Here is a 57,671-nt window from a genome sequence, read left to right as displayed (position 1 = left end):
ATCTATAATCATACTTTAACAATTTTGAGATCTATTCTTGTTTAGCGCTTTATTCTTCCTGCCCCAAGCACTTAATTGACAAAATAGGCATCGCATAAATCTTTTGTTCTTGTTTCTGATCTTAAATAACAGGATTCATCAATGAATGGCATATCTGCCACCCTACTAATATGCAAACCATTTCAAAAAAATGTATTTGCGTTGTTACCGTATGCCTATGGGCCTGGTTTCTGTCAGCATGTATTTTCTAACCGTTTCCCTTTACAGCTTTACCAAAAACGATCTGATAGTACATTCAGGGTCACGGCAGATGGTGACCTGAGGCTTGGTACTATAATTTCTTAAAAAAGGTTTTAACCTATACCAGTTTGTCGCTCAGCAACTGGTATAGATCATTTTACCTTATCGAAATTTAGACAGGTTGCACATTCACTTTTTCGAAAACATAGGCAAAATGTTTAAAGGTATCATTTGCAGCTACAATGGCTTCTTCTTCCTCTTGTTCTGTTTTTGCCTGTGCGTTTAAAACAGCGATAAAGCTACCCCACATCATACCAGTGGCTTCTCCATAACCCGAGAAGAAAGATACGCCTTTCGTTACCCCTCCTTTTTCGAGCATTTTCACAATGATGCTGCCACCCATTATCGAGCCTTCCAATACATATAATGCACCCAAAGCCTGTACTGCATTTTCGATTTTTGGTACGGTGGTATATGGCAGATCATTCATATCGCCGCCCAATTCCAAAATATCAGCTTTGATATAACCTGAGTTTCTACGCTGTGAATAATCAGGCAAAACTTCTGCCGTGATAAATGGCTTAATGGCTGTTTCAATATGACTGAAATAGGCATAAAAATGTTTTAACAGATCTGCATAATCAGCATTACTTCTGATCGCTTTTAGTTTTAAAACAACCTGTTTTTCTAAGTTCTGGTGTTCAGCTTTTGTAGCTTCTTTAATATTTGTACTTAACATGTTTTGTAATTTATGGTGATTGAATAATTAATCTTTATATAAACGATAGGTTAATCCGGCCAGCAATACGCGTCCGGGCTGGCCTGGCATGAGCCGATCGGTATAATTTAAAATATTTTCGGCAGTAAGTCTGACGCTTAAATGCTGCTTCATCAGTTTCTTTTCAAAAGCTGCATTAAGCATAAAAAAGCCATCTACGAAGGTGTCGTATCGATCGATAAACTGGTTTCCGTTAAGGTCGCCAAAAGGATATTTGCCTCTATAATTTACCCTTACATTTAAACTGGCATCCCATGGACGGTAGTTATAAAATGCCTTAAAGTTAGCCATATGACGAGATCTGTTCTCGATCCCCCAATAATCAGCAGGTTTTGGTGCATAAGAATTTCCGGTAGCGGGATCGTGGATATTCTGGTTATAGGGATAATGACCTGCTTTAATGCTATCGGTTACGCTCAGATCTTTCGCAATCAGGTATTGATAACCGGCACTCAGTTCTAAGTTTTTAATTGGGCTAATGGCAAAAGAAACATCTATACCCTTATTTACAGCTTCGGGCAAGTTTTGATAGGTATAAATATTCCGGTTTCCATTACCTGTAGCCACCTGAATACTGTTGATCTGGTTGCGTAAGCTATGGTGAAATATACCGGCCTCTAGCTTTATATTATCTTTAGGTTTCCACTCAAAACTTAAATTGAGCGAGGTGCTCCTTTCTGCCTGCAAATTCTGGTTCAATTGATTTAACAGAAATTGCCTAATCTCGCTGATCTGTCCCTGCTTATCTAACTGGTTTAGCGTTTCCCTTAATACTTCATTTCCGATAACCAGGTAATTCGCCGCCGGGTTATAAAAAACAAGGTATCTCGATTTAAAATCTGGCGCTTTAAAGCCTGTCCCTGCTCCTGCTTTAAAGGTTAAACCGGGCACAATTTTATATTGTAAACCTAAACTTGGATTAAGTTTGCTGCCGTAGGCGTTAGTTAAATCGTAACGAAGACCAGCAACCAAGCCCAGTTGTTTATTCAACTGCCAATCGCCCTGCAAAAAAGCAAAACCTGTACCTACCGAACCAGGATTGGTGAGCGATATATCCTTCATGGTTTCGATACCAGCACCTAAACCGCCCGTAAATTTGAGTTCATCACTTACACCATAAGCAAACTGCTGTTCAAAACGGTGCAGGTTTTGCACAAAAATATCTTTGGTAATGCTGCTATTGGTCTGCTGCCAGTCTACACTTTGGTCTGAACGGAAATTAGTAAAATAATAACGGCTCATGCTGCGTAGCCCTGAATTGAAATGATGATCAAAAGTGGCCGAAAGGTTTAAATCCTGCTCATCCTGACTGTCGCCAGAAATAATGCCCAAACCAAAATCTTTAGACATAAACGATTTTCTCAACCCATATCTGCCGCTAAAACCAATGGTACTCGCTGGCGTTAAGCGGTACCTCAACCTCCCCTGCAGGGCATAATTATCGTAAGGTGGCGCTGTAGTTCCCTGCTGGATGTATTTTGGATTGGTATTAAAACCATCGGTGCGGTAATAATTTGCAGAGATACTGGCCGATCCCCTTTGCGAAGCGAAAGGTGTTTCCCCCTCGAGTGTAATATCTGCAATATTCAAACTTCCGTAATTGGCTGCAACCAATGCCTGCGGCTGTACAGCACCATAGCGGGTAACGATGTTAATTGCCCCGCCGAGCGCCTCGCTTCCAAAGAGACAGGAAGATGCACCTTTAATAATTTCGATCCGTTCAATATTGGAAACACTGATTCTGGATAAATCAAAATTTCCGCTATTACGCCCAACCATTGGCTGACCATCGATCAATATCATGATATATTCACTGCTAAAACCCTGCATCTGCACCCCAACCGATCGGGCACCGCCGCCAATGTTATTTACAATGGCAATCCCAGTCTGCTCTTTTAATACTTCATCCAACCTGCGGCTGCCCATTAATTCGATGGTACGCCTGCTGATTACCGTAACAGGCATTGCGCTACGTTCTAGCTTGATCAGGTTATCGGGAGCAGCACGGTTTTCGGATACCGCTACCTCATTAAGTTCGCGTTCATCATCCGATAGTTTAATGATCAGACTTGCAACTGTACCGATTTTAATATTATTCTGGTAACTGGCCTTCCCAATCATTGTTACTGTTATGCTATAATTACCGGTAAATATCTTGTTGAAGCTAAAATTTCCTTTGGCATCGGTTTCGGTGCTATGTCCATCAGGTTCTAAACGTACTGTTGCACCTCCTAAAGGTTTGCCCTGTTCGTCGCTAACCGTGCCTTTTAAACTTCCATAATCCTGCGCCGCAACCTTCAAATGGAAAAACGCAAGAAAAAGTATGATGGAGGAAAGTTTAAACATGTCTTATTTTTATTATTGTGGAATCAGGTTTTAGTCTTATCATATTATTTTCTTAATCTTAACCTGTTTTCGAACATGATACTTTCTACAACGGTTTGCTGTGAAAGATTGGTTCTATTGGTCTTAATTTGATCTGCAGTGGCCAGTTTGCTTACGGCCAGTTTTTTTGTTCCGTTGATGAGTTCCAAAGCCGCGCTTAGACAACCTTCGCTCGGATCGCCCAATACCGGATTATCTACTCCTTTTACGGCAACATCAGGCTGCATACCGATAAAATAATCCGACCAGCCATTGGCATTTTTAATCAGGAAACTGCTCAGATAAACACTGTACTGATCGATATTGATCCCGAAAAAACCTACCGGTTTGCCATAGGTTTTCTCACCGATCAGTTTAACATCAAAATAAGGTTTCAGGCAACTGATCAGCATTTCGCTGGCCGAGGCGGTATTGCCCGAAACAATAAAATACACCGATTGGATAGTTTGTAAATTTCCTTTTTTGCTGAATGCATAGGTATTGCCAGCAATAGTATAGTCTACATCGGCCATGGTCGCATTACGGCCATTGTAGATGGCAGTTTTCCCATTAGCATCTAAATATGGCTGGTGTTTTAATATTGGTACGGTGCCATTTTGCATGGATGGGTTAAATACCTCACTGTACATCACCTTTCCGTTCAAACCATTAGGAGCAATTAAATTGGCTACATATTCTGCGGTTTCGAGATAACCACCACCATTGTTCCGCAGGTCGATTACAATAGCTTTTGGATTGGCAGTAGCCAGATCTGCAAAGGCTTGATCTAAGGCTGCTTTGCTGCTGCTTAATGACGGAAAAGAAGCTAATGCCAGATAAGCAATAGGCGTATTTCCAGTGGTAATTACCTTACTAATTAATACAGCAGTGCCTGAATTTACGACTCCGGCACTAGTACCTGGTAAACTTCTTCCTTGTTGAAGATATGAGTATTTTGGGTTTTCGAAGTAAACAGGTAATTCGTAAGGGTTTCCTGTAGTCACATTTATTTTAAGCTGCGAAATATCGAATAGTTCTTTTTTAAAAGCAATGATATCAGAACTGATTCCTCCGTATTTTTGTCGTGGGTTAAACGTTTCATAACCTGGCAAAGCATCGCTCCATAGGTACACCTGTTTGGCGTACAAAAAGATAGAATCGAGCGTAAACTGACTGCGCGTACCTGTTGTTGGCGAAACAATCTCGTCCGCATCATCAATAGAAACCTGTACCTTTTTACAGGCAGAGGTTCCTATTAGAATGAGCATAAGAAGCGTGGTATATATCTTTGTGTTGTATTGCACTTTACAGCCTAATTAACAATTGTTATCACATCATCGAAAATACCGCTAACCGGGCCGCCGGCATAATATTCTCCGGCAGGATAGTTATAGCTATATAGATCATAATTGCCAATCGGTAAATTATCTGGCACTTTTAATGTTAACTGACCTGTTTTGGTTTCCTTGATAATCAAGTCATAAATTTGTTTATTGGCAGCATTGCGGATAGAAAATTTATTGACCAGTTCAATCCTGCTTGCACCAGTAAGCACAAACTCTTCTCCGAGTTTTAATGTGAGTTTTATGGCACTCAATTCTACAGGAGTAATAATCGGACGGCCATTAGCTACACCGAATGAACGTTCTAAAACTACACTTCTCTGCCCCGATACGATCTTCAATTGATAAATACCATCTGGTACAGTATTATCAACCGTTACGCTGAGTGCAATTGGTGTTATTGTTGCAATCGCAATTTCTTTTTCCGTATTGTTAGCGGTATTTACCAAAAAAGCTTTGGTTTGTTCTTTATTGGCAATAATATTATCGCCGGTAACATTAATATTGCTACCTCTGTTTACAAAGTTTTTAGTGTTATAAACCAAAACACCCGATGAAATATTTATTTTGAGTAGCGGTTGATTGATCACCTTTTTAATCAGGTACTCTTTGGTTGTACCATTCTGTGCAGTTACCACAAACCTGGTTGTTTCTTTAAAAGCCACACTTTGGCCTGAAGCAGGACTAACATTTGCCCTTTCTGATACCACAATGGTGGGTATAATATTATCTGGCACAGCCTGCCCTGATGGCCAGTATATAGTGAGGTTCTTTTCATCAATTACAGCTTTAATTGATTCACCATTAGCATCTTTTACCGTAAAACTTACAATGTCGGCATAAGGGAAATCTTCATATTCTTTTTTGCAGGCACTGAATATGCTAATAAAGCAAAAAAGTAAAAGATAATACGAGCTGATAGAGAAGCGCTTATATATTGTATTCATAATCAATAATTGTTAGATTTGCATTTTTAGAGCCCGCAAATATGGCCTTAGCCAAGGCTGATATTTTTAAAACGATTCGGGATTATTCCCTTATTTGGGTTTATTTATGATTTTTAGGGACGATAAGTCGTGTTTTCGTCCCTTTTTTAATCTTTTTAATTAAGGACTTCCCTTGATTGAGCTAATCCTTATTTTAATCTCTTGATATGGAAGTTTACAGTAGTATTGTAAGTACCAGATGTAGTTACGCCATCAAGCTGAACCACATAAAGTCTGGTTGAACCAGCAATTGTTGAGCCGTTACCTACAACAGCATATCTTTGAGCCACAGGAGTAATGGTACGGTTAACACGGTCGTAATTATACCATCCCACTACCGTTGTGGTATTGCTACCCAAAGTGCTAATTGCACCCAATGTAACCGAAGAAACATCGGGTAAAGTAATGCCAGTAACGTTCGTTACTGAAGGAGAATCATAATAACCAAGGCTATTTGTTCCTGCAATGGTAATGTTTCCGTTAAAGTTGCTGTCAAAATTAACCTGGTTTCCAGAACTTGCAACAACATTGTTCAATAAGTCGTAACCAACCGCAGTCCAGGAAGTAGGCGAAGTTGAAGAATTGGTTACCACTCCCGCCTCTGTAGAATCTACAGCAATAACGGCTGTAGCATTTTGTAAGGCAAGTTTATTGTCTGGTTGAACGGCTTCTTTTTTACAAGCGGTTCCTATTATGGCTAAAGTTGCAATTGCGAACGTAAGTTTTAAAAATTTCATTTTCATTTTTTTTAGATTTATGATTTTTGTTATATAAATGGGAATAATCTTCCCGAATCGTTTTTCATGATTGAATAGTAAATGAGTATTATTTTGCAGTTACGGTAACAGACCAGTTTAGGGCTGATAAAGGCCATGTACCAAAAGATGCTGTTGGCGTATATACCCCTGGCGGAACGGTATCAGGAACGCGGATTACAGCCTCGGTACGGGTATAGGAAACAATAGGCAAAAGCGTTTTTTGTCCGTTTACCATAATATAGAATTCCTTAAAATCGTGGAATATAATTTGCGAGGAATTGATTTTAAAGGTTTCACCCTGTTTAACGGTCACCGGACCGTAGTTTATCCCCGGCCTGCCATAAACTACCTTTACCGGATACTTCGTTTCGGCAGTTAAGGCCTGTACTTTTACCCTTACCTTATAAGTTCCGGTATCCAACGTTTGGGGAACCTGCAGGTAACCATAAGTATAAGTCTTAATACCACCTATTATGGCTACCGATATACCTGGTGTTCCAAGCGAAAGACTTGGCGTTAACTCATATTCCTTATCAGCTTTATCTACCAGGTAGGCCTTGATCTTTTTAAGATCAGAAACATTAAAATTACCCTGAACCCGCACATCATAAGCACCAACTGCCATTGTTGATGTAGTAGTAGCTGTTGATAGCTCGGTTAATACCAGGGGCGAAATTTGATTTAGTTTAATAATCAGTTTGTAGGTCGAAGTGCTTTGGTCGGCAGCTATAACGGTATAAGTTTTTTTGGTATCCAATACTTCTACCGGGGCAAGGGTTTCACTCAACTTAGCGCCTGCCGAAAGTTTAATCACCGGTTCGATTACATCCAGTTCATAATAATATGGCAGGTAAAGTGTAATGGTTTTATCAGTCTCATCAATGGCACCAAAAATATTCCCATCGGATACGGCAACCTTAAATTCTGTGATTTTATTTGCAGGGAGTGGATCCAGGCCAATTGTTTTTTTACAGGCGGTAAGCATAGCAACTGCTAATAAAAAGCAAAACAGTTGCGTTAATTTATTCTTCATTTTAATTGATTGTATTGATTTAATAGTGATTATTTGATTTCGAATTTTGTACTCCCTTTTGGTACAATTACATATTCAAAGGTGAAATACATATGTGGGGTGGTCCTGAACCATTTATCAGCCGTAAAGGCATCCTTATAACAACTGATCATTTTGATCTTCGCATAATCTCCTTTAGCGGTGCGAATAATAACAGTACGTTTTTCAGGCATAGCATAGGCCACGTGCTGTTTATCGTAACTTCCATCCCCTCTTTTGGTTCCGCCAAAATCATATAGGTACCACCCTATCCCTTCGCCAAAATCTCCCTCATCGTCGGTACCGATAGTTTTACTGATGCTTAAAGTACCATCAGCAGGCACCTCAGTAACCTGGTCAAAAGGCTTTTGTAATATGGCAATCGCACCCGTGCCTGTACTTCCGGCGCCAAGGCTGGTACTTGACTGACCATTGTTGCCACTTAAGAAACTATTGTAAAGTCCATTAAAGCAGACATCCCAACGATTGGTTTTCGCGTAAAGCAAGGGAATAATTGTTTTTGTTTCCAAGCTGAACAACACAGCTGTTGGTGGTACGGTAGGGTTGGCATCATCTGTTTCTACGGCTAAATTCTCGATCCGTTGCAACTTAAAATATGGTGTACCTCCTTCTGTTTGGGCAGGTATTTCTTTTGCAGGTTCTGGCGTTATGACCTCATCCTTTTTGCATGCAGTAAAAAGAACCATTACCATTAAACAGATTGAAGCCCATTTAAATAATACATTATTCTTTTTTGTAGTTATTCCGTTCATCTTCTTTATTTTGTTTGTAAGTTTTTGCTTCCGTCCTGTTGTACATAATATCTAAAAGTGTAATAGGGTGCGGGCCAGTTTAAATCGGTAACACTCGGTGGATTGCCTTTGTAGGCATTGATTAACTGCAATTTGGCATATTTACCATCGGGCAACCTGATAGCGTAGGTACGATTGGGTATAGCCTGCATAATGTGTGTATTGAGGCTATAAAAAAACCATCCATTCGAAGTAGCCGACGATGCCCAGCCAATTTTGGTTGCTTCGCTGGCATTAAATAGCTGATCGGAAGGCGCCTGATTAACTGTATCGTAACTTTGTTCGAGCATTACTACTGCACTTTTTGCAACCCCACCGAAGCCAGGGTTATATTGATAGTCTTTGTCGTTAACGTAAACCTCACTATTGTAAGGTCCGGTGAAAGCCAGATCCCAATCTTTGGTTTTCAACCATTGTGCAGAATCAGCAGCATTGCGGATCCAGATCTGTTTCTGATCCTTAAAACGGAACAGAAAAGTATAAAATGCACGTACTTCCTTGCCCGGAGTTCCACTTCCCATCGCAGCTTGTGTATCGCCGGCTAGATCGTTAATCACTACACTTTTGCCATCCTGTAAAACTTCATTCGGATCTGGTTCATCTTTTTTGCACGAAGCAAAAGCAACCGTAAAGAGCAACAAGCCAATTATGATTGTTTTGGTATTAAACTGACCTGTATAATTTATGTACTTCATTTTAGATTATTTTTAATCATTCTAAATAAGAATAATGCAAACATCCATATTAAGTGCCATAAATGGTTTGTGCAATCCGTATTTTAATTTGTGCAATCCGTATTTTCTTTTGTTCAAAGCGTATTTTTTTCTTCTCCATTTTGCACAAATGAGCTGATTAAATCCTTCTGAAAACAAAACAACTAACTCATTATCAATTATATAAACAAAATACATTAGAACACTTTATTCAAAAAAAAAAACCTTAGGCCAATTTCTAGACCCGTTCAAATACTTGTATTTAGATTAATTAAACACTTTTTTTGTCTCCATATCATAGGCTTCATGAGTTTAAAAAAATATTATATTATAATAATTGTTCTGTCTTTTTCACTTGCCGCAGAACAATCAGCAGCACAAGCAAAGCGCATCATTACCTTGAGCAGCGCCATAAGCGAAACGGTGAATGCTTTGGGCTATGGCAAAAGAATTTTGGCAACTGATGTAACCAGCGTAGCGCCTGAGGAAATCAACAGGCTACCTAAGGTGAGCCGGAACAGATCATTTTCGGTTGAAGCGATTACTGGCTTCCGTCCAGATCTTATTTTAGTTCCTGAAGGCGATTTTTCTAAAGAAAACCTTTATCAGTTTAAATCTCTAGGTATTCGGGTGGTTACTATCCGTCAGGAATTTTCTGTTCAGGGCGCAACAAAATTTATCAGGCAAATTGCTGCTGCCATTGGCGATAAAGCCCGCGGCGAACAGCTTGCACAAAAAACAGAAAACAGCGTTAATATCACTTTAAGTCAATTAAAAAAGGGGAATAAGAGTCCGAAAGTATTATTTATTTATGCCCGGGGTGTAGGTACCATGAACGTGGCCGGAAAAGGCAGCAGTATGGATGCGATTATTAAACTGGCTGGGGGTAAAAATGCCATACAGGAATTCAGCGATTTTAAACCCTACACTACAGAAGCGCTGATTAAAAGTAATCCGGATATAATCCTGATGTTCGATTTTGGGCTAAGCAGTTTAGGTGGCAGGGAAGCCTTTTTAGATCTTCCGGGCGTAGCTTATACCAATGCCGGAAAAAACAAAAGAATAGTAGAAATGAACGGACCATTGCTCATCAACTTCAGCAACCGTTTACCCGAAGCCATTAAAGCACTAAATAACCGTATTTTATAATGAAAAGAACGGTTATTTATACCTGCCTTGGTGCAGGATTATTGGTTTCCATCTGCTTTTCCCTTGCCCTGGGTGCCATGCGCATCCCTTTAAAAGAAGTAATCGATACCTTAAGCCATACCTTGGGCTTTACTGTTTTTGGTGGTACAGATCATGGAATAAATGAAGGCGTAATCATGATGATCAGGCTGCCGCGTACCTTAATGGGCATACTGGTTGGCGCCGCATTGGGCATATCAGGTGCTGCAATACAGGGTATATTCAGAAATCCTTTGGCCGAACCCAGTTTGGTCGGCATATCGGCCGGGGCATCTTTAATGGCGGTATTGATTATTGCTTTCGAAACTTTGTTATTTTCGAGCCTAAGCCAGGTATTGGGTTATTATTTATTGGCTTTTGGTGCTTTTGCCGGTGCAGGCATTACTGCTATGCTGGTGTATAACCTTTCGAAAGTAAACGGGCAGGCCAATGTTTCTACCATGTTGCTTGCAGGTATTGCTATTAACGCTATGGCTGGAGCTTTAACTGGATTGGTAACTTATTTAGCCGATGAACAGAAACTCCGCAGCATTACCTTTTGGATGATGGGCAGTTTGGGTGGTGCTACCTGGCAAAATGTAAGCTGTTTGTTCCCTTTTGTAATTATCCCGGTAATCGGACTTCCTTTTCTATCCAGGGGATTGAATTTATTTGCCATCGGCGAAAGTCAGGTAGAACTGATTGGCCTAAACCCTAAACGCATCAAAATATTGGTGGTGGTATTGGCTACTATGGCCGTTGGAGCTTCAGTAGCCGTTTCGGGCATTATCGGTTTTATCGGACTGCTTATCCCCCACCTCGCCCGTTTGCTGGGCGGTGTAGATCACCGTTTTGTGCTTCCGGTTTCTGCATTAATGGGGGCTTTGGTGCTTACCCTGGCCGATATGGTTTCGAGATTGGTTGTTCAGCCCATCGAATTGCCTATCGGCGTGGTTACTGCTTTAATGGGTACACCCATATTTTTATATATCCTCATTAAAGACAAAAAGAAATTAGTTAATTAAATAACGGTTATGCTTAGAGTAGAATCCATCAGCTATAAATTAAATAACAGGCCGCTTTTAAAAGATATCTCGTTTAGTATCAGACCAGGTGAAATGGTTGCACTTTTAGGTTCGAACGGCGCCGGGAAATCTACCCTGATGCGTTTACTCTCTGGCGAGCTAAAACCTGATACAGGACGTATTATGCTGTATGGGGAAGACCTAAAAGATTATAACCGGAAAATTTTGGCCGGCAAAAGGGCTTACCTCCAACAACAGAATCCCATTTCGATGGCTTTTACTGTAAAAGAAGTGGTAATGATGGGCAGGTATGGCTTTAAAAGCCTCTCGTCAGCAAAAAACGACCAAACTGCGCTGCTCGAGACGATGGAACTATGCGGTTTAACCGATCTTGCCGACCGGTCGATGCTAAGCCTTTCGGGTGGCGAACAACAACGGGTACATCTGGCGAGGGTTTTGGCACAGCTGTGGGATAACAAAGATGCGGTATTGCTTTTAGACGAACCAACCAACAACATGGACCTTCAGTTTCAGCACCAAACCCTGGCAATAGCTACTGCAATGGCAAAAAAAGGTTACATGATTATTGTGGTACTGCATGAAGTTAACCTTGCCGCACAATATGCCAGCCGGATCATCATTTTAAAAGATGGACGGAAATGGTGGGATGGCACACCTGTACAGGTACTTACTCCGCAACACATGTATACGGCATTTGGCATCCATGCGCTGGCCTATACCGACCAAAGCAGCCTAAAAACCGTTATCGTTCCAAAAGAAATTAAACTGGATGCCGCAAAATTCAATTCCAATCTGCAAATTTCGCATCAACCCGTTTATAAATTAAAACCTACGGAAACTGATGAATTAATCAACCTACAATCAGTAAAGATTTAAATCTCCGCTACCTATGGAAAACATTCAAAAACTATTCAATACCGCGCAAAGTATCAGCCAACTACCTCAATCGGTTTATACTGATATCTTTAAAGAAACCATTTTAAAAACCATAAACGATTACTGCAGGCTAAAGCGCTTATTATTTTCAGAAAAAAGACTATGGATCGCCTTTAAATTACTAGAAGTAAGCGATTTTACCCACCCCGAATCACTTTGGTTGATGCTTAAAGAAGATAAAATGCCCATCAGCATTGGCTGCGTGTACAGCAACCTCAAACTGATGGAAGCAGCCGGTGTAGCCGAAGCACAGAGTGTAGGATCGAGGTTAATCCTCTATAAGATCAGAGCCGCACATCACTAGGCAATATGCCGTAGTATTTCTTAAAAGCATTGGTAAAACTAGCCTGGTGCTTAAAACCTACGTTAACGCCAACTTCGTACATGTTTTTACCTTCTTCTAATATTAATCTTTTAGCCTCTTCCATTCTTAAACGGGTTACAAAGTCGTAAATGGTACTGCCAAAATATTTTTTAAAGCCCGTTCTCAACTTAAACTCATTAAGCAGTATCATCTTCGATAACTGCTTATGGGTTGGGGGATCGATATAATCACGCTCCAGAATTTCCCTCGCTTCTTCGAGCTTTGGAATATCGCGATCGAGCAGCGATTCTCTGCCTCCATGTATGTGCTGACTAAATTGCTCTAGCTGGTACATGATCAGTTCGGTAATACGTGCATCAGTAAACAAACGTTTCAGCTCCCCATCCTGCCTACAGGTAATAATGGCATCGATTGATCTGCGCATTTCGGGCGTCATAAAAAGATCGTGCTCAGCAAAGGAAGTCGATATTCCTTTTTCCATTTCCTGCACAAACTGCTCGTGCAATGGTGAATAGAGGTCAACCAATCGGAGATAATAATCTTTAGAGAGTACAATTAAAAAATATACAAATTCTACATCAGGTTTAACATCATAAGCTTCTTTTGCCGACGGGATATACCTGATGTTATGCCTGCTCCGTCCATATTTAGCCGACTGCTTACCCGCTGTAGCCGAACTACTTTTATTGCTAAAAATAAATTGACAGGTTATAGCCTCTCCTTCTACTTCTGTAAGGATACGGGCCGGACCATCAAACTTCATTTCAGAATGCACCAGGAAAAGACCATTAGTAGAAAGCTGATAGTTTTTAATGCCTACTGGCGCATCTTTAATGGTTATTAATTTTTCCGACAATCGATGATCGGGAACATATTGATCTGGAATTTCTTCCATAAACAGAAAATCTTTCTGATGCTCTATTCTCGCCTTTACAATCATTTTCCGGGTTAATTAATGTTAATCATAGATATACAAATATAACAATATTATTTATACTAATTCTAAATAAGGGACCTTAATAAAACAGTTCTCGTCCGAAAACGAATTAAACAGATTCCAGTATTACACTTAATCAGGATATGGTCGCAGTATTTTCTGCTCAAAAACATCAAAATGTATTACAGTAAAGGAAATTTAGCATTCCGATTTAAAAGAGATATTACTTTTAGGAACCTAATTAACATATAAAATGCGCTTAAAACGGATAAAAAAATCTTTTATCGACCAACTTACCCAGGACAGTTCATCCTTTGCAAACGAAAAACAGGTGAGAGGATTCGTTGCTCTTCCGAACACTGTTTCTATTGATATTACTCAGAAAGCCAGCGGTTTGTCTTCGAAACAAACTCTGATAAATCTCATAAAATGACATAATTTCAAAAGCCGACATCAATCGATCATCCGCTTAATATTTAGATGCCTTTTTCTTATTCAATGCCCCAATTAGGGGTTAAGAAAACGAAAGGTTCATCTGCCCTTTTTCATGAATCTACCACATTACCTAAGAAATTATAAAAGAAGAGCACCAAGTGTGATTTTAATCACATGTATTTTGTGATCTGTTTCCTTCCTTGACCACCTTTTTTGGGACAATTTTGTACTATAATTTATTTAACATAATATGAAAATCATTAAAACAGGAATGATGGCCCTTGCGGGTTTTACCATTCTATTCTCCGCTACTATTTCGACAGCACAAACAAAAAAAAAAATTCTTTTTGTGGTAACCAGTCACGACAAAAAAGGCAGTACGGGTCAGCCTACAGGCTATTACCTTGGTGAAGTTTCCCATCCCTGGGAAGTATTGAAAAATGCAGGTTACGAAATAGATTTCGTAAGCCCAAAAGGTGGCAAAGCACCCGTTGACGGATTTGACCTAAAAGACAAGGTGAATGCTAAATTCTGGAATGACAAGGTATACCGCAATAAAGTAGAGCATACAAAAACACCATCCCAGATTAATCCAGACGATTATCAAGCCATACACTTTGCTGGCGGGCATGGTGCGATGTGGGATTTTGCAGACAATACCGCAATAGCAAAAATTGCAAGTAAGATATACGAAAAAGGAGGCATTGTTAGTGCCGTATGTCATGGGCCAGCTGGCTTGGTAAATATCAAGCTAAGCAATGGCAAATATCTGGTAGACGGGAAGAAAGTAAACGGTTTTACAGATGAGGAAGAAGTAGCCGTTAAGCTGGAAAAAGTTGTTCCGTTCTTATTGGAAGATAAACTGAAAGAACGTGGTGCTATTTTCGAAAAATCAGGCTTATGGCAAGTTCATGTGGTTACTGATTCACGTTTGGTTACAGGTCAAAATCCGCAGTCCGCGAAAGCTGTTGGCGAGGCTGTTTTAACCGAGCTTAAAAAACTTTAACATACAAAATGAAGGCAGAGGGACAGTTTAGTCCTCCTGCTTTTCTATTATTTTGGCAAAAGCAATACCCCCTAAGGGTGGGTTAAACGGCTTAGGGTTTCTCTTGATACTCCCAGATAAGACGCAAGTAAAGTTTTCGGCAGGCGTTGAAGTAACGTTGGATTCAGCTTATAAAGCCGGTTATATCTTTCCTGCGGAATTTTATTGAGTAAAAGCAGGATGCGCTGTTGCAGGGCAACATAACCAAGACTAGATTTTTTACGAAAGAAATTGGAAATGCTGTGCAGCTCATCACATAGCTTTTCCTTATTATTCCATGACAATGCCAGCAATTCACAATCTTCAATACAATCAATAGCAATAGTTGCACGGGTGTGGTTATTCAGGGCCTGATAGTCGGAAATCCACCAATCTTCCATCGCAAACTGCAGAATCTGCATCCGCCCTTCCCGATCAGTATGATAGGCTTTAAGCAATCCTTTCACTACCCAGTAGTCATTAAAAACTTCATTGTCTTCCTGGATCAGGAATTGATGTTTCTTAATTTTCTTAGTTGTAAACATAGAGTAGACATAATCAAACTCCGCATCAGTTAATGGGGTAATCTTTTCTATATGTTGTCTCAAAGTGGCACTCATCAAGGAAACGGATTTTAGTTGGTCGAAAACAAATCTATTTAATTTTTCTAAAACAGTCTAAAAAACAAAATATGTCTAGCATTATGTCTATTTATAATAAACTTACAAAAATAGCACTAAACCGCAGGTGTCTCGAGTTATTTTTGAGATTGACAATTACCCATATCTTTTAAATAATTAACAAATTACCATTTATCCATTTTCTGTTATTTCACGAGATTTTTCTTTTTGTTAAAAATTTCGCTGTTGCTTCATTGATATCCAAATCCAAGCGGTTGGCCAGTACAATCAACCACCAGATACATTCACCCGGTTTATGTTCGAGTTCGGAAAGTGTTTGCTCGCCTTTTGTCCAACATCCTTGCTAAAATTATCAAAAATATAATCCTTTAAACGGATACAGTCTGTACTAATAATCAAGATCCTGTTATGATGTACTCGCCCCCGCCCCTATCAATGTTGCCCGCTCACCAAGTATAGATTTCTTTACAGGAAAACTGTAGCCCATCTTATCCGCTAAAAAACGCCTGGTATCTTCCAAAAAGAACTCTTCTGCATTTACAATATTGCCACCAATTACAGCGGCCAAGGGCATCTTGATCCTGATAAACTTATAAAGAAACTTTGCCAGGTTGATACTAAATTCCAGAAAGACCGCATTAAAATATGGAGATCCCTGATGATTATCCACCAGATCTTTCACATCCATAACTGTGATCCCAGTCAGCTCATGAAACCTTTTTATAAACCATCGCGTAGAAATATAGTCCTCAGCCTTTCCTTTCAAAAAAGGCATTTTCCATAAATTAGCATCTTTAACACGTCCTTTTTCGGTATGCGATGTCCCAAGCCCAGTACCCAGGGTGAGGCCGATGGCATCTCCGACATCATTCAGGCTTCCGTTGAAAAGCTCTCCTTTTAGAAAACACGCTGCATCATTTACGAAATTAACATCAGACGACAATATGCCAAGCCGGCCAGCAAGCATCTGTTTAATATTCAGGCCATAAAGTGCTTCATACTTCTTCTGCCCTCTGATCTTGCATACGCCTTCTCGATAGTCCATTGGCCCTGGCATAGCAATATTTATCTTTTGGGGAGCAATGCGGCAACTGTTTATGGATCTTTCAATAGTCCCGGCCCAGATCTCTATAATTTCTCCAGCAGACGCGTTTGAGTCCAGTTTCTCTCTGGACCATGTGCCCTGGATTTCTTCTTTTTTGTCTATATCAATCAAAAGGGCGGTAATATGGGATCCCCCTATATCCACGCCCATTACTATATTTTTCATATCGAATTTATTTAAATCAGAAAACGTAGATCAAAAAGCCACATCTGATTTCTTGATCTGCACCATACAGATTATTTGACCCCAGGCAATTGGCCTTATCGGACATCAATATTGATCTGCTTGGATAAAGAACTTTCCTGAGCACACTGATGATGGCTCAGGAAGATTCTCCTGGATTAATATCCTGGGTTTTGGGTTAATTTTGGGTTTAACTGGATTTCCCTGGTAGGTATTGGGTATAAGCTTAATGTTGACACCACATTACCGATAGTACCGTTTGCAGGGATATAATTGGTCTTGTGCGCCTGCATCACCTGAACAAAAGTTCCCCATCTGATCAGGTCAAACCATCTTTCCCCTTCAAAACAGAGTTCTATACGCCTTTCGTGACGGATCACCGTTCTTGCATCATCCTGTGACAGGCCAGTTTTAATGGGAAGGTTGGAGCGGGTACGGATCAGGTTCAATTGCGTAAGGGCCTGCGGCGTTTTGTTATTTTCATTCAATGCCTCTGCATACAATAGAACGATATCGCCATAACGTAATATAGGCCAGTCGTTATCGCCTTCACTATTAGCACCTACACTCTGATAAATAAATTTCTTCGCATAGTAATATACAAGCGTACCGGCACTATATACACCAATAGCTGTATTAAAGCGGCTATCGCCTGGCTCAAAAGAATTATAAAGATCTAGCGTACCACTATTGTTACTGTTCCCGGTAACTGCGGTAATAGTGGTTCCCGATGGCTGTGGAACAAAGCTCCTTGCGAAAGTATTACCCTCGCCAAAACCTCCACCAAGATATTGTACCGAAAATATAATATCCCTGTTATTGTCCTTGCCCAGTCCGAAGATCTGATCATAAGGCAACAAGGTGCCCGCTGTAGCCGTAACCGTAGCCAATATACTTTCGGCCTGCGGAAACTTATTTTGAAACATGTATACTTTACCCAAAAGGGCATTTGCTGCTATGCTGGTTGCCCGACCGATATCCGTTCCGGTATAACCTGCAGGCAGCACAGCAGCCGCCTCAGTTAAATCTTTCTCTATCTGCGCATAAACAGCAGTGGCGGGTGTTCTGTTGTAAGTATAAGCCTGCTGCTCTGAAACGATTTCGTTAAGTACCAAGGGCACACCGCCGAACATCCTAACCAGGTTAAAATACATTAATGCCCTGATAAATTTTGCCTGCCCGATATAACTGTTACGGTTTGCATCACTCATTGGAGGTGTGCTTACATGATCCAATACAATATTGGCATAGGCAATTGTTGCATAAAACCGCGCCCATGCACCCTGCAGGTTTGTAGATGCAGGAGTCCAGGTGAGCTTATCCTGTTCACCATACAGCACTTCGCTTTCCCCATAAGTCTGGGCATTATCTGAAGGAAGTTCACCAAAGCCATATTGCTCGTTATAGATCGGACGGAGACTACTATAAGCACCTGTCAATGCAGATTTAATATCAATCTCCGTCGTATAAAACGTGTTTACAGGAATGATGCCCTTTGGAGTGAGATCAACAAAGGTTTTTTTACAGGAAGTAATTGCCACACTTAAGATAAGCATGAATATACCAGATATAATTATTTTTTTAATTTTCATGATCTTTTTGTTAAAGCTGTTAAAATCCAAAATTGATTCCTACGATAATTGTGCGTGCCGTAGGATATGTTCCCTGGTCTACACCCGGTGTTGTAGGATCACCTCCCATGATATTTGCTTCGGGATTATAACCAGTGTATTTGGTTATCAGGAAAGGGTTCTGAGCAGTTACATAAAACCTGGCCGATTGAATGGAAAGCTTGCGTAGTAAATTTTCTCCCAGCCTATACCCCAATGTAATGTTCCTTACGCGAAGGTAAGACCCGTTTTCGACCGATAAACTCGATAATGCCGGGCCAGGAAGAGCACCGGTAGAAACCGGACTTGGATATAAAACATCCCTTGTAGGGTTAGCAGGATCAAAATAATTGTTAAAATATTTACTGAGCGAGTTCTGGTTATGGTTACCCGTAAGGGTTTGCCTGTTATTTCCATTAATGATATTCACTCCCTGCACTCCCTGCACCAATATACTCAGATCAAATTTTTTGTACTGAAAGGTATTGGTTAAACCATAGGTAAAATCTGGCAGGCCATGGCCCAGTTTGGTCATATCGTTCACATCAATTTTACCGTCACCATTCTGATCTTTGATCATAGAGTCGCCGATATTATTGCCTGAAGTAACTTTTGGATTATTGGCGAGATCGCTGGCGTTCCTAAATACACCAACAATTTCGTAGCCGTACATAATACCCAAAGGATCACCAACTTTTACCTGATAAACATTATTCCAGCCATTGATTGCCCTCACTGCAGGCAATGCACTTGGTCCGCCCAGATCGAGCACTTTGGTTTTATAGGTTGAGAAATTGGCATTGGTGTTCCAGGTTACGCTTCCAAGCTTAAAATTGGTGTTGGCTGTAAATTCGAAACCCTTATTTTGAAGTTTACCCAGGTTAGCTTGATAAAATGTAGTATAACCCACATCAAGCGGTAAATCTTTTCTCAGCAACATTCCATTTGAATTACGGATAAAATAATCGAAAGTTAACACGATTTTATTCTGTAATAAACCAATGTCAGTACCGATACTGGTCTGATCGTTCTTTTCCCAGGTTAAATCAGGATTTGCAAAATCCATTTGCTGTGTACCAAAAATCCGTGCATTGCCCGATGCATAATTTCTGTTTAATGCAATTTGATTTACATAAGCAAAACTTCCGATATTGGCGTTACCTGTACGGCCATAACCTCCTCTTAGTTTAAATTCGTTGATACCTATTTTTAATAGTGGTTCTTTTAAAAACGGTTCTTCAGCGAGCCTCCATCCTAGTGAAAATGATGGAAAAATTGCAAATTTGTTGTTCGGACCAAAACGTGATGAACCATCCTGACGTACAGCGGCGGTAAACAGGTATTTCTTATTGTAATCGTAGGTAAACCTACCAGCGTAAGAAACGAAAGTATTGGCATCAAAACGTTCTGTACCAACAGTATTTGGTGAGGCCAAAGGACTTTGAACCGAGGTAGTGATAAAAGTACCTGGCAGACCTGCAGTGTAATTGATCTGCGACTCATATTTTTGGGCAGAAAACAGCCCTAGAACATTAATATGATGTTTTCCCAATTGCTTATCATAAGTAGCTGTATTTTCCCATACCCAGTCAAAACTGTTGCGCACATTGTCAGAAGCAAAGATACCTGCCAATTGAGGATTTGAAGCAGAAGCGGTTGGCGCAGAACTATAGGCCATCGAACCGGGCACATAACCATGTACCTGCTCATTCTCTAAAGTGGCACCAATATAGGTTTTTAACTTTAGGCCTGGAATAGGAGTATATTCAAGGAAAGTATTACTTAAGGTACGGAATGCTCTTGACCGGTTTATAGAAAGGCTAAGGATACCTACCGGATTGTAAAAATTTGAAGCAGAAAAAACTGCCGTAGGCGATAGGTTATAGTTTAGTTCACGGTCATAAGGCTGGGCAAAATCGCCATTGGCACGGTACACAGGAACTATCGGCTGAAAAGTTAAAGCCTGGTTAAGCGGGCTCGGCAGGTTCAGATCTGCCAGCAAGCCTGGTACACCGATAATGTAATCATTGGGGTTGGCCCCTGCGCCACTGGCCTGGCCTGAAGAAGGCTGCCTGTACTGCTCTGAATATGATGGAGAAATGGAAAATCCAAATTTTACGTTCTTAACAATATCTGCATCCAGATTTAAACGGGTGTTATAGCGCGTATATTCAGTACCGATCAACACTCCTTTTTGTTTAAAGATACCCGCCGAAGCACTAAAACGTACCTTGTCGCTACCACCAGAGGCATTAAACTCAAAACTTCTGATCGGTGCCGTCCTGAAAATTTCTTTTTGCCAGTCCACATCCGGAAGGTTTGAAATATCGCCGTCCAGTATACTGGGATACTGTAAATTTTTAATGCGGCTAAGCGACTTAACCTGCTGCACATACTGATCTTTTGATAACACACTGATGTATCTATCTACCTCCTGTATGCCGGTATAGGCTGAAACAGAAAATACGGTTTTTCCCGATTTACCCCGCTTTGTGGTAACCAGAACAACACCATTGGCCGCCCTTGAGCCATAAATAGCTGCCGAAGCTGCGTCTTTCAGTACCTCGATCGATTCGATATCACTGGGATTGATCAGGTTAAAATTTGCAGCAGTCTCCAGTGGATAACCGTCTACAACATACAAAGGATCATTCGATGAACTTAGTGAACTCACCCCACGTACCCTGATGGTTGGGGCTGCACCTGGTTTACCGCCCTGATCAGATTGCACCTGTACACCTGCAGCCAATCCTGCAAGCGCCTCTCCCGGTGTACTTACAGGCTGGTTACCTATATTTTTCCCGTCTACTTTAGTAATAGAAGAGGTAACAGTTGTACGCGACTGCGAGCCATAACCCACCACTACTACATCGCCAAGTGATTGTGGCGTATCGGCCATAGTCACATTAATCACCGTTCTTTCCCCTACCCTTATTTCCTGGCTCACCATGCCGATAAAAGAAAATACCAATATGGCTTTTTGATCAGCCACTTTAATGGAATAGGCCCCGTTATTATCAGAAACTACTCCGGTCTTGGTGCCCTTCACCAGCACGCTAACACCGGGCAAACCAATCCCTTTTGCATCAGTAATCATACCTGTTACCACAATAACCTGCACGGGAGTTTTTATGACCAGAACCCTTTTCTTGATTACAATGGTCGAATTATCGCCAAATACCATTTCAACGGCTTCGCCGGAAAAACAGGCTTCTAAAACTTTCTGAAGCGGTGTATTTTTAAACTTAATGGTGACCGGAGTAGAACCACTTACAATATTTGCATCGCAGATAAAGTTGTATCCGGTCTGCTTGGTTAATTGGCTCAGGACTTCCCTCAAAGGGGTATCCTTAACATTTATGCTTACCTGCTGGGCAAAACTCCCGGCACTTACCTGTAAAAAGGCGACCATTATTAAAATGACAGTAAGTCTCATAACTCGAAGGATTTTTTGCGCATTGCAAGAGATATCCCCGCACTGAAGTGCAGTAAAAATTTTATACATTTGGTTAGGATTAAATAGTTGTTGTTTGGATGATTATTCTGATCCACAGTTAGCTATAGGCTAATCAATTCCGGGAGTGGTCTCAAGCACTTCCGGTTTTTGGATTTTTTCAGGTATTTATTTAACTATAACAGTGATCCTCCTTTCTTCGGTTACAAACCGGACTTTATCTGTTAACTCAATATTTTTCAGCAGGCTTTTAAGCCCTTTCGACCGAGAGTAATTCCCATCGAAATTAATTCCGGATACATCGCCTTTATATTCAACATCTACATCGTACCACCTCGATATCTTTTTCATAATCGAGCTGATATTTTCATTATTGAAGATAAACATATCATTTTTCCACGCCATCACCTCTTCTACATCTGCAGGTACAACCTTCAAGTTGTTCTGCAGGTTATTGACCGCCATTTGGCCAGGTTTAATCAGTGTGGATGATTTTTTGTAGTTGATTTTCACGCCCCCCTCCAATAGGGTGGTCATGATGTTCCTGTCCTCGGCAAAAGCGGTAATATTGAAATGTGTCCCCAATACTTCCACCTCCTGTTTCCCCTCAACATCCACTTTAAAAGGCATTTCTTTGTTCTTGGTTACTTCAAAATAAGCTTCACCTGTAAGTATTACCTTGCGTTCCTTTCCTGTAAACGCTGTAGGAAAACTTAATGAGGAAGAAGAGTTCAACCATACCCGCGTTCCATCAGGCAGTGTTATGTTGTATTTCCCCCCTCTTGGGATTGTAATCTTATTCAGTACATTATTCAGGTTTTTACCTGTGGCAGATACAACCAGACCATTACCGGATTTAGAAATATCGGCATTTCCGTGCCTACTGATGATCCCATTACCGATACCGTCAAGCTTGATGCGCGCTCCATTTGACAAGGTAAGTACCGCATTTGTTGAGCCTGGCAATATGTCTTTTTTGCTGATCTCCTGCTTTTTGGCAAGGATAGTATTTTCTTTGATTTTTGCTGAGCTAAAAAGATCCGTTCCAAAATAGATAAAAAGTAAAACCGATGCTGCGATTGCAGCGGCTGCCTGCCATTTCAGGCGTTTGATCCAGATCGGTTTTTTTACAGGCAATTGTCCGTTGATGCTGTTATGAATCCTTTCTTTTAATGTTTTTCCCAAGCGTTTCTCATCTTCTTCTGACAGTGAAAGGCCCGGCAGCCCTTGGGCATCCTGATAAGCGAAAAGCATATGTTCTTCCTGGAGCGTACACGCTCCCCTAAGGTATTTCTCGCAGAGAGAAAGATATTCATTTTCGGTCATTACAGGGCGACTTGGGTTTAAATTTGGTCCTTTATTATATAGACACGGATTTTAATCCGCACACACATAAAAAATTTAAAAAAAAATAAACTTTCAAAAAACAGTTCCTATACATTGATAGATACCAGGTGTATGCATTTTTTATTTCGATTTTTAAATCATAGCTTTATTTCAAACAAACTATGCCAGCGAGCAATTATACCGATCCCGAATTATTACAGCTTATACTTTTAGATGATGAAAAAGCGTTCAACTCCCTGTTTGACCGCCATTGGTCTAAAGTTTATGCCGTATGCTATAGGTATGTTAAAGATGAGGAAGCTGCGCTTGAAATCACCCACGATATATTCCTGAACATCTGGAACAAACGGCGCCAGTTGAACATAGGCTCTTTTAAGAATTATGTACTCACCAGCGCAAGTTATCGGGGGATCAGAAGGAAACAGCAGCTGAATGCAGTACCAATAAACTATGTAGAGGATTACAGTCAGGGCGGGCATTCCTTTTTACAGAATGAGTTTTCAGCTACCAACACTGGAGAAGAAAAGATCACAGCAGAAGAATTTGATACAAAGGTTATGCAAATGCTCGCTGAACTCCCAAAAAGATGCCGTGAGATCTACCTCTTGAGCCGTAAGGAAAACCTCAGTATCACTGAAATTTCATTAAAACTTAACATCTCAAAACGGACCGTTGAGAACCAGCTCACTGCTGCATTAAAACACCTGAGGCACTGCCTTAAATATTCAGGAATCCTTTTGATCCTGATGCAGAAATAATTACTCTTTGTTTATATTCTGCAATCAGCAATGAGTAATTTGATCATGCAATCAAATGAAGAGGCGAGGTTTGTACTTTTACAATCCTCAGCTTTAGTAAATATCTTATTCATCTGTTTATAGATATATACTTTACTTAGGCTTTCTAAAGCAATTTGGTTTATTATACTCCTTGGATTAATCGCTTTCATCTATGAATTTTACGCGCGATCCATTATTTGATCCTTTCCCATATAGCAGTTCTTCCAAGTAGGGAAATACCGATATATCCTCTGATATTCAGCTTCCCATCTGATATTTTCATGGTGCAACTGTAGATTTTGCCACTATAAGGATCATAAATTTCGCCCCCTTCCCAAACTTCATCATTGTAAATAAAATTTTTAAGCATTAGAAGATCTTTAAGATTGCGTCCCCTCAATTTTTCATCTTTGTTTTTTACATCCTTTTTAGAAGTAGATCCATCTGATTCATACATGGTTTTGCCCCAGATCAGTTTGCCAAAATATTTATTTCCGGATTTATAGATTTCAATCTTCCCATCCTTTTCCTGACTCATCCAAACCCCCAATATTTTGTCTGAAGGCATATTTTGAGCTGCAATGTTATAAATTGCCAAAACTGATAGCATTAATGCCAAATAGATTTTTCTCATCACTTATTTTTCAATTTTTTGATATTTTTAATAACTGCGTTTTCAAAGGTTTTGAACGAAAAGTACTGTAAAAGCCCTTACCAGCCTGGTGGTTAACCCTTGGGTTTTCATCTTCGGGCGAAAGAGAATTTCTTCATTAAGGCGGTGATTGAAGCAGGACAATCCAAATTACTTGTGAAATGCTTAACTAACCTATTTTATTTTAATCACCACTTTACCTTTTGCGCGTCCGCTCTCCACATATTCTAAGGCCTCATTTGTCTGCTCGAAAGCATATATCTTATCCACTACAGGTTTAATGATATCAGCTTCAATTAACTTTGTGATCTGATCAAGCTGGCTTCCGCTGGCTTTCATTAATAGAAACTTATAATCGACATGACGCCTTTTTGCTTTGCTCCGGATGCTAAAACTAATCAGTGACAGTATAGCCTTTAAATACCACGGAAGTCCTATTTCTTTAGCAAGCTCTGGTGTTGGGGGGCCTGAAATGGAAATGACCTTGCCTTCAGGTTTTAAGATATTAAGTGATTTTTCCAGGGTTTTATTGTTCTGGCTATTGAGAACTACATCGTAATCTTTAAGCAGCGTTTCAAAATCCTGCGTTTTGTAGTCAATCGAGATGTCTGCTCCCAGCGCTTTCACCAATGCGAAACTTCTTGTACCAGCTGTGGTTGCAACGGTTGCGCCCAAATGTTTGGCCAACTGGATGGCTATCGTACCTACACCTCCAGACCCCGCTTGAATAAACACTTTATCTCCTTTTTTTAACCGGGCACTTTCAACCAAAGCCTGCCAGGCTGTGAGTGCAACCAGCGGAATTGAGGCAGCTTCCTCCATTGTTAAATTACTGGGCTTCAAGGCCACATCATTTTCGTTTATGGCAATGTACTGCGCAAATGTGCCGATATGAAAATCTGAGGGGCGTGAATAAATCTCATCGCCAGCTTTGAACTTCTTTACTTTCTTTCCAACCTGAGTAATGATCCCTGCAACATCATGGCCTAAAATTAAAGGAAACTTGTAGGGCAATAATAATTTGAATTCCCCTTTTTTGATTTTTGAATCCAAAATGTTTAAGCTAGCTGAATGAATCTCTACCAGAACTTCGTTATCGCCAACTTTTGGTATCGAAACATCTGCTAGCTGAAGACCATCTTTGGTATATTTGTTTATGACGTATGCTTTCATGTTTATTTTTGTAAAAGTTGATGGGTTGTCTTTGGATTGATTATGTTAAACGCAGTTTTTGGGAAAAGCCTGTTAATCACACTAAATATTTTTGCATCGCCCACACGGATGGTGTAATGGTCTTTTAATAAACCATTTACCAATCCTTTAATCATCTCTTCTGAAGTTATTTTTTTATCATTTCTTTCTGCAGTCATTTCAGTGGCCACAAGCGGTGGAACCAGCTCAAATATTTTCAGCTTACTTCCAATGATTTTTAAATGCTCCCGAAGTGATATGGTGTAAAATGCCAATGCAGTTTTAGATGAAGAATAGGTAGCCTCAATTAAGGAAGGAGACATACTCAATATGGATGTAGTATTAATAATTGCCGCTTCACTTCTTGATTTAAGCATATCCAGGAAAAGATTATTAAGCCTGATTACACCAAAATAATTAACTTCCATTTCGTAGGCGGCATCCTCAAGATGTTTATCATTAGCAATACCCAGATTTGAAGGAGCAGCTAAAACGCCGGCATTATTATACAGGATATCAATACCACCTAATTCTTTTACTGTTTTAAAAAGAGCTTTAGCATCTGCTTCTATAGCCACATCACTCTGTAAAGCCGTTAGTGCTGGATACGCTTGTTTAGCTGCATCCAGTTTTGCCTGGTTTCTACCTGTAATAATAACTTTCGCACCAATTTTTAAAAATTGTTTTGCAGCCTCAAGCCCTATTCCTGAAGCGCCGCCTGTGATCAGGATTGTCTTTCCTTTTAAGTCCATATCTTTTGAGTTTTATCTTAAAAAAGAATTAATGAGCCACTTGCTCTGTGACTGGATTTATCAATGCGTGAATTTTTATCGTGTCGCCAACCGGAACTTCAAATTGATTTTTCTCTAAAGCAGTGAAAAGCTCATCTGCTACCTCCGAAGGTGGAATGCCGTTTGCACCGCCAATTTCTGCTGAAAATTCAGTGTTAACCAACGGCGGATATACTTCATAAACATTCAATTTCTCATTGCCTGCAAAGGTGTCCCTCAGGCCTTGTGTGTAGCTGTGGAGCGCAGCTTTGCTGGCAGCGTATGTTGGCAGGTATTTATTTGATCTGAATACTGTAATGGAAGAAATATTAATAATAGCCGCATCCTCTCGTATCAAGAGCTGAGGCAATAACAATGAGGTAAAATGAATAACGCTGATGTAATTGGTATTAATTTCCTGATATGCTTTTTCTGCAGCGTTATTATTACCATCACTTAAATCATTCATAAATGAGGCACCGGCATTATTCACAATAATATTCACGTTTGGATAATTTGTTTTAAGCTCTTCGGCAATTCGAAATCTATCTGCTTCTATTGAAAGGTCTCCTGATATGCCAACTGCAGAACTACCTAGCGCTTTCAAAGCATTTTTAAGGCGTTCTTCACTACGTCCGTTAATGATAATTTTATTTCCAGCTGCATCGAGCTTTTTAGCGATAGCCAAACCAATGCCTGCACTTCCACCGCTTATAAATATGGTATTTCCTGTCGTTTTCATTTTATTTAATTTCAGATTGTGATAAAAAAGCATAATCGGTATAACCTTTTGCTCCTGGTGTATAGAACGTTGCCGGATCAGGAGTATTCAATGGGGCATCGGTTTTATAACGCTCCACCAAATCCGGATTAGCGATAAACGGAACGCCAAATGAAACCAGGTCTGCATCTCCATCGTTTAGTACTTTTGTTGCTGTCTCTTTATTGAATGCCCTGTTGATAATGATGGTACCATTGTAAATCTTACGGAAATGTTTAGCAACCTCCTGTATAGCTTGTGGATTACCTGTAACATCGGTAAATGGCTCAATAAGGTGAAGATATGCCAAACCGTAATCATTCAATCTACCTACAATATACTCATATAATCCGATCGTTTCATCATCAACCAATATTCCCATAATCCCGTTTAATGATGGGTTTAGACGTAGGCCAACACGATCGCTATCCACAACCTCTTTCAGCGCATCCAGAATATCAAATAAAATACGGGCACGGTTTTCTATTGAGCCGCCATATTCATCCTGGCGTTGATTAGTATTTTTACTAAAAAACTGCTGGAGCAGGTAGCCATTTGCCCCATGTAGTTCTACCCCATCAAAACCAGCTTCAATAGCATTAAGGGCGGCCTGTTTGAAATCGGATACAGTTTGTTTAATATTGCCCAAAGTCATTGCCCTAGACATCTCGCTGTTTTTAAAGCCTGTCGGTGTAAATATTTGCAGGTTTGGATTATAACTGGATGGTGCAAGAGGAGCTTCACCATGATGGAGATCCGGGTGAGAATAGGCACCTGTGTGCCACAATTGCGCAAAGATTTTACCCTCTTTTTCGTGAACGGCTGATGTAGTCATTTTCCATCCTTCTATCTGCTCCTGACTATATATTCCCGGAACATTTACTACACCCACTGCCTCAGGGCTTATCACCGTACCTTCGGAAATAATCAGCCCTGCACTTGCCCGCTGTGCATAATATTCCGCCGTTAAAGCGGTAGCTGCATGCAGATCATTATCGGATCTTGAACGCGTCATAGGTGCCAGAACCATGCGATTTTTAAGTTGCGTTTTTCCGATGGCAAACGGATCAAACAATTTTGTAATATTCATAATTTCAAATCTATATTTTATACTTTTTAGTATATTTTAAAACAAAAAAATATCATTTCTCATACTGAGCCAATTCGGCTTTGAGGCTTTTTACCAAGACAAGCATTGGCTTGGCAACTTCCATGGCCCTGCACATCACCGTAGCCCCTTCAACAGATGCCATCAGCTTAAAAGCAAAACCAGCCGGATCTAGCGCTGGAGTAAACTCTCCATTATCGATTCCACTTTGAAGAAGGGCTGTAAGTTCCTCCTGGCCCACACGAAGAACCTTTGCGACTTTTTTCTTTAGCAATGGATAGTTATCATCAGTTTCAACAGCGGTATTAAATATGGGACAACCGCCTGGAATCGGCGTATTGATCGGATCCTTATAAAAATCAATAAATGCCCAAACCTTAGCTTTAACACTTTTTTTTGTTGAAATAGCAGATCTAAGACGCTGGGAAAGCTTATCCAAAGCGTAATCTATTACCTGAGATGAGAGGTCATCTTTTCCATCAAAATGCCCATAAAGCGCACCTTTGGTCAGTCTGGTAGCAGCGAGAATCTCATCAATGGTCACACCTGCAACTCCCTTTTCATTATATAGCGGCATCGCTGTTTCCAAAATAAATTGTTTTGTTTTCTCTGCTTTCGATAACATGATGACAAATTTTCTGGAACAAATATACCAAAAGGTTTATTATTAGAAAATATTTTCTCTATAAATCAGGCTATCTATACTTAATTTACGCTTACCTGACTGATTGATGGGCGTAATCTTTTCCCTTGCAACCGGCGAATGAAAATCAAGATTAGCATTAAAGTAATTTTCCTTAGAGTATCTGCTCATTTTGGTCATACAGATCAAAACAATTATTACCATGAACCAAAGGCTCATGGCAATAAAAATCCTGAAGACTTACTATAAGCTTTCAGCACCCTGGGATTTTCTTCACGACAGGGATGGCACCATGATGCTTAATCCTTTCTTGCATTATCTGCCGACCGATAAAGAAAGCCCTTCAAGTGAATTTCATTTTCAAAATTGGCTTTATTGTTCCATAATCTCGCAAAGAGATCCTCCAGGATATCTTCAGCATCATCCTGGGAGATAGTACGACTGATAAAAAACCTTAGAGGGTGGTAATAAGTCATGTAAACCTGCTCAAAACTAGAACTTCTTCCCATGTTCAATGGAAACTGCATACTTTCTTCTAGTTTTTTAGCTATCATGCTTATCGTACCATGGATGGATTTCGAAAATATTTAGGGTAGCACCAAATATAAAAATAAATTGGTTTCCATCAAGCCTTGCATCCCTTATAAGCACCTTTTATTGCATATACCACTAATATTTGGTTTAAATATGATTTGATAAAAATCGGCATTTAAATCAACCTAAATCACACTAAAATCTGAGCCCTTTTATAAATACAGATGAGAATTCCCTTGCATTTTTATAAACAAGAAGATGATGACGATGATGGACATGAATTATGGTTTGCTTATCAACAAAATGATTCATAAACATTCCCTGCATACAATTAAAATAGAGATGTACTGTTTTGTCAATATTTTCCGATCGGACTTCCATCTTTCTACTCGCTGCATGAAAAACATTTCTTAAGAAGTTTGTATAAATAAGCTTAACCTTGATGAATTTATGATGCAGAATTTTATCTTTAGGATTTAAAAAATGGTCTTTTGAGCAACCAAGCAGGGCGTACTGCTTAAATAATGTTCTATGCATTTTTATTACGTCATCCAAGATCTGTTCTAATGACTGATCTAAGTTTACCTTTTCTAAAAGATAAAGATACTCATCTAAAACATGGTCAAAAACTGCCCTTACCAAATGGCTCTTATTAGTAAAATAATAATATAATGATGGTTTGGTAAGGGCTAAATCTTTCGCAATATCATCCATTGTCGTCTTTGAAATTCCATAGTAGATAAAGTGCCTGATTGCTGCGTTAACTATTGCTTGCCTTTTATCTTTCAGCATTTGTCTGTTACGCTATTTTTCCGGAATCAGTTTTAATTTTTACGGTTTGTGCCTTCAGTCTGTAAAGTTTCCGATCTTTAATCAAATACAACAATGTTGATGATATCGCTTTCGATCAGGGAGCCACTTTTGAAGTAACGTAGTTGTAAATAGCTGCTTTGACATAGAAGTCAGAAAAGGCAGTAGCTACAGTACTGGATGCCTGCTGATAGGCCGCCTGCGCATCTAGCACATCAGAAACTGTGGCCAGCCCAGATTTATAATTATCCTGATTTACCTTTAGGTTTTCCGTAGCAAGTTCAAGGTTATCTTTAGCAAAAGAAATTTGAACAAGCTGATCCTTCAAATCATACCAATAGCGTGTAATTCCAACTTTTATCTGATTCTGACCATCAAGAAAATCGTTCTTTGCAATCTGCTCACTGATTTTACGCTGTGCGACTTTTTGCTTTCCCCTCCCCCAGAGCCCGCTAGATATTGGCAAACTAAGGGTAATCAATCCTGCGGGAGCAAAGCTACCACCAATGCCACTATTTATGGAACCAACTTGTGAGGCACTTACTCCAAACGCTAAAGTAGGCCGGTTATCCCCCTTGGCAAGACGGGTTTGCAACACTTCACCCTTTACCCGCTTATCAAGCAGAATATAATTGGGATTTTCAGAGATATTGGTATCCGGACGAAGTGCCAATAGGGTTGGCATGGTTTTCTTATCTAAGGTATCCTGCATAACGAGTAATGAGTCAAATGCAAGACCGGTATACATGGAAAAATCTAGCAGGGCAACCCTTCGGCCATTTTTCAACTTGCTCTTATTGACCAATAACTCACTCAACTGTACTTTAACCTTAAGCAAGTCATTGCGGGCGATTAGACCAGATGCGAGCATATCTTTCTGCACCTTTAGCACAGCCATTAGTAAGGTTTCGTTGACTGAAAGTGTTTTTTGTTGTTCCTGAATATTGACCAGGTTCCAGTATTTTTGCTCGGTCAAGAGGATTACAGAATCGAGTGATTGTTTTTTCCTGATCTGACTAACTTCAAGCTGCAAAGCGGCAAGTTCGTTTCCTGTTTTTATCTTTCCTCCCGCATACAACGTTTCCGTCCCAGTTACCCCTACCAGGTATAGGTTGTTAATCCCTTCATTCAATAGCGGTGGTAAGGCCGCTACTAAATCCTTAAAGCCATATAAACCTACACCTGTGCCGCTAACAGCAGGAAGGTAATCAGACTTTGCTGCTGCAAGGTCTGATTTCGAAGAATTTATTCTCAGTTCACTGTTTTTGAGTGAATAACTATAAGCTATTGCAGCCTGCTTACTCTGTTCGAGTGAAATCGTGTGGATCTGGGCATTAGCGCCCAGAAATCCGACAAATGTTATATAATATAATAGAAATTTCATGGTGTTATCTTTAAACATGTACTGGTTCAGACATTTCATTTTCTGGCTGGTTTTGATCTTCTTTACGGAAGAATAGCCAATAGAGTGTTGGTAGAATAAATAATGTTAAAAGCATGGAAACAATCAGTCCGAAGCAAATAACTGTTCCTAAAGGCCCCCAAAGTGATGATCTGCTGATCACCATTGGGATCACACCCACTGCTGCTGCAGAAGAAGTCAAAAAGATCGGACGCATCCGCCGCTCGGCGGAAAGCTTGGCTGCCTCAAATACTGATTTACCTTCATGCAGTCTTAATTCTTCAGCATGATCAATCAGTATAATTCCATTCCTTACCACAATACCACATAGAGCCAGCAGCCCAAGGAATGAGGTAAAACCAAAAGGATATCCGGCTACCAGTAATCCAAACGAAGCACCCAATATACTCAAGGGCATTGTTGTGATACTCAAGATGGCATGTTTAAGGTGTTTGAAATGCCAAAGTAAGATTAAGAAAATGAGGATGATACTTACCCCCAGGGCTACCCCCATAGGGCCCTGATTTTCACCCTGCAGTTCAAGTTCCCCTCCGTAAGCAATGACCACCTCTTTTGGCAATTTGATTTTTTCAATTTCAGGCATGAAGTCCATCAGTACTGCGTTGGCTACCGCATCCTGGGTAACGTCCATTCTTACAGTTAACGTCCTCATGCTGTTTCGGCGGGCAATCTGACCATCGTTCCAGTCAAAATTTACATTAGCTACTTGCCTTAGGGGAATAACGGACTGTGTTTGGGGAGACACCACATTCAGATTCCTCAGATCAGCAAGATCGCTTCTTGAAGTCTTAGGCGATCTAATCTTCACATCTACAGCATAATTACCCTCCCAAATTTGGGTTGCCCTTATACCTTCAGCATGCATGAGAACTGTGTTTGCAATATCATTTTTGCTCAGACCTAACCTTGCCGCATCAGCAGTCTTTATATCCAGAGCAAGGGTTGGCTGGGGCTCATTAAAATCTGTTCTCACCCAGTTTACCAATGGGTGTCTTTTCCCAATAGCGGTGACCTGTTGTGCAACCTTCTTTAAATCGGCAATATTATTCCCGCTAATACGAACCTCAATTGGCGCAAGTGCATTGATCATGTTCAATTGTTTCATTCGCACGAAAGCTGATGGGAACAGGTTGCCGTACTTGCGCTGATATTCTACAATCACTTCCTGTGTTGCGTCTTCAGATTCTGTTTTGATCAAAATCTGTGCATAGTTTTTAGCTGGGAGATTCGGTGCATATACAGAATGGAAACGTGGTGAGCTACTACCTATAAAGCTAGTGTAATTGATGATGCGCTTATCCTTTTTCAATATTTTTTCCATCCCTTTCACTACGCTATCGGTCTGGCCAAGGCTATAGCCGGAAGGCAGGTATATTTCCATAGCAAACTGGTTCCTTTCTACCTTTGGAAACAATTGCTGAGGCAGGACACCCATAATGGCGATACCTGCTACTATAGCAAGAGCTCCCAAAAAAACAGTGATTTTGTAGTGCTTCATGGAATTTCCAATATGGTTATTGAAAAAATCCTGCAATCTATCCAAAAACGACCTTTTTGACTTGATTTTATTATGCAAAAGCCCTTTTTTGATAAATAGCGTATTAAAAAAAGGCACTAATAACATCGATATTAATAGAGAAAGCGTCAATGCGATCACAATAGTTACCGGAAAAAGCTGGATAAAATCTTTCGAGACACCAACCATAAAGAAAGCAAGCGGAATAAATGTTGCGGATATGGCCAGCGTTGCGGTGAACACCGAAGGAAATAATTCCTTTGCACTTTCCCTGGCTGCATCCCACACCGAGAAACCTTGATCGAGTTTCTCTAAATGATTATCAATGACCACGATCGGGTCATCCACTACAATTCCCAGTACAACTATCAAGGCTGCAAGGGTAACCGTATCGAGCTCAATTCCGAACATGTACATAATGGCAAGCGTGGCTGCTATGGTAATGGGAATAGTTGCGGCGGCAACTGCTGCTACCCTAAGAGGCAGTAACAATACGGCTACAGCTATAACCCCAATGAGCGCAAAGGCAAACTCCTTCATGAAGTGACTAATGGAATCATCAACAACTTCGGGTTGGTCTGCGAGTTTAACCAGCTTAACATCAGCAGGCAAATGACGCTGCACTTTTTCGATATGCGACTCGAGTTCCTTTCCAAAACTTACAATATTCTTTCCAGTTATCATTTCAAGCGAAATGATAATGGATTTGGTTCCGTTTGAGGTAACATAACTCTCAGGTTCATCATACTCCCGTTTCAGCGTGGCCACATCACGCAGGCGTATCGTGTTTCCATTTGCATCATGCCTGATAATCTGTTCAGAAAGCTCAGCCTCAGATTTATAATAGGTATTAATATGAATGGGTTGATCAACCACGGCACCTTCCTGCTTACCTGTTGCATTTATTGCACCTTCATTCTGCAATACCTGCATAATATTGCCAGCTGTTACCCCCTTCTGCAAGAGTTTATTATTATCTACATAAACAGTAATCTGTTCATTGAGATTCCCTGTATGAGAAATTTTGGCCACATCCTGCACCTGCCTCAATTCTGCCTCAATATCCTCTACATTCTTTAAAAGTTCCTTATAAGGACGTGTCTTTGACTCTACCGACATCAGTAACGCCGAGGTATTGCCAAAGTCGCTATCGATGTAGAACCCCTTAACTTCTTTGGGCAACTGGCTTTGAAGCACGAGCATCCCATTTTTGATCTTATTCCAGAAAGCTTTAGTCTGGATGGCGTTCAGATTATCGGCTACCTCAACGAAGATGAACATCTGCCCGTCCCTTGAAAAAGAATAGGTTTTTTTCTTATTAACTTCGTTATTACTAAACAGGTATTCTTCAACTTTCTTGGTCAGCTGCTCTTCAACCTGCTTTGAAGAGGCACCCGGATACTGGCCTGCAATAAGCCCCTGCCTGATGGTAAAGTCAGGAAATTCGTTTCTGGGCATGTTGAAAAGCGCAACAATTCCGAGAATAACTAGGATGGCGGATAGTGAAAGCGGGAGCACATGGTGTTCCATAGCCCATTCTATCAAATTTGATTTCTTTTTCATATCTACGCTTAGTTGCTTACAGTGACAGGGCTTTGATCTGCGAGTTTCTGATAACCGGATGTAATAATGCGTTCATCACCGATAAGGCCCGAACTGATGGAAATTCCATTGGCGTAAAGCTGGCCCACCTTTACAGTTTTTCGTATAGCCTTATTCTGATTGCCGAGGATGTACACAAATTTATTTCCCTTTTCATCTACTTGAACAGACTGCACTGGAACGATAACCTGAAGTGAATCGGTGGCGGAGACTTCATTACGTCCAGATTTTTCAAAACGCACTTTACAGAGCATCCCCGGTTTGAGTTTCTTTTCGGTATTGGCAATGGTGATGGTGATATTGTAATTAGCGCTTCCATTTAGTGCCAATACACCAATTTCAGTTACCTTGCCAGATACGGTTTGACTACCCAATGCTTCGATTTGCACATCTGCGGGCGATCCCACCTTATAGTGGTTCACTTCATTTTCGGGTACTGCAACCAATACTTTGAGCGTTCTGGTATCCAGAAGCTGCAATACAGGCTGGCCTGGAATTGCTACGGCCCCAGCCTCCGCTTTCTTTTCCCCAACATAACCGCTAGAAGGAGAATACAGCCTGGCGTGGGCGATGTTTTGATAGGTGGCGTTTGCCGCAGAATTGAGCTGTTCATAATTGGATTTCGCCTCCAGCATCTTGATTTCAGCTACACTTCCTTTTTTGAAAACTTCGTTGATCCGGCTGAAGTTCTCTTTGGCCAGTTTAACCTGTGCAAGCTGGGCATTATACTGGTTGCGGTAAATCGTTTCGTCTATCGTGCCAACCAACTGTCCCTTACTGATATAATCTCCAGTGCGAGCCGGAAAGCTTAAGATGGTTCCTGAAACCTGAAAACTCAGCTCAATAGTCTTATCTGCTTCCAGGGTTCCATCGTAAAGGATCTGGTCGTTGTTACCAGCGGATCCGCTTTTCAGATTGATTACATTAACAGATAATGTATCCAGGCCTGGGTTATGCTTTGCTTGATTAGAGCAACCGAATAAGCAGAGCATCATTAAAGCTAATCCGGAAAGGGTGATTGTTGTCTTCATCAGAATTTAAACATTTATTGTTTTTTTGTCGATTTATATTCACTACTGTCCGAATGCAAAAAGCATTTATAGAGCTATTCTACCAATTTTACTAAAATTGTTTCAGCACAGCAATGTTCGACAAATATACATTTTTTGTTTTCATAGCAACACTAATTTATTTGTCATAAAACAGTTAAACCGTACATAATCAATAAATGACAATACTGATGCACTTATTAATAAACAATAATTGTATTTTTGTCGAATATGAGAAAGTTGGAGAACGATTCGGTTAAGGAAGAGATTATCAAAGCATCACAGGCGGTATTCCAACGTTATGGATACACCAGGGTATCCATGCAGGACATATCAAACGAATGTAAAAAAGGCCGCAGCACTTTGTACCATTACTTTAAGAATAAGGAAGAGGTACTGGATGCCGTCTGCTTCAGGTTATTTTCCGATTGTCTTCGCGCAAGTGAGGAAGCGATCAGCAAGCGGAAGTCTTTTTCTGCCAACATAGAGTCTTTCAATGCAGCAAAGCTGAAACATTTACTGGCCATGGTAAAGGAATACAAGCTGGCCATAGATGATCTGAGACAGGACCCTGCTTCTTTTTTGATCAAACTCCGGGCATTTGCCGAGGAGGAAATTGTGGTGGTCAAAAAAATCATTACCTGGGGGATCCTAAATAAGGATATCGCAGAGCTTCCGGATGAAGACAGCCAGTTTTTATCCGAGACCCTCCATGCAGCCTTTAAAAGTTTTGAGCAGGAAATCTTAATTTTTGGCCGCTTCCCCAATTATGAGAACAAACTTTCCTGGTTAGCTCAGATGTTCCATAAAGGCCTGCTGTGATAACTTTGCTATACAAAAATAGCCTACAGAAACCGCTCATCTGAAAAACTAAGAGCTGCCGTATATTTTCTGAGTAAATGATTCTATAAAAAATGCCTAACAAGTTCAATAATGAGAATAAAATGTCTGATAAGGCATTACTATCGCAACTTGCTTTAGGAAACCATATTGCCTTATTCAGCTTAATTATAAATATTGGCTAAAAGCTATACATCAGGATAACCTCGAAAAATGGCCACAGCTATCCGATCTGAAAGGCTGGTATAATGAAGTAGCTCGACTTTATGCTGTTAAGGCTATTCCAAATAATTTCTTGCTTTCACCAGAAGGAAAGATAATTGCCAGAAATTTAACTGGTGAGGATTTAAGTCAGAAACTGAAGGTAATTTTTGATCAGTAAAATTGAATGAGTCTGAGTATTAATGCTCAATACCCAGACTCATTCTTTGCCAGCATTAATTCTTTAGAAACTTCTTATCAAATAGCCCAAACAACAAATAAATCCAGGCACTATACAAGGATCAACTTAATAATAAGGAATAAAGGTCCTAGTACACGTTATTAGAATGGCAACTGAGCCTACAAAGACCAATAAAAATCGGTAAGCTAAAATTATTTCACCTGCTTTTAGCTAAAAAGTTTTCCACACATGTGAAGTCCAAAATCCAATTTTGTCTATAATCATACTTTAAACTGTTTAAACCTATTTTTTATGTAAAGTATACAAAAAGTGCTTAAATTTTGATTTTAGGCACATTTAACTAAATTTGGATTATACCAAAACCAAGTTTATGTATCAATTAACAGTACCTGCAGATCGCGTTAACGAATCGTTAAGTAAGCACATTTTGGCCGATGGTTTCGACCTGACTTATGACATGGAAAAAAGTCACGGCGCTTACATTTACGATGCTAAACACAACAGAACTTTACTCGATTTTTTCACTTGTTTTGCTTCCGTTCCTTTAGGTTATAACCATCCTAAAATGATTAATGATGAAGCGTTTAAAAAAAACCTTCTCCTCGCTGCATTAGCCAATCCATCGAACTCCGATGTTTACACCCAACAGTATGCGCAGTTTGTTGAAACATTTTCCAAAGTTGGTATTCCGGCTTACCTGCCGCATGCTTTTTTCATTGCTGGTGGCGGCTTAGCAGTAGAAAATGCAATTAAGGTAGCCATGGACTGGAAAGTTCAGAAAAACTTTACAAAGGGATATACTGAAGAAAAAGGCTTTAAGGTTTTGCACTTCGAAAGGGCATTTCATGGCAGAACGGGTTATACTTTAAGCTTAACCAATACCCTACCCGATAAAACCAAGTGGTTTGCCAAATTCGATTGGCCAAGAGTGGCTGTTCCGGAAGTTAAATTCCCAATTTCGGGAAATAATTTAAGTCATGCCATTCAAACCGAAGAAACCTCTTTAGCGCAGATCAAAAAGGCCTTTGCAGATCATAAAGACGATATCTGTGCTATAATTGTAGAGCCAATCCAATCTGAAGGAGGAGATAACCACCTGCGTGAAGAATTTTTGATCCAACTTAAGGCTTTGGCAGATGAAAATGATGCCTTCTTGATTTATGATGAAGTACAAACCGGTGTTGGGTTAACAGGTAAATTCTGGTGCCACCAACATTTCAGTGAAAAAGCTCGACCAGACATCATCGCTTTTGGAAAAAAAATGCAGGTTTGCGGTATTCTTGTCGGTAATAAGGTAGACGAAATTGAAACCAATGTATTTAAAGTGCCAAGCCGTATTAACTCAACATGGGGAGGCAATTTGGTTGATATGGTCCGTTCAACACAGATCTTACAGATTGTAGAAGAAGATCAACTTTGTGAGAATGCTGAAAAAGTGGGCACTTACTTAAGAGATCAACTAGAAAATTTATCGCATAAATTTGATCAAATGACAAATGTTCGTGGAAGAGGTCTGTTGTGTTCTTTTGATTTCCCGACAAAAGAGATGCGCAATGCATTTATTGGCAAAGGATTGGAAAACAATGTGATGTTTTTGGGCTGTGGTGAAAAAACGATACGCTTTCGTCCGGCACTTTGTATTGAGCAAAAACATATTGACGAAGGCTTGACGGTTATGGAAAAAATATTGCCTTTATTGTAGGCATGAATAGAAAATCGTTAGTTTATTTCTTAGTTGCAGGTATTTTAGTATTGGTCTTTTTCATGGTTAAGGCTGTTTTTGACCAACCTGGGATTGAGGATATGAAAGCCGGTTTTAAAGAAGTTGCCAAGTACAGAAATGCAAACAATACTGGCCCGGTACAACGGATTTATATCGTTTCAGTTAAAGATTCTATATGGAAAGAAATGGAAGATTATGGCAATCTAATGCCCCATACCAAATACGGTAATACAAAAGTTTATTTCTTTATGCAAAACGGAAAGATTCCAAATACATTACAACCTGGTACAATAAACTTCGATCCATCTTTTAATAAAGCCTGTATTGCCTTATTTGAAAAAAGTGCAATGAGCCAATCGGCATTCAATAAGTATCCGTTTTAAACGCAGTTTTTTTTATAATTACAAATGAATCGTGATTATAGTTCGATAAGTCCATCAGCAAAATCGCTTTTACTTGCCAAAAGTTTAACGAATATTCCCTTTGTTGCTGATGCTGTTAAGTTAATTTACGGTAACGATGCCCTTGAAAAATTATATCATAAAGATTTTGATGAGGTATTTTTGAAACGGTTAGTGCATTTTGAGAGTAGATATTTATCTCTGGATAGCTTACTTTTTGCATCGGGCTCTTTAAATATTATAGAAATTTCTTCTGGTTATTCTTTTAGGGGCTTGGATCTGGTTTTAAGGCATCCGACTATTTATTATTTGGACACTGATTTACAAGGCGTAATCGATATCAAAAAAGATTTGGTTGATCGGCTAATTGTTGATGAGAAATTACAACTAAAGGGCAAACTCAAAACCGAAGCTTTAAATGCTTTGGATGGAGACGCTTTTTCAAATGCTATAAATCAACTACCTCTCGGCCCGATTAGTATTATAAATGAAGGTTTATTGGTGTATTTAAATAATGAAGAAAAGATATCACTATGTAAAACCATCCATAAATCATTAAAACAAAGAGGTGGTTATTGGATCACTGCTGATGTATATGTTAAACGGCCGGCACCTAAAAATGAAACCAATGATCATTTTTCTCAGTTTCTGGAAGCACATCATGTAGAAGATAATAAGTTTGATAGCTTTGAACAGGCTGAACACTTCTTTCTTAAACAAGGTTTCAAATTAGTAACTAAAGCAACTTCAGTTTGGCATCAACTTTCCTCGCTAAAATATATTGATATTGAATTATTAAAAAAAATGAAAGAACAGGCGAATAAAATTGGGAGAATCCGAGAAACCTGGGTATTAAAAGCGATTTAATTAAACAGAATGAAATACTCAGCATTCTAATATGTAAAATTCTAGGAGTAATTTGCCAACTGCGTTAATCCTTATGATTTGGAAATGAAGGGTTTTGTGCATTTGGCATTTTCAGTCCCGCTTTCCCTCCTGCCAATTTGAAGGAAATTGGCATCCGTTCCAATCGGGTTTATGAACAATGTTTTGTGCCACGGAGAACAAACTCCTCTAATCTGCTCCGGTCTGTGTCCTCACAGAACGGAATACACAAAATATACACTACCAGTCCAATCAATATGCCATTGTTAAATAAACCTGACAGCAGCGAAAATCCTTTTGCTTGCAGCACCTTTAACATGCTATCATGCTGAGGCACGAAGCATCTGCAAGCCATGGAACAGAGGCTTCCTCACCTCAGCACTTCAAAACCCGCAAAAAGATTGTAACGAATGGCAGGACTGCAGCACCCATGAAATGCTGACATTCATTTCCTAACCCTAAAAACCCTGCTATTTATCATACTACATCAGCCTTCGACTACGCTCACACTGGCAAGCAATTAATTACCCAGCTCAAAGCTAACGAAGTTCCCAAACTGCTCTTACCCTTCAAACTTCGTGAGTTTCCCCTAAACAAATGCGGAGAAACCCGTTATGGCCCTACCGACAATCAGCGTATTAATCTCTTTTGTACCCTCATATGAATATATAGCTTCGGCATCGGCCACAAAACGCGCTACATTGTACTCCAATAAAATACCGTTTCCACCCATTACCTCACGGGCCTTGCTCACCACATCACGCGTACGTAACGAACAGAATACCTTTGCCAACGAAGCGTGTTCGTCTTTCAACAGACCCTGATCCTGCAATTGTGACAACCTAAAACATAATGTTTGCATGGCCGTTAAATTCGACAACATCTCAACTAAATGGTTTTGAATCAATTGAAAAGATGCAATGGGTTTACCAAACTGTTTTCTGGTTCGGGTATAATCCAATGCATTTTCGTAAGCGCCACGTGCACAACCAACAGCCTGCCAGGCTACTCCTGCCCTTGTCATTTGCAATACCTTTGCGGCGTCTTTAAATGAGTTTGCATTTTGTAAGCGATCGGCCTCTTCTACTTCACAATTGCTTAAAGTGATAATTCCATTCTGTACAATCCTGAGGGCCATTTTATCCTGCATTTTTTCCACCGCAAAACCCGGATTATCTTTTTTTACGATAAAACCTTTAACCTCACCACTTTCCTCATCACGGGCCCAAATAATTAAGATATCGGCGAAAGTGGCATTACCGATCCATTTTTTCTGACCATTTAAAATCCATTTGCCATCTATTTTTTTGCAGGTTGTAGTGAGTCCTCCAGCAGCCGCAGAGCCCACTTCGGGTTCAGTTAGTCCAAATGCACCGATAATTTTAAATTGCTGCATCAATGGTAACCACTGTTGTTTTTGCTCCTCCGATCCACATAAATAGATCGACCCCATGGCCAAGCCACTCTGTACACCAAAAAAAGTAGAAATTGAGGTATCTATCCGCGCCATTTCCATCGCTAAAATCCCTTCCATCAAATTTGATTTTCCCGGGCAACCATAACCTTTGTAGGTTAAACCACAGATATTAAGTTCAGCAAGTTTTGGGATAATTTCGAAAGGAAATTCGGCTTTGTTCCAGTAATGGTTTACAATGGGTTTTACTTCTTTTTCTAAAAAAGCACGCACTTTTAGCTGGAGTTCGCGATCCTCATCGTTGAGTGCTTCGTCGCCCAAATGATAAAAATCACCTTCAATTGGGGGTAATTCTCGTTTTTTACCCGACCCACCCATCATTTTCATCATCCCCTGAATTTGTTTATCATCAAGGTTGGATATCGTTTCGACCATTTTGGGTAAATCGACTTTTTTTGATAAAGCTTCTAATTTATCAAAATCTACATGTTTGAAAAGATTGTATGCGTTTTTGAGAGAAGAGAATATATTCGCCATTATTATTCGTTTTAAGAATAACAAACGAAGAGCGGTTTTGTTGGACTTGCAAGTTTAACCGCAAAGGATGCAAAGTTTTTCGCGAAGAAAAAGAAGAACAGAAGACAAGTTGCTTCACGGCTAGCTCTTGCCTTTGCGCTCTTTGCGAACCTCTTATTTTCTTTGCGGTTAAAAAAAGTTACCTTAAATCAAACAAACTATCAACACCCAGCAACTTCCGCGAAGTAAAGCCCTCGCCAAAAGTAGCGCCAATGCTTTTACCAAATTCTCTTGCGCGGCCAATTACGGTTTCGAAAAACTCTGGAGAAGAAATATAAGTTTGTAAGCCATCCACATCAGGATTATAAAACTGGGTTTTAAAGGCTTTGATCGATTCAATTTTCTTATCCATGTGGTTAGATATATCCACAATGATATCAGGTTTTAAATATCTGTCCTGAATAAATTGCAACAATAACCTCGGCCGGTGCGCCTCTTGTTTAACACCATCTATCAATGTTTCTATTTTTGGTAAACCTGATAAAAAAACCGAATCGTGCACCAGATCGCCTGCACGCCCATGATCGGGGTGACGGTCTTCCAGCGCATTGCTTAAAATAATTTCTGGCTGGTATTTCCTGATGGCTTTAATGACTTCTAAACGATGAAATTCATCATTCTGAAAAAAGCCATCCCTCATTCTCAAATTTTCGCGAACATGCAAACCCAAAATTTTCGCAGAATCTGCAGCCTCTTCATCTCTTGTTTCTGCAGTACCACGCGTACCCAGCTCACCTCTGGTTAAATCTACAATTCCAACTTTTTTACCAAGGGCAATATGTTTTAAAATAGTCCCTGAGCAGCAAAGTTCTGCATCGTCAGGATGCACGGCTATCACTAAAATATCTAATTTCATTATTTATTGGGCATTTTGGTTCAGCAGTTGCTGAATTTTCTTTTTAATTTTCGAACTCAGTGGCTTAGTGAATGGTAAAAAATAATCTTCCAGCTCGCCATTTTTGTTCAGGAGGTACTTATGGAAGTTCCAACGGGGTTTCGAACTTAATTTTGTGTTTTGTTTCTTCTCGCTCAAGAATTGATAAAGTGGATGGGCATGTGCCCCACGAACCATAATTTTATCAAAAACAGGAAATTTTACGCCATGGTTAATCTCACAGAAAGATGCAATATCAGATCCATTAAGCGGTTCCTGTTTTCCAAAATCGTTCGTAGGAAAGCCCAAAATTTCAAAATCAGGACTATTAATCTCGTCTTTTAGCTGCTGTAATTCCTTTAATTGTGGGGTAAAACCACATTCTGATGCAGTATTTACAATTAAAACAACTTTATTGCGGTAGGCTGATAACGGCTGTTCTTCGCCATTAATTTTTTTAACCTTAAACGAATAAATATTCGGAATGCGTTCCTGCATTATATGTTATTGATAAAATCCTGAAGTACGGATAATAGATTCTATATCCCTGTCTTCATTCGGATCGTAAGTGCTTTTTAAATTATGTCCTACTACGCGGGCTACAATCTGATAAGAAAATGCAGCGAAACCACCCTTGGTCTGCTTAACAATATCATAAGTTGTTCTGCCCACTTCGCGGTCGATCAGTTTCGTTAAAATCTGACCTTGAGTAATCGTTAATTCTTTTATTTCGCGGTTAAACATGTCTTTAATTTCTTTATCACATTGTTTAACCAGCTGTTTCTGTTCTTTTTTCTCCGGCGTACGGGCAATATCCTGCTCTAATTGCTCATACCTACGTTTCGCAAACAGTGCGTATGGCATTACTTTTAATACGTTATACCTTAATCGGTTATAGGCGGCCTGTTCTGCCGGCGATTTCCATATCCTTGCGGCATAAATAGATACATCGTTAAGCTGCATCCACGGAATCATTACACCATTATCGTTTGTTGAGGCTACTCTTATTGTATCGCTTTTACCCAATTTAGGGAATATTGGCGCAGCAGGATCCTGAGCCCATAGCGAAATGCTACAAATCATTACAATACAAAGAAAAAAGAGCCCTTTAATTTTCATAAATTTATACTTTTACAAAGTTAGGTGTTATTTCATATATTAGTTGTTTCACAAAACTAATATAAGTTTTATTCATAAATAAGACGCAATTTTTACGCAAAAAATACAAATGAAAACAGAGTTAGTGATTGATTTAGAGGCGGAAAAGCAAGAGATTCTAAAAAGATATAGGGCATTACTACGGGCAAGCAAATCTACTTTACAAAAGGGCGATAAAAAAGAAATCAGAAAAGCTTTCGATATGGCGCTGGAGAGCCATAAAGATATGCGCCGAAAGTCTGGTGAACCTTACATCTATCACCCTATTGCTGTAGCGCAGATAGCTGCCGAAGAAATTGGCTTAGGAACCACCTCTATTGTATGTGCCTTATTGCACGATGTGGTAGAAGACACCGATATCACTTTAGAAGATATTGAACGCGAATTTGGCAAGAAAACCGCTAAAATTATCGACGGTTTAACCAAAATATCTGGCGTTTTCGATACCAATAGCTCTTTACAGGCCGAAAATTTCCGCAAAATGCTGCTTACCCTGGCAGATGATGTGAGGGTAATCCTGATCAAACTTGCCGATCGTTTGCATAACATGCGTACAATGGATTTTATGCCCCGCCACAAGCAGCTTAAAATCGCTTCAGAAACCATTTATTTATATGCACCATTAGCCCATAGATTGGGTTTATATGCTATAAAATCAGAGCTGGAAGATCTTTCGATGAAATATCTCGACCCTGATACTTACAAATTCATTGCAAAAAAATTAAATGAGAAAAAAGCTGAACGTGCACTTTTCATTAAAAAATTCGTCGAACCTATTGATGAAATAGTTCATGAACAAGGTTTAGTGGCCGATGTTTACGGCAGACCGAAATCAATCCACTCCATCTGGAACAAGATGAAAAAGAAAAATATTCCCTTCGAAGAGGTTTACGATCTTTTTGCCATCCGGATTATTTTGGACTCGGCCCCTGAAAATGAAAAGGCCGATTGCTGGAAAGCCTATTCAATTGTTACCGATTTATACCGTCCAAATCCGGATCGATTACGCGATTGGGTTTCCTCACCAAAAGGAAATGGATACGAAAGTTTGCATACTACGGTGATGGGTCCACGCGGACAATGGGTTGAGGTACAGATCCGTACACAACGCATGAACGAAATTGCAGAGAAAGGTTTTGCTGCGCACTGGAAATACAAAGAATCGAGTAACGATAACGGTCTTGATCAGTGGATTCAGAAAGTCCGCGAAATGCTGAGCAACCCGGAAGCCAACGCGTTAGATTTCCTGGACGATTTCAAGATGAACCTTTTCTCGGATGAGATTTTTATTTTCACGCCAAAAGGGGCCTTGATCCAGTTGCCACTGGGTGCTACCGCATTAGATTTTGCTTTCGAGATCCATACCGATGTAGGTGCAACCTGTATAGGTGCTAAAGTGAATCACAAGCTGGTCCCTATTTCGTATAAACTTCAAAATGGCGATCAGGTAGAGATTATCACCTCGAGCAAACAAACGCCTAAAGAAGACTGGTTAAACGTGGTGGTTACAGCCAAAGCCAAATCTAAAATTAAGTCATCTTTAAAAGAAGAAAAGCGGAAAATTGCCGAAAATGGTAAAGAAATCTTAGAAAGGAAGCTGAAGTCGTTAAAAATCACCTACAATACTGATAATCTTCAAAAGCTAAGTTATTTCTTTAAACTACCTTCTACACAAGAGCTTTTTGTTAATGTTGCCCTTGGAAAAATCGAGCTGAAAGATATCAAAGAATACCTATCGAGCGAGAAAGAAGTTGAAAGCCGCGGTCCGGAACGCCCTGAAAATCTTTCTGTTGATGGAATCAAGAGTAAAATTAAAGGTGGAGAATCTGACATTTTACTCATTGGCGAAGATATGCAGCGCATTGATTATACCCTGGCTGCCTGTTGTAACCCAATTCCCGGCGATGATGTTTTTGGTTTTATTACTGTGAGCGAAGGGATTAAAATACACCGTACCAACTGCCCTAACGCTGCACAGCTAATGGCCAATTATGGTTATCGCGTGGTGAAAGCCAAATGGAACAAACAGCAGGAATTAACTTTCTTAACCGGCTTACGCATTGTAGGTATTGATGATGTAGGCTTGATCAATAACATCACCAGGGTTATCTCTACCGACTTTAAAGTAAATATGCGTTCGATTACTGTTGATACCAACGAAGGGATTTTTGATGGTTCGATTATGATTTTCGTAAACGATACCGAACACCTGGAAAACCTGATTAAAAATTTATTAAAAGTTAGAGGTGTTACCGGAGTAACGAGGTTTGATGCATAAATGAGTCGGAAAGTTTGGAGTCAGATGTCGAAAGTCAGGATTTTGAGGCCTAAGTTGCAAGTTATTTGCAATTTAAACTTCTGACTCCCGACCCCAAACCTCCGACTAATTACAAATCTGTGTAATCATTTAATCGGTGTAATCATTTTTCAAAACAATTTACCTACCTTTGAATGGAGTTTAAAAACTATGTCTGAACAAAAAACAAATGAGCTCGTTCGCAAGATTTTTGAGGCTTATTTAGAAAACAAAAATCTACGTAAAACACCAGAGCGTTTCGCTATATTGGAAGAAATATATTCAAGAAACGACCACTTTGATGTAGAAACCCTTTATATCCACATGAAAAACCAAAAGTACCGCGTAAGTCGTGCTACGGTTTACAACACATTGGAGTTATTGGTTTCATGCGATTTAGTTACCAAACACCAGTTTGGTAAAAACATGGCACAATTCGAAAAATCTTATGGTTACCGCCAGCACGATCACGTCATCTGCATCGAATGTGGTAAAGTAGTAGAATTCTGCGATCCACGAATCCACCAGATCCAAACCATGGTTGGTGATCTTTTAAAATTTGATGTGAAACACCACTCGTTAAATCTTTATGGCTTCTGCTCTGATTGTAGTATGGCCAGAAAAGTAAACGAAAGTGCAGTAACAGCTGCAAAAATTGTCGAAAATTAAATCAAAATACAAATAAAACCAGCTTAATTTATTAAATAATGACGCAAGTAGATGTACTTCTCGGCCTGCAATGGGGTGATGAAGGAAAGGGAAAAATCGTTGATGTACTAAGTCCAAAATATGATCTTATTGCCCGTTTTCAGGGTGGCCCAAACGCCGGACATACTTTAGAGTTCGATGGCAAAAAATTCGTTTTAAACACAATCCCTTCAGGAATTTTTAACGAAAAAACCATGAATCTTATCGGTAATGGTGTAGTAATCGACCCTATTATCCTAAAAAGAGAGTTAGATAATTTAAAAAAAGCTGGTCATGATCCTGTTGCCGATGGCAAATTGGTGATTGCCCGTAAAGCACACTTAATTTTACCAACCCACCAATTATTGGATGCTGCTAACGAGGCACGCATGGGTAAAAATAAAATTGGATCAACCTTAAAAGGTATTGGTCCAACTTATATGGATAAAACTGGCCGTAATGGTTTACGTGTTGGCGATACTACACTACCTGATTTCAAAGAGCGTTATGCTAAATTGGTAGAAAAACACACAGAAATTCTTTCGCATTACGAAGGTTTCGAATATGAACTAGCAGAGAAAGAAGCATCATTCTTCGAAGCAATCGAATTCTTAAAAACGATTCCTCATGTAGATAGCGAACATTATGTGAATGGTTTCTTAAAAGAAGGAAAAGCGGTTTTAGCAGAAGGTGCCCAGGGAACGTTATTGGATGTAGATTTTGGTTCATACCCTTTTGTAACTTCTAGTAACACTACAACAGCAGGTGCCTGCACTGGTTTAGGTATTGCGCCTAATAAAGTAGGAGCCGTTTATGGTATCTTCAAAGCATATTGTACCCGTGTTGGTGGTGGCCCTTTCCCTACCGAATTAGATAATGAAGTTGGCGAAAATTTACGCGCTTTAGGTCACGAGTTTGGCGCAACTACAGGTCGCGCACGTCGTTGTGGCTGGATCGATCTTCCTGCATTAAAATATGCCATCATGTTAAACGGCGTAACCGAGTTAATTATGATGAAAGCAGATGTTCTGGATACTTTCGACACCATTTATGCTTGTACCCACTACGAATACAATGGCGAAACAATTGATTACATGCCGTATGACATCATTTCAATCGAACCAAAACCAGTATTGAAAGCAATTGACGGTTGGGCTACTGATGTAACTAAAATTACTTCCGTAGATGAAATCCCAGCCAAATTAACTGACTATATTGCATTCTTAGAAAAAGAATTAGAAGTGCCGATCAAATTCCTTTCAGTAGGACCAGATAGAGCACAAACTTTAGAATTACGTTAAAATATACAATTCAGCTTAACGACTGAGAAAAAGCAATCCATAATTGGGTTGCTTTTTTGTATTAAAGCAAATCGATCTAACAATTTGCTTATTATCATCGATTTAATTATTTTTGAGTATAAACATTTTACTATGGCAACTATATTAGAAAGCGAAATGCTTAATTATTTTACACAGCTAGACGATGCCGAAAAAAGTTCAGTAGTGAATATGCTTAAAGCATTTATAAAAGGTAAAAGAAAGAGTGCAAACGTTAGCATAGAACAATACAATAGTGAACTATTGGCTGCAGAAATAGAATTTAAAAACGGCAATTATATAACCCACGATCAACTATTAAATGAGATTAAAAGTTGGTAAAAAATAATTCCAAAATTGTCTGGACCAAACCAGCCCAAAACCAATTAAAGGAAATATACAAATATATCAGCGAGGAGTCTGTTCAAAATGCCATAAATGTCATCAACGACCTAACACACGCTGTTGAAAATATAGTTGAGCATCCATAAAAACATAAAATTGATCAATATAAAAAAGATAATGATGGAACCTATCGTGCTTTTGAAAAACATCATTTTAGAATTTCTTACCGGAACGAAAAGCAAATTATTAGGGTTTTAAGGATTAGACACACCAAAATGAATCCTAAAAAACATTAATTTGACTTACGCTCATTTTTAACAAGCGTATAATTTCAAATCGTTTCAAACGGTTTAAAGATAATATTCTAAGTACCTTTCCACTTATGCAGGGTTTAGTTACCTTTGCCGCAGCTTGAAAATCACACAAAACATATCCCATTTTAAACAAAAAGCTTTGCATTGGGCCAACCAGTTCGAGGTTTGTTGTTTTCTAGATTCAAATGATTACAAAGATGCCTATTCAGCTTACGATTTCATTATCGCTGCTGATGCGCATCATGAATTAAAATGCCTGGCAGGCAATGCGTTTGATCAACTAAAAAACTTTTATGCTGCACATAAACAGTGGGTTTTTGGCTTTTTCAGCTACGATTTAAAAAACGAAATAGAAGACCTTCACTCTAATAATTCGGATCATTTAAATTTTCCAGATTTATACTTTTTTGTTCCAAGATACCTGATTGCCTTCAAAAATGGCAATGCCGAGGTTCTGATTGGTCCAGAATCAATTTTAGCTGAAATAGATTCTTTTGAACATCAAATAGAAGTTGAATCTAAAAAAGTAACGATAACACAACGATTGTCTAAAGATCAATATGTTCAAAAAGTAGAAGCCTTAAGAGACCATATTATTCGTGGTGATATCTATGAAGTTAATTTCTGCCAGGAGTTTTTTGCCGAAAATGCAGAAATAGATCCTGTTCAAACTTTCGAGGCGCTAAATCAGGTTTCTCCAACTCCATTTGCTGGTTATTTTAAAGTTCAGGGTAAATATATTTTATCTGCTACTCCAGAACGTTTTTTATGTAAACGTGGGTCGAAACTTACCTCGCAACCTATAAAGGGCACCGCGAAAAGAAGTTTAAATCATTCGGAAGATGAAGCTATAAAATCGCGACTCAGGAACGATATTAAAGAACAGGCTGAAAACGTAATGATTGTTGATCTGGTACGCCACGACCTCACTAAATCGGCCGTTAAGGGTTCTGTTACAGTCGACGAGTTATTCGGCATCTACAGCTTCCCACAGGTCCATCAAATGATTTCTACCATTAGCTGTGAATTAAGCCCAGAGATTCATTTTGTCGACGCCATTAAAAATGCATTTCCAATGGGCTCTATGACTGGTGCGCCAAAGGTTAGGGCTATGAAATTGATCGAAGAATACGAAGTGAGCAAAAGAGGGATTTATTCCGGTTCATTTGGTTGCATCAGTCCAGATGGTGATTTCGATTTTAATGTAGTGATCCGAAGCATCTTATACAATGCAGAATCCAAATATTTATCGTTTCAGGTTGGAGGAGCCATTACCTATCAAAGCAATGCTGTTTTAGAATACGAAGAGTGTTTACTGAAAGCCAGTGCCATTTTGAAGGTTTTGGGGAGTTAATTGGTTCACTAGTCATTAGTTCATTTGTCCTGTCATCTCGACTGGAACGCAGTGGAATGAGAGATCTATCCAGTATATCCCGCTTGTTAGATTTCTCGACTGCGTTGCACCCGATAGCTATCGGGTCCGCTAGAAATGACGGTACTCTAAAGTGGCCCTAAACAAAAAAGGTGGAATTTTCTGCATCATGCAAAACCTTCCACCTTAAACCTTAAGCCCTAAACCTATTTCTTATAATACTGCTGTGCTTCAGGTAAATATTTTTGGATCTGTGCAATACGTGTCGCATCGCTTGGGTGGGTACTTAAAAACTCGGCTGGTTTTTGAGCCCCTGCAGATGCAGCAGACATTCTGTTCCAGAAACTGGTCGCATTTTGAGGGTTGTATCCGGCCATGGCCATAAAAATTAAGCCTAAACGATCGGCTTCCAATTCTTGATTACGACTGAATTTTAACATCGCCACTGGCGTGCCTACACCATAAAGGGTATTAAAAATAGATTGAGTTTTTGGGTTTTTAGATAATGCAACACCTGCTGCAGCACCAATACCTTGAGCAACCATTTCTTGCGACATCCGTTCTGCAGAGTGACCTGCAATAGCGTGAGCAATTTCGTGGCCCATTACGGTGGCCAAACCTGCATCGTCTTGTGTTATGGGCAAAATACCGGTATAAACTACAATCTTCCCTCCTGGCATACACCAGGCATTTTTCTCGTTGTTCTGTACCACATTAACCTCCCACTGGTAATCTGCAATTAGGTTGCCATAATTATTGCTGTTCATATACGATTTTACAGCCGTAATTAATCTGCTACCAACGGTTTTAACTTTCAAAGCCTGCGCATTCGAGGCTGGTAAAACTGTAGTTTTATTCTCCGTTAAAAAGGTGCTATAAGCCTGGAAAGCCATTGGCAAAACCTGGTCGTTACTCACTAAATCAAATCGACTACGGCCTGTTAAAGGAACGGTAGAACAGGAGTTAAATAATAATACCCCAGCAACACTTGCTGTTAAAAATAACTTTTTCATAATGCGATTTTAAATGATTAGTAAATACTGATAAGCAAAACCGTAGATTAAACAGTAAGCCTATAAATAAGTTTTAATGAAATGTGTTTTGTTAATTAATTAGTTTTCTTCCTAAACAAATACACTTTAGATTCTTTGCCTTTTAGCAATCTTTCGAGGTTTTTCTGGTGTGTAACTAAGATTAAAATACAAACCACCATGCCATAAAGCACTTCCGATTTGATGGAAACCTGAAACAAGAACACCACACTGAGCGGAAAAGTAAATCCTGCACAAATGGAGCTTAATGAAACGTATTTTGTTAACAACAGCACAACCACAAAAACCAGAACACAAAGCATAGATGCTTCGAAGTTAACTGCCAAAATCATTCCAAAAAGTGTAGCAACACCTTTTCCGCCTCTAAAACCGGCAAAAACTGGAAATAAATGTCCCATTACTGCGGTTACACCGAGTGCGAGCTGATAATTGACAAAAACAACTGAGTTTTGTGGCCCGGTTACCGACATGCCGATTAAATAGGCCAGATTAGTTGCGGTATAACCTTTTGCGATATCGATAATCATTACAGCAATTCCGGCTTTTTTGCCTAATACCCTAAAAGTATTGGTTGCGCCAGCGTTGCCACTTCCATACTCCCTTACATCAACCCCATAAAAGGCCTGACCAAGCCATACAGCTGTTGGTATAGATCCAAAAAGGTAGGCAATCAATAACGCGCTGAGAGAATAAACCGTAACCATAGCCTACAATGATACAAAAAATAAGCTTTTAATTTTATAGCAAATCACTTTAGTATGCTTTTAAACTCATATCCAGGCTTTTCACAGAGTGTGTAAGCGCGCCCATCGAAATAAAATCTACGCCGCAAGCAGCATATTCAGCAACATTCTCTTCAGTAATCCCTCCCGAAGCCTCTGTAATGAATTTACCATCGATTAATTTAACCGCAGCCCTTAAGTTTTCGAAACTGAAATTATCAAGCATAATGCGGTCTACACCACCAGTAGACAAAACTTGAGCTAACTCTTCAAGGTTCCGCACCTCGATTTCAATCTGAAGTGATTTATTTTGATCTATTAGATATTTTTTAGCGGCTGTAATGGCGTTTGAAATTCCTCCTGCATAATCTACATGATTATCCTTAATTAAGATCATATCATATAAACCAATGCGGTGATTTACACCTCCCCCGATCCTTACTGCCCATTTTTCTAAATAGCGAAGTCCTGGAGTGGTTTTGCGGGTATCTAAAATTTTGGTTTTGGTTGTTTTCAATAAAGAAACAATCCGATGGGTTTTAGTAGCAATGCCACTCATGCGTTGCATACAGTTTAAAACCAAACGCTCTGCAATTAAAATAGCATGTGTACTTCCAGAAACGGTTAAGGCAATATCGCCTACTTTTACCGCTACACCATCCTTTAATAACACATCAACCTTTAAAGTATCATCTACCTCCTTAAAAATCTCAAGAGCCAGTTCAATTCCAGCCAAAACACCATCTTCTTTGATAATCAGTTTTGCTTTTCCCTGTGTTCCGGGCGGAATTGTTGAAAGTGAAGTATGATCACCATTACCAACATCTTCGGCAAGGGCATTTTTTATGAACTGATGTATAAGTTGAGTATCCAAAATGTAGATTTTATGCCGCAAAAATAAGAAATATTTGTTAGCAGACAATTTACTGAAGCGTTAAAGTGATTTGTTGACTTCAGAAGTTTCTAGCCTCCGCAACTTATAAAGCTGGCAAAGCCTAGCAGTGGCAAAACTTTGTAAGTCCTGCCCAGCCAATTAATCCTTTGCCGGTTCGATCCTTAATTCGGTAATCGAAAAGCTGGTATTGAATTTTTTCATGGTGATGGAAACCCTGAAGGTTTCTTTGGCGGTACTTAGAATAATTACACCAAAACGATAATTTGGATTCGTATTAATTTTATGAAAAATACTTGTTTTTATTGGCGGATGTTTAACAAAAAAATCTCTTAAAATCTGTTCACCCTGTGCTTTTGAGTATACATCTTCTTCATCAACTATAATAAGTTCAATAGTTGAGGCGAAACTTTTAGCAATTTCTTTTGAGTTGCCAGCTTTAAAATACGAGGATAAATCATCAATAATATCTGCCTGAAGAGCTGTAGGGTGATATAATGACGACAAACTAATAATGAGTAAAAATAAGCTCCGGATCATTTCTGTATTTTATACAGAACCCTATAGCTAAAATTATGCCATTAGCGTATCAAAAAAAGGATTTCTTCATTTGTATAAGCATCAATAAAGTTATATTTGCCATATAAACAAAATACTAAAACATGTTATACATGAAAATGTTTTAATGTGGATCAATAAATTTTACAATAAAAATGGTAAACGATAAAAAACTCGCGCTTATAATTCTAGATGGTTGGGGCTACGGAAAACAAGATAATTCTGATGCTGCATATGCTGCCAACACTCCTTTTTTCGATTCTTTATTACAGAAATACCCAAATTCTAAGCTTGAAGCATCAGGTGAAGCAGTAGGTTTACCAGCCGGGCAGATGGGAAACTCGGAAGTTGGGCACATGAACTTAGGTGCAGGTAGGGTAGTTTACCAGGAGCTTGGAAGAATCAACAAATCGATTACCGACAGAGAATTGCACAGTAACCCGGTTTTGGTAAGTGCATTCGATTATGCTAAGCAAAATAACAAAGCAGTCCATTTCATCGGTCTCGTTTCAAACGGCGGTGTGCATGCACATATCGAACACTTAAAAGCTTTATGCGATGCCGCAAATGAAGCAAACGTACAAAACACTTTTGTTCATGCTTTTTTAGATGGGCGTGATACTGATCCAAACTCCGGCTTGGGCTTTATTACTGATCTGGAAAACCACATCCAAAATACAAATGCTAAATTGGCTACCATGGTTGGCCGTTATTACGCAATGGACCGCGATAACCGCTGGGAGCGCGTTAAACAGGCTTACGATGTGATGGTAAACGGTATTGGCGAAAAAACCCAGGATGCGCTGGCCGCGATCAAAAAATCATACGCTGATGGCGTAACTGATGAATTTTTGAAACCAATCGTTTTAACGCAGGATAATGGCGCACCAGTTGCTACGATTCAAAATGATGACGTAGTAATCTGTTTTAATTTCCGTACCGATAGAGGTCGTGAAATCACTACCGCATTAACGCAAAAAGATTTCCCGGAACAGCAGATGCACAAACTGCCATTGTATTATGTTACCATGACCACCTACGATGAGAGTTTTGAAAATGTAAATGTAATTTTCACCAAAGATGATTTAACTCAAACCATTGGCGAAGTACTGGCCAACAACAATAAAAACCAGATCCGTATTGCGGAAACTGAGAAATACCCACACGTAACTTTCTTCTTCTCTGGCGGAAGGGAAGCTGAATTTAAAAACGAAAAACGCCTTTTAATTCCTTCACCGAAAGTAGCTACCTACGATCTTCAACCAGAGATGAGTGCCGCAGGAATTACCGACGCCATTACCAAAGAAATGGAAACCGGATGGGCCGATTTTATTTGCTTAAACTTTGCCAATCCGGATATGGTTGGCCATACAGGTGTTTTTGAGGCTGTGGTAAAAGCAGTAGAAACCGCAGACAAATGTGCAGAAACGGTGGTAAATAAAGGTTTGGAGCATGGTTATTCGTTTATTCTTTTGGCCGACCATGGAAACTCCGAATTTATGGTTAATGGCGATGGATCTGCCAATACTGCGCATACTACCAACCTGGTACCCTGTATTTTAATTGATAAGGATTATAAAACCATTGCAGACGGTAAGTTGGGCGACATTGCCCCTACCATTCTAAAAATATTAGGCGTGGCTATTCCAGCAGAAATGACAGGAAATGTTTTAGTATAATGGTTAAGAAACTTCATATCCTGGTATTTGCTTTGGCATTATTTTCCTGTAATCAGCGAAAAGAAGCTGAAGCAAATACCGATTTATTGTATTTTGATATAAAAGGATATTTTGGAAAGGAAATTTCCCGCTTACAAAAACTAAACCCCATAGTAAATAAAACCGTTAGTGTAAATGGGGCAACCGAAAGCAAAACAGCTAAAATTGCCGACTGGGCAAAAGAATTAGCGATCTTCGTTAATGCCGATATTAATAAAACCTCGTGGAAAGGGAGTTTTAAAATAAAAGAACAAGATGGCGTTGATATTTATACTTCCGACAATAAAAAAATCCCTATTAAGAAGGTTTCTATAAGCTGGAGCGGTCAGAAAGCAGGTAAAATAGAGATCATCATCGATAATAAAAATATCTTATACCAATCTGAGGATACTTTAACCTACTGCCCGGATAGCCTTTATGCAATCCAAAAGCAACAGAAAATTAGGTTGTTAAAGGGAAAGAAGTATTCAGTTATCGGAAAGCTGAAATAAAAAAATGGGGCTCGAAAATATTCAAGTCCCATTTTTCTTTAAAGACTATATTTTACTTTAGGCTAGCAATCTGCGCCTTATCGTATGTTACCCAATCAATAATATCTTTTCTTAACGGCTGCAAGGTTAATACCTTCTGAAAATCAGCAATAGAATTATTGAACAAAGCTACACAAGCCGCTTTTTCTTCTTTTTTCTTCGCTTTAAAAGATCTGAAAATTGCATAATCCTTATAAGCTAAGCCACGGTTCTGAAACATTTGGGCATCTTCATCACCATTAATTTCAATGGCTTTTGTAAAATCTTTGAGAGATGCCAAATAAAAGTTCTCGCGCATGGAATTTAACGATTCTTTAGGGTCGTTAGCGATTTTTAATCTTGCTATCCCCCGGTAATAATAAGCCGTAACCTCAGTAGGTTTAATGGTTAATAACCGGCTATACGTGGCAATACATTTCTCATATTCACGATTTTGGAAATAAGAATATCCGAGCATCTGGAGCACGTTTGCGTTATCTTTAGTTTTGGCATCAGCTTTTTCTAATTGTATAGCGGCGGTTTTATAATCACCTTTCATCATCGCCTGCATGCTTCTTTCGTAATTGCTTTGTGCGAAACTACTAGTTGATGTAAAAATAATTAATCCTAAAATCGCCTTTTTAAAATAGTTCATGTATGAGTAATAAGTTTAACAAATCTAACGCCTAACCAAATTTATAGGAGAAATTTTTTGCAATATAATCCTATTCTGATAATTTAAAAGTTTTTAATTTTCTTTCATTCAAAACCAAATGCCCTAAACATTAGCTTAAACGCTAAAATATGCTTTATATGATATTGGCGAAAATATTTATATTACTCTGCCTTTTTAACATAAGATTAATATTATTTTCACTTTGGCACAAGAGTTGAATTTATTAACTTAATACCAAAATTAAACAAAGTGAATACGATTGAACTGCCAGTTTGTCGTTAGCGGAAAATGTGATAATGAGTAAACAAGATATATTTGATTTCCATACAGCAATGCCAATTATAAATGAGGATACTGAATTTTTCCCCTTAATGTCTCAACAAGACGAAGAGGAAATGAACAATGAGGAAACGCCCGAAACGTTGGCCATATTGCCTTTGCGAAACACAGTTTTATTTCCAGGAGTAGTTATTCCTATTACAGTTGGAAGAGATAAATCAATTAAATTAATTAAGGAAGCTTACAAAGGAAATAAGATTATTGGGGTTGTTTCTCAAAAAGACGTTTCCATTGAAGACCCTACGTTTGAGCAACTTAATACTGTTGGTACGGTTGCAAACATCATTAAGCTGTTGCAGATGCCTGATGGAAATACCACTGTAATTATCCAGGGTAAACAACGTTTTAGCTTAATTGAAGAGGTACAGAACGAACCTTACATTAAAGCAGTTGTTAAAAAATTCGAAGAACAAAAGCACAAAGCAGATAAAGAGTTTAAAACATTAATCGCTTCTATCCGCGAAATGTCTGCTCAGATCATCCAGCTTTCGCCAAATATCCCAAGT

The 57,671-nt window shown here is 39.4% G+C and carries 53 protein-coding genes (1 of these 53 only partly in view); 19 read left to right on the top strand and 34 right to left on the bottom strand.

Going from position 1 to position 57,671, the window contains the following annotated elements:
* Positions 1-412: 412 nt before the first annotated feature.
* The 8 genes from AC07VK_RS00465 to AC07VK_RS00430 all read right to left on the bottom strand — a co-directional run bounded on the left by AC07VK_RS00465 (position 413) and on the right by AC07VK_RS00430 (position 9,027).
* A complete protein-coding gene (locus tag AC07VK_RS00465; protein WP_492957531.1) occupies positions 413-979 on the bottom strand; it encodes a biliverdin-producing heme oxygenase in 567 nt (188 codons plus the stop codon).
* Between the two features lie 27 nt (positions 980-1,006).
* Entirely contained in the window at positions 1,007-3,364 is a 2,358-nt protein-coding gene (locus tag AC07VK_RS00460; RefSeq protein WP_492957529.1) for a TonB-dependent receptor, read from the bottom strand.
* 44 nt (positions 3,365-3,408) lie between these two features.
* Positions 3,409-4,650, bottom strand: a complete 1,242-nt coding sequence (locus AC07VK_RS00455; protein WP_492957527.1) for a S41 family peptidase — start codon at positions 4,648-4,650, stop codon at positions 3,409-3,411.
* Positions 4,651-4,694: 44 nt separating this feature from the next.
* Entirely contained in the window at positions 4,695-5,672 is a 978-nt protein-coding gene (locus AC07VK_RS00450) for an SGBP N-terminal domain-containing protein (RefSeq protein WP_492957525.1), read from the bottom strand.
* Positions 5,673-5,860: 188 nt separating this feature from the next.
* Entirely contained in the window at positions 5,861-6,448 is a 588-nt protein-coding gene (locus AC07VK_RS00445) for a hypothetical protein (protein ID WP_492957523.1), read from the bottom strand.
* Positions 6,449-6,536: 88 nt separating this feature from the next.
* A complete protein-coding gene (locus tag AC07VK_RS00440) occupies positions 6,537-7,502 on the bottom strand; it encodes an SGBP N-terminal domain-containing protein (RefSeq protein WP_492955712.1) in 966 nt (321 codons plus the stop codon).
* Between the two features lie 29 nt (positions 7,503-7,531).
* A complete protein-coding gene (locus AC07VK_RS00435; protein ID WP_492955711.1) occupies positions 7,532-8,293 on the bottom strand; it encodes an HmuY family protein in 762 nt (253 codons plus the stop codon).
* Positions 8,294-8,298: 5 nt separating this feature from the next.
* Positions 8,299-9,027 (bottom strand): HmuY family protein, encoded by a 729-nt coding sequence (locus AC07VK_RS00430; RefSeq protein ID WP_492957521.1) that lies wholly within the window; start codon positions 9,025-9,027, stop codon positions 8,299-8,301.
* A 324-nt stretch (positions 9,028-9,351) separates the two neighbouring features.
* Between AC07VK_RS00430 and AC07VK_RS00425 the strand changes: the two genes are divergently transcribed.
* The 4 genes from AC07VK_RS00425 to AC07VK_RS00410 are packed head-to-tail and all read left to right on the top strand — an operon-like array spanning position 9,352 to position 12,498.
* Positions 9,352-10,194, top strand: a complete 843-nt coding sequence (locus AC07VK_RS00425) for a heme/hemin ABC transporter substrate-binding protein (RefSeq protein WP_492957519.1) — start codon at positions 9,352-9,354, stop codon at positions 10,192-10,194.
* On the top strand, positions 10,194-11,237 hold the full coding sequence (locus tag AC07VK_RS00420; RefSeq protein WP_492957517.1) for a FecCD family ABC transporter permease: 1,044 nt from the start codon (positions 10,194-10,196) through the stop codon (positions 11,235-11,237). Before AC07VK_RS00425 ends, AC07VK_RS00420 begins: the two co-directional genes overlap by 1 nt.
* Positions 11,238-12,134, top strand: coding sequence for a heme ABC transporter ATP-binding protein (locus AC07VK_RS00415; protein ID WP_492959829.1), 897 nt, complete (start codon positions 11,238-11,240; stop codon positions 12,132-12,134).
* Positions 12,135-12,147: 13 nt separating this feature from the next.
* Positions 12,148-12,498, top strand: a complete 351-nt coding sequence (locus AC07VK_RS00410) for a transcriptional repressor (protein WP_492957515.1) — start codon at positions 12,148-12,150, stop codon at positions 12,496-12,498.
* Here the strand turns inward: AC07VK_RS00410 and AC07VK_RS00405 are convergent.
* Positions 12,479-13,459, bottom strand: coding sequence for a helix-turn-helix transcriptional regulator (locus tag AC07VK_RS00405; RefSeq protein ID WP_492955706.1), 981 nt, complete (start codon positions 13,457-13,459; stop codon positions 12,479-12,481). The two genes, AC07VK_RS00410 and AC07VK_RS00405, sit on opposite strands and share 20 nt — an antisense overlap.
* 682 nt (positions 13,460-14,141) lie before the next feature.
* On the opposite strand from AC07VK_RS00405, the gene AC07VK_RS00400 reads away from it, so the two are divergent.
* On the top strand, positions 14,142-14,897 hold the full coding sequence (locus AC07VK_RS00400) for a type 1 glutamine amidotransferase domain-containing protein (RefSeq protein ID WP_492957513.1): 756 nt from the start codon (positions 14,142-14,144) through the stop codon (positions 14,895-14,897).
* A 71-nt stretch (positions 14,898-14,968) separates the two neighbouring features.
* On the opposite strand, the gene AC07VK_RS00395 is transcribed toward AC07VK_RS00400, so the two are convergent.
* The 5 genes from AC07VK_RS00395 to AC07VK_RS00375 all read right to left on the bottom strand — a co-directional run bounded on the left by AC07VK_RS00395 (position 14,969) and on the right by AC07VK_RS00375 (position 23,234).
* On the bottom strand, positions 14,969-15,535 hold the full coding sequence (locus tag AC07VK_RS00395; protein WP_492959827.1) for a Crp/Fnr family transcriptional regulator: 567 nt from the start codon (positions 15,533-15,535) through the stop codon (positions 14,969-14,971).
* A gap of 427 nt (positions 15,536-15,962) precedes the next feature.
* Positions 15,963-16,826: an ROK family protein gene (locus AC07VK_RS00390; protein ID WP_492955704.1), complete on the bottom strand. Its 864-nt coding sequence runs from the start codon at positions 16,824-16,826 to the stop codon at positions 15,963-15,965.
* Between the two features lie 176 nt (positions 16,827-17,002).
* Entirely contained in the window at positions 17,003-18,436 is a 1,434-nt protein-coding gene (locus AC07VK_RS00385) for a RagB/SusD family nutrient uptake outer membrane protein (RefSeq protein ID WP_492957511.1), read from the bottom strand.
* 19 nt (positions 18,437-18,455) lie between these two features.
* Positions 18,456-21,551, bottom strand: a complete 3,096-nt coding sequence (locus tag AC07VK_RS00380; protein ID WP_492959825.1) for a SusC/RagA family TonB-linked outer membrane protein — start codon at positions 21,549-21,551, stop codon at positions 18,456-18,458.
* A 525-nt stretch (positions 21,552-22,076) separates the two neighbouring features.
* Positions 22,077-23,234, bottom strand: a complete 1,158-nt coding sequence (locus AC07VK_RS00375; protein WP_492957510.1) for a FecR family protein — start codon at positions 23,232-23,234, stop codon at positions 22,077-22,079.
* A 182-nt stretch (positions 23,235-23,416) separates the two neighbouring features.
* Between AC07VK_RS00375 and AC07VK_RS00370 the strand changes: the two genes are divergently transcribed.
* Positions 23,417-24,013, top strand: a complete 597-nt coding sequence (locus tag AC07VK_RS00370; protein WP_492957508.1) for an RNA polymerase sigma factor — start codon at positions 23,417-23,419, stop codon at positions 24,011-24,013.
* A gap of 214 nt (positions 24,014-24,227) precedes the next feature.
* Here AC07VK_RS00370 and AC07VK_RS00365 read toward each other — a convergent pair whose 3' ends face one another.
* From AC07VK_RS00365 to AC07VK_RS00315, 11 genes are all read right to left on the bottom strand, one after another.
* The gene (locus AC07VK_RS00365; RefSeq protein ID WP_492957506.1) at positions 24,228-24,668 is read right to left on the bottom strand and encodes a DUF2147 domain-containing protein; all 441 of its coding nucleotides are present in this window, start codon (positions 24,666-24,668) and stop codon (positions 24,228-24,230) included.
* A gap of 192 nt (positions 24,669-24,860) precedes the next feature.
* Entirely contained in the window at positions 24,861-25,859 is a 999-nt protein-coding gene (locus AC07VK_RS00360) for an NADP-dependent oxidoreductase (protein ID WP_492957505.1), read from the bottom strand.
* Positions 25,860-25,861: 2 nt separating this feature from the next.
* Positions 25,862-26,629, bottom strand: a complete 768-nt coding sequence (locus AC07VK_RS00355) for an SDR family oxidoreductase (RefSeq protein WP_492955698.1) — start codon at positions 26,627-26,629, stop codon at positions 25,862-25,864.
* Positions 26,630-26,657: 28 nt separating this feature from the next.
* Positions 26,658-27,389 (bottom strand): SDR family oxidoreductase, encoded by a 732-nt coding sequence (locus AC07VK_RS00350; protein ID WP_492957503.1) that lies wholly within the window; start codon positions 27,387-27,389, stop codon positions 26,658-26,660.
* A 1-nt stretch (position 27,390) separates the two neighbouring features.
* Positions 27,391-28,497 carry an alkene reductase gene (locus AC07VK_RS00345; RefSeq protein WP_492957501.1) on the bottom strand — a complete coding sequence of 369 codons (1,107 nt, stop codon included), beginning with the start codon at positions 28,495-28,497 and terminating at the stop codon, positions 27,391-27,393.
* 52 nt (positions 28,498-28,549) lie between these two features.
* A complete protein-coding gene (locus AC07VK_RS00340; protein ID WP_492957499.1) occupies positions 28,550-29,140 on the bottom strand; it encodes a TetR/AcrR family transcriptional regulator in 591 nt (196 codons plus the stop codon).
* Between the two features lie 317 nt (positions 29,141-29,457).
* The gene (locus AC07VK_RS00335) at positions 29,458-29,712 is read right to left on the bottom strand and encodes an RNA polymerase sigma factor (protein ID WP_493053003.1); all 255 of its coding nucleotides are present in this window, start codon (positions 29,710-29,712) and stop codon (positions 29,458-29,460) included.
* 175 nt (positions 29,713-29,887) lie between these two features.
* Positions 29,888-30,484 carry a TetR/AcrR family transcriptional regulator gene (locus AC07VK_RS00330; RefSeq protein ID WP_492957493.1) on the bottom strand — a complete coding sequence of 199 codons (597 nt, stop codon included), beginning with the start codon at positions 30,482-30,484 and terminating at the stop codon, positions 29,888-29,890.
* A gap of 115 nt (positions 30,485-30,599) precedes the next feature.
* Complete coding sequence (locus AC07VK_RS00325; RefSeq protein ID WP_492957491.1) at positions 30,600-31,886, bottom strand: TolC family protein; 1,287 nt, start codon at positions 31,884-31,886, stop codon at positions 30,600-30,602.
* 10 nt (positions 31,887-31,896) lie between these two features.
* Positions 31,897-35,004, bottom strand: a complete 3,108-nt coding sequence (locus tag AC07VK_RS00320) for an efflux RND transporter permease subunit (protein WP_492957489.1) — start codon at positions 35,002-35,004, stop codon at positions 31,897-31,899.
* An 8-nt stretch (positions 35,005-35,012) separates the two neighbouring features.
* Positions 35,013-36,074 (bottom strand): efflux RND transporter periplasmic adaptor subunit, encoded by a 1,062-nt coding sequence (locus AC07VK_RS00315; protein WP_492957487.1) that lies wholly within the window; start codon positions 36,072-36,074, stop codon positions 35,013-35,015.
* Between the two features lie 249 nt (positions 36,075-36,323).
* Here AC07VK_RS00315 and AC07VK_RS00310 point away from each other — a divergent pair, with 249 nt between their 5' ends.
* From AC07VK_RS00310 to AC07VK_RS00295, 4 genes are all read left to right on the top strand, one after another.
* Positions 36,324-36,914 (top strand): TetR/AcrR family transcriptional regulator, encoded by a 591-nt coding sequence (locus AC07VK_RS00310; protein WP_492955690.1) that lies wholly within the window; start codon positions 36,324-36,326, stop codon positions 36,912-36,914.
* A gap of 791 nt (positions 36,915-37,705) precedes the next feature.
* Complete coding sequence (gene lat / locus AC07VK_RS00305) at positions 37,706-39,037, top strand: L-lysine 6-transaminase (RefSeq protein ID WP_492957485.1); 1,332 nt, start codon at positions 37,706-37,708, stop codon at positions 39,035-39,037.
* Between the two features lie 2 nt (positions 39,038-39,039).
* Complete coding sequence (locus tag AC07VK_RS00300) at positions 39,040-39,441, top strand: hypothetical protein (RefSeq protein ID WP_492957483.1); 402 nt, start codon at positions 39,040-39,042, stop codon at positions 39,439-39,441.
* A 24-nt stretch (positions 39,442-39,465) separates the two neighbouring features.
* Complete coding sequence (locus AC07VK_RS00295; protein ID WP_492955686.1) at positions 39,466-40,326, top strand: hypothetical protein; 861 nt, start codon at positions 39,466-39,468, stop codon at positions 40,324-40,326.
* 607 nt (positions 40,327-40,933) lie between these two features.
* Here AC07VK_RS00295 and AC07VK_RS00290 read toward each other — a convergent pair.
* The 4 genes from AC07VK_RS00290 to AC07VK_RS00275 all read right to left on the bottom strand — a co-directional run bounded on the left by AC07VK_RS00290 (position 40,934) and on the right by AC07VK_RS00275 (position 44,327).
* A complete protein-coding gene (locus AC07VK_RS00290) occupies positions 40,934-42,295 on the bottom strand; it encodes an acyl-CoA dehydrogenase family protein (protein WP_492957481.1) in 1,362 nt (453 codons plus the stop codon).
* Positions 42,296-42,473: 178 nt separating this feature from the next.
* Positions 42,474-43,190, bottom strand: coding sequence for a bacillithiol biosynthesis deacetylase BshB1 (gene bshB1, locus AC07VK_RS00285; protein WP_492957479.1), 717 nt, complete (start codon positions 43,188-43,190; stop codon positions 42,474-42,476).
* 3 nt (positions 43,191-43,193) lie between these two features.
* Positions 43,194-43,706, bottom strand: coding sequence for a glutathione peroxidase (locus AC07VK_RS00280; protein ID WP_492955683.1), 513 nt, complete (start codon positions 43,704-43,706; stop codon positions 43,194-43,196).
* Between the two features lie 6 nt (positions 43,707-43,712).
* Positions 43,713-44,327 (bottom strand): DUF4294 domain-containing protein, encoded by a 615-nt coding sequence (locus AC07VK_RS00275; protein ID WP_492955682.1) that lies wholly within the window; start codon positions 44,325-44,327, stop codon positions 43,713-43,715.
* Positions 44,328-44,436: 109 nt separating this feature from the next.
* Between AC07VK_RS00275 and AC07VK_RS00270 the strand changes: the two genes are divergently transcribed.
* From AC07VK_RS00270 to AC07VK_RS00245, 6 genes are all read left to right on the top strand, one after another.
* The gene (locus AC07VK_RS00270) at positions 44,437-46,644 is read left to right on the top strand and encodes a RelA/SpoT family protein (protein ID WP_492955681.1); all 2,208 of its coding nucleotides are present in this window, start codon (positions 44,437-44,439) and stop codon (positions 46,642-46,644) included.
* 189 nt (positions 46,645-46,833) lie between these two features.
* Positions 46,834-47,331 (top strand): Fur family transcriptional regulator, encoded by a 498-nt coding sequence (locus tag AC07VK_RS00265; protein WP_492955680.1) that lies wholly within the window; start codon positions 46,834-46,836, stop codon positions 47,329-47,331.
* Positions 47,332-47,369: 38 nt separating this feature from the next.
* Entirely contained in the window at positions 47,370-48,650 is a 1,281-nt protein-coding gene (locus AC07VK_RS00260; RefSeq protein ID WP_057933642.1) for an adenylosuccinate synthase, read from the top strand.
* Positions 48,651-48,782: 132 nt separating this feature from the next.
* The gene (locus tag AC07VK_RS00255; RefSeq protein WP_492955679.1) at positions 48,783-49,010 is read left to right on the top strand and encodes a hypothetical protein; all 228 of its coding nucleotides are present in this window, start codon (positions 48,783-48,785) and stop codon (positions 49,008-49,010) included.
* On the top strand, positions 49,004-49,159 hold the full coding sequence (locus tag AC07VK_RS00250; RefSeq protein WP_492957477.1) for a type II toxin-antitoxin system RelE/ParE family toxin: 156 nt from the start codon (positions 49,004-49,006) through the stop codon (positions 49,157-49,159). Before AC07VK_RS00255 ends, AC07VK_RS00250 begins: the two co-directional genes overlap by 7 nt.
* Before the next feature lie 307 nt (positions 49,160-49,466).
* Positions 49,467-50,681 carry an anthranilate synthase component I family protein gene (locus AC07VK_RS00245; RefSeq protein WP_492957475.1) on the top strand — a complete coding sequence of 405 codons (1,215 nt, stop codon included), beginning with the start codon at positions 49,467-49,469 and terminating at the stop codon, positions 50,679-50,681.
* 224 nt (positions 50,682-50,905) lie between these two features.
* Here the strand turns inward: AC07VK_RS00245 and AC07VK_RS00240 are convergent, their stop codons facing one another.
* From AC07VK_RS00240 to AC07VK_RS00225, 4 genes are all read right to left on the bottom strand, one after another.
* Positions 50,906-51,712, bottom strand: a complete 807-nt coding sequence (locus tag AC07VK_RS00240) for a M48 family metallopeptidase (protein ID WP_057933644.1) — start codon at positions 51,710-51,712, stop codon at positions 50,906-50,908.
* Positions 51,713-51,807: 95 nt separating this feature from the next.
* Positions 51,808-52,455, bottom strand: a complete 648-nt coding sequence (gene plsY, locus AC07VK_RS00235) for a glycerol-3-phosphate 1-O-acyltransferase PlsY (RefSeq protein ID WP_029279402.1) — start codon at positions 52,453-52,455, stop codon at positions 51,808-51,810.
* A gap of 49 nt (positions 52,456-52,504) precedes the next feature.
* A complete protein-coding gene (nadC, locus tag AC07VK_RS00230; RefSeq protein ID WP_492955676.1) occupies positions 52,505-53,347 on the bottom strand; it encodes a carboxylating nicotinate-nucleotide diphosphorylase in 843 nt (280 codons plus the stop codon).
* 159 nt (positions 53,348-53,506) lie between these two features.
* On the bottom strand, positions 53,507-53,905 hold the full coding sequence (locus tag AC07VK_RS00225; protein WP_477625596.1) for a DUF4783 domain-containing protein: 399 nt from the start codon (positions 53,903-53,905) through the stop codon (positions 53,507-53,509).
* 173 nt (positions 53,906-54,078) lie between these two features.
* Here AC07VK_RS00225 and gpmI point away from each other — a divergent pair, with 173 nt between their 5' ends.
* Both gpmI and AC07VK_RS00215 read left to right on the top strand, forming a co-directional pair.
* The gene (gpmI, locus tag AC07VK_RS00220; RefSeq protein WP_492957473.1) at positions 54,079-55,602 is read left to right on the top strand and encodes a 2,3-bisphosphoglycerate-independent phosphoglycerate mutase; all 1,524 of its coding nucleotides are present in this window, start codon (positions 54,079-54,081) and stop codon (positions 55,600-55,602) included.
* Complete coding sequence (locus AC07VK_RS00215) at positions 55,602-56,132, top strand: hypothetical protein (RefSeq protein ID WP_492955674.1); 531 nt, start codon at positions 55,602-55,604, stop codon at positions 56,130-56,132. The genes gpmI and AC07VK_RS00215 overlap by 1 nt, the downstream gene beginning before the upstream one ends.
* A gap of 52 nt (positions 56,133-56,184) precedes the next feature.
* Here the strand turns inward: AC07VK_RS00215 and AC07VK_RS00210 are convergent, their stop codons facing one another.
* On the bottom strand, positions 56,185-56,805 hold the full coding sequence (locus tag AC07VK_RS00210) for a tetratricopeptide repeat protein (protein ID WP_492955673.1): 621 nt from the start codon (positions 56,803-56,805) through the stop codon (positions 56,185-56,187).
* 317 nt (positions 56,806-57,122) lie between these two features.
* Here AC07VK_RS00210 and lon point away from each other — a divergent pair, with 317 nt between their 5' ends.
* On the top strand, positions 57,123-57,671 hold the start of the coding sequence (gene lon, locus AC07VK_RS00205; RefSeq protein WP_492955672.1) for an endopeptidase La. Its footprint extends 1,923 nt past the window's final position; the window shows 549 of its 2,472 coding nt (coding positions 1-549); its start codon is at positions 57,123-57,125; its stop codon lies beyond the right edge, outside the window.

The sequence above is a fragment of the Pedobacter sp. GW821-FHT01D05 genome, from assembly GCF_059422505.1.
Note: the sequence above shows the minus strand (reverse complement) of the source record. Positions and strands in the feature narration are given on the sequence as shown.

Bases quoted from the DNA above. Each gene is read 5' to 3' on its own strand.
- AC07VK_RS00465 (WP_492957531.1), bottom strand. From the start codon at position 979: ATGTTAAGTACAAATATTAAAGAAGCTACAAAAGCTGAACACCAGAAC.
- AC07VK_RS00460 (WP_492957529.1), bottom strand. From the start codon at position 3,364: ATGTTTAAACTTTCCTCCATCATACTTTTTCTTGCGTTTTTCCATTTG.
- AC07VK_RS00455 (WP_492957527.1), bottom strand. From the start codon at position 4,650: ATGCTCATTCTAATAGGAACCTCTGCCTGTAAAAAGGTACAGGTTTCT.
- AC07VK_RS00450 (WP_492957525.1), bottom strand. From the start codon at position 5,672: ATGAATACAATATATAAGCGCTTCTCTATCAGCTCGTATTATCTTTTA.
- AC07VK_RS00445 (WP_492957523.1), bottom strand. From the start codon at position 6,448: ATGAAATTTTTAAAACTTACGTTCGCAATTGCAACTTTAGCCATAATA.
- AC07VK_RS00440 (WP_492955712.1), bottom strand. From the start codon at position 7,502: ATGAAGAATAAATTAACGCAACTGTTTTGCTTTTTATTAGCAGTTGCT.
- AC07VK_RS00435 (WP_492955711.1), bottom strand. From the start codon at position 8,293: ATGAACGGAATAACTACAAAAAAGAATAATGTATTATTTAAATGGGCT.
- AC07VK_RS00430 (WP_492957521.1), bottom strand. From the start codon at position 9,027: ATGAAGTACATAAATTATACAGGTCAGTTTAATACCAAAACAATCATA.
- AC07VK_RS00425 (WP_492957519.1), top strand. From the start codon at position 9,352: ATGAGTTTAAAAAAATATTATATTATAATAATTGTTCTGTCTTTTTCA.
- AC07VK_RS00420 (WP_492957517.1), top strand. From the start codon at position 10,194: ATGAAAAGAACGGTTATTTATACCTGCCTTGGTGCAGGATTATTGGTT.
- AC07VK_RS00410 (WP_492957515.1), top strand. From the start codon at position 12,148: ATGGAAAACATTCAAAAACTATTCAATACCGCGCAAAGTATCAGCCAA.
- AC07VK_RS00405 (WP_492955706.1), bottom strand. From the start codon at position 13,459: ATGATTGTAAAGGCGAGAATAGAGCATCAGAAAGATTTTCTGTTTATG.
- AC07VK_RS00400 (WP_492957513.1), top strand. From the start codon at position 14,142: ATGAAAATCATTAAAACAGGAATGATGGCCCTTGCGGGTTTTACCATT.
- AC07VK_RS00395 (WP_492959827.1), bottom strand. From the start codon at position 15,535: ATGAGTGCCACTTTGAGACAACATATAGAAAAGATTACCCCATTAACT.
- AC07VK_RS00390 (WP_492955704.1), bottom strand. From the start codon at position 16,826: ATGAAAAATATAGTAATGGGCGTGGATATAGGGGGATCCCATATTACC.
- AC07VK_RS00385 (WP_492957511.1), bottom strand. From the start codon at position 18,436: ATGAAAATTAAAAAAATAATTATATCTGGTATATTCATGCTTATCTTA.
- AC07VK_RS00380 (WP_492959825.1), bottom strand. From the start codon at position 21,551: ATGATTACTGATGCAAAAGGGATTGGTTTGCCCGGTGTTAGCGTGCTG.
- AC07VK_RS00375 (WP_492957510.1), bottom strand. From the start codon at position 23,234: ATGACCGAAAATGAATATCTTTCTCTCTGCGAGAAATACCTTAGGGGA.
- AC07VK_RS00370 (WP_492957508.1), top strand. From the start codon at position 23,417: ATGCCAGCGAGCAATTATACCGATCCCGAATTATTACAGCTTATACTT.
- AC07VK_RS00365 (WP_492957506.1), bottom strand. From the start codon at position 24,668: ATGAGAAAAATCTATTTGGCATTAATGCTATCAGTTTTGGCAATTTAT.
- AC07VK_RS00360 (WP_492957505.1), bottom strand. From the start codon at position 25,859: ATGAAAGCATACGTCATAAACAAATATACCAAAGATGGTCTTCAGCTA.
- AC07VK_RS00355 (WP_492955698.1), bottom strand. From the start codon at position 26,629: ATGGACTTAAAAGGAAAGACAATCCTGATCACAGGCGGCGCTTCAGGA.
- AC07VK_RS00350 (WP_492957503.1), bottom strand. From the start codon at position 27,389: ATGAAAACGACAGGAAATACCATATTTATAAGCGGTGGAAGTGCAGGC.
- AC07VK_RS00345 (WP_492957501.1), bottom strand. From the start codon at position 28,497: ATGAATATTACAAAATTGTTTGATCCGTTTGCCATCGGAAAAACGCAA.
- AC07VK_RS00340 (WP_492957499.1), bottom strand. From the start codon at position 29,140: ATGTTATCGAAAGCAGAGAAAACAAAACAATTTATTTTGGAAACAGCG.
- AC07VK_RS00335 (WP_493053003.1), bottom strand. From the start codon at position 29,712: ATGATAGCTAAAAAACTAGAAGAAAGTATGCAGTTTCCATTGAACATG.
- AC07VK_RS00330 (WP_492957493.1), bottom strand. From the start codon at position 30,484: ATGCTGAAAGATAAAAGGCAAGCAATAGTTAACGCAGCAATCAGGCAC.
- AC07VK_RS00325 (WP_492957491.1), bottom strand. From the start codon at position 31,886: ATGAAATTTCTATTATATTATATAACATTTGTCGGATTTCTGGGCGCT.
- AC07VK_RS00320 (WP_492957489.1), bottom strand. From the start codon at position 35,004: ATGAAAAAGAAATCAAATTTGATAGAATGGGCTATGGAACACCATGTG.
- AC07VK_RS00315 (WP_492957487.1), bottom strand. From the start codon at position 36,074: ATGAAGACAACAATCACCCTTTCCGGATTAGCTTTAATGATGCTCTGC.
- AC07VK_RS00310 (WP_492955690.1), top strand. From the start codon at position 36,324: ATGAGAAAGTTGGAGAACGATTCGGTTAAGGAAGAGATTATCAAAGCA.
- lat (WP_492957485.1), top strand. From the start codon at position 37,706: ATGTATCAATTAACAGTACCTGCAGATCGCGTTAACGAATCGTTAAGT.
- AC07VK_RS00300 (WP_492957483.1), top strand. From the start codon at position 39,040: ATGAATAGAAAATCGTTAGTTTATTTCTTAGTTGCAGGTATTTTAGTA.
- AC07VK_RS00295 (WP_492955686.1), top strand. From the start codon at position 39,466: ATGAATCGTGATTATAGTTCGATAAGTCCATCAGCAAAATCGCTTTTA.
- AC07VK_RS00290 (WP_492957481.1), bottom strand. From the start codon at position 42,295: ATGGCGAATATATTCTCTTCTCTCAAAAACGCATACAATCTTTTCAAA.
- bshB1 (WP_492957479.1), bottom strand. From the start codon at position 43,190: ATGAAATTAGATATTTTAGTGATAGCCGTGCATCCTGACGATGCAGAA.
- AC07VK_RS00280 (WP_492955683.1), bottom strand. From the start codon at position 43,706: ATGCAGGAACGCATTCCGAATATTTATTCGTTTAAGGTTAAAAAAATT.
- AC07VK_RS00275 (WP_492955682.1), bottom strand. From the start codon at position 44,327: ATGAAAATTAAAGGGCTCTTTTTTCTTTGTATTGTAATGATTTGTAGC.
- AC07VK_RS00270 (WP_492955681.1), top strand. From the start codon at position 44,437: ATGAAAACAGAGTTAGTGATTGATTTAGAGGCGGAAAAGCAAGAGATT.
- AC07VK_RS00265 (WP_492955680.1), top strand. From the start codon at position 46,834: ATGTCTGAACAAAAAACAAATGAGCTCGTTCGCAAGATTTTTGAGGCT.
- AC07VK_RS00260 (WP_057933642.1), top strand. From the start codon at position 47,370: ATGACGCAAGTAGATGTACTTCTCGGCCTGCAATGGGGTGATGAAGGA.
- AC07VK_RS00255 (WP_492955679.1), top strand. From the start codon at position 48,783: ATGGCAACTATATTAGAAAGCGAAATGCTTAATTATTTTACACAGCTA.
- AC07VK_RS00240 (WP_057933644.1), bottom strand. From the start codon at position 51,712: ATGAAAAAGTTATTTTTAACAGCAAGTGTTGCTGGGGTATTATTATTT.
- plsY (WP_029279402.1), bottom strand. From the start codon at position 52,455: ATGGTTACGGTTTATTCTCTCAGCGCGTTATTGATTGCCTACCTTTTT.
- AC07VK_RS00225 (WP_477625596.1), bottom strand. From the start codon at position 53,905: ATGATCCGGAGCTTATTTTTACTCATTATTAGTTTGTCGTCATTATAT.
- gpmI (WP_492957473.1), top strand. From the start codon at position 54,079: ATGGTAAACGATAAAAAACTCGCGCTTATAATTCTAGATGGTTGGGGC.
- AC07VK_RS00215 (WP_492955674.1), top strand. From the start codon at position 55,602: ATGGTTAAGAAACTTCATATCCTGGTATTTGCTTTGGCATTATTTTCC.
- AC07VK_RS00210 (WP_492955673.1), bottom strand. From the start codon at position 56,805: ATGAACTATTTTAAAAAGGCGATTTTAGGATTAATTATTTTTACATCA.